The following is a 56,861-nucleotide window of genomic DNA, read 5'->3' as shown; positions in this document are numbered from 1 at the left end:
GAAGAGCCAGCGCGGGCTGAAGATGAGCAGGAAACGGAGGTGCCGCCATCCGTCACGCCAGCTGCGGAGGTGTGGCGGTCGGCTGCGGCCGTCTTTCTTCAAGGTCGTCGGCACTTCGCTGACCCGGGATCCGCCGAGGGTGGACTTCACGACCATCTCGCTGGCGAACTCCATCCCGGTGGTCTGCAGGTGCAGGGCGAGCATCGACTGCCGGTTGAATCCGCGCAGGCCGCAGTGGAAGTCCTTGATCGGCGAGCGGAACAGCGTGCGGCCGATCCAGGACAGCACGGGGTTGCCGAGGTATTTGTGCAGCGGCGGCATGGCGCCGGGCTCGATGCCGCCGCGGAACCGGTTGCCCATCACGAGTTCGTCGCCGGCGCGGAGGCGTTCGACGAATCCGTCGAGGGCGCTGAAGTCGTAGCTGTCGTCGGCGTCGCCCATGATGACGTAGGTGCCCTTGGCCGCTTCGATGCCGCCGATCAGCGCGCTGCCGTAGCCCTTCTCCGCCACGGCGACGACGCGCGCGCCGTGCGCCTCGGCGATCTCCTGCGACCCGTCGGTGCTGCCGTTGTCGGCGATCAGCACCTCGCCGGCGATGCCGCTTCGCCGCAGGTAGTCCTGCGCCTTGTCGATGCAGACGGCCAGTGTTTCGGCCTCGTTCAGACAGGGCATCAGGATCGAAAGTTCGAGTGTTTCGGTGAGTGACATGCGTGCAGCGAGTCCCGTCATTGTTGGTGCGGCCCCCTCATCGTACAGAATGTGATTTGTGAACCTTGGACTCGTGGTGTCAACTCTCGGCCGTGTCGAGAGCCTGCGGCGTCTCCTCGAGTCACTTTCGGACCAGCTGAGCGCGGATGATCACCTCGTCATCGTCGCCCAGCGAAACCTTGCCGAGGTCGAGGCCCTGGCCGCCTCCCACCGGTCGGCCGGCCTGTCCATCACGGTCGTCACCTCCCCGCCCGGGGCCTCCCGCGGCCGCAACGCCGGCGTCGCGGCCCTGCCCGTCGGCCCGGACCTGCTGCTCAATTTCCCGAACGACACGACCTGGTTTCCCCCTCACACCCTGGACCGGCTTCGCAGCCTCCCCGACGGCTTCCGGGCGGGAGCGCTCACCGTCGTCGACGAGAACGGCCCGAAGTTCGTGCTGCCCGCGCCCGGCACCGCCCTGGACCGGCACACCGCGTGGACCGTCATCGAAATGGGCCTCCTCATCCGGCGCAGCCTGTTCGACGAGCTCGGCGGCTTCGACCCGGAGATCGGCACCGGCGCCCCCACGCCGTGGCAGGCCGGCGAGGCGACCGACCTGCTGCTCAAACTCCTCCGGGCGGAGCCGTATATCGACTTCGCCTGGCTGCCCGCCGACGTCTTCGTCGGCGGCATCTCCGACCCGAGCGGCCTCACCGTCGCCGAGCGTCGCCGCAAGCTGCGCAGTTATGGCCGCGGGCTCGGCCGACTGGTGACCCGGTGGCGCTATCCGCTCTGGTGGCGGTTCGCATTCCTCGGCGGAGGGCTTTTCTTCGGGCTGCGCCACCGCGGCACGAACGCCCTGGCCGACGGCTGGTGGGTTTTTCTCGGTCGGCTCGAGGGGATGCTCGGGCGCACCCTGAACGACCAGCTGTCGTTCACCGCGGTGACCCGGTGACCGCGTACCTGCCCTCCCCGTTGCGGCTCCGCCGGGCGACGCTGAGCCTGATCACCCTGCTCGGCGGGGTCTCCCTGGCCGTCATCCCCGCGGCCACGGTCGCCATCTCGTCCCGGCTGTTCAGCCGCCCGGAGCAGGGCGTCATCGCCGTGGCCGTGATGGTCGCCACCTTCGCCGGCCAACTCACCTTCGCGGTCGTGCTCGAGTCGCGGTTGAGTTCGGCCGCCACAGAACGCCGGGTGGTCTTCCCGCTCTGGCTGGCCGGACTCGCCCTCGTCGCCGCCCTGGTTATCGCCCTCAACCCGACCAACCCCGTCGTGCTGTGCGTGGGACTTCCGCTGCTGATCGCCGCCCTCGAGGTGGGGCGGGGCGTGTCGGTGGCCGAACGTCTCGACGTGCGGGAGATCTGGGCATCCGTCATGGTCGGTCTCGGCGCGCTCGGCGGCGTCGTGGCCGCGTTCACCGGCCAGAACTGGGCGCTCATCCCGCTCGTCGCGGGCATCGCCGCGGCGACGCTCCTCCGCTGCCTCCCGGTGGCGCACAAGGCGAGTCGGCCGGAGCCGGCCGTGATGGGCTGGGTGGTCGCCGACACCGCGATCACCGGAGTGATCTACCCGCTCCTGAACACCATGATCCTGGCCCTGCTCGGCCCGGGAGACGCGGTGCTGTTCACCGCGATCGCCACGGTCTCCGGGCTGCTCGCGATCCCCCTGAACTTCATGCGCCTGCGCCTGTTGAAGGCGCATTCCCAATTGGACATCGTCGTCTCGGCCGGCGCCGTGCTCGCCGCCGTCGTCGTTCTCGTGGTCCTCGAACGCACCGGCGTGCTCGGCTTCATCTTCGGCGGCGTCTGGACGCGTTCGGCAGCTATCCTGCCGCTCGTGCTCGCTTGCTGCTGGAGGGGCGCGTCGCTCCCGACGACGATCCCGTTCGCCGCGCTGCGACGGATGGGCGAGGTGCGCCTGCTCACCGGGTTGCGCGCGGTCGTCTCGGCGATGGCGTTCGCCCTTGCCGCGGTCGGCCTCTGGCTGCACAGCCTGCCGGCCGTGTTCCTCGGCCTGCTCCTCGCCGAGCTGGCCTCGGCCGTGGTCTACGAACTCGCCCGGCGCCGGCGCGTGCGGGCCGCCGAGCAGCTCGCCGTGGCCGCTCGATGAGCCGGGTTCTGGTCGACCTGCTGTTCTTCACCGGCCGCAAAGGCGGGATGGAGTCCTACGTGCGCGAGGTCTACAGCCGGATCGAACCGGGCGCCGACGGCCTCGAATTCATCGGCCTCGCGTCGCGTGAGCTGGCCGCCGGCGACACCGGCTGGTTCCCCGGCGAAATCGTCGACTCGGGCATCAGCGGGGAGAACCGCATCGCCTGGGCCCGCGGCGAGCTGTTCGGCGTCGCCCGGTTCGCCCGTCGCCTTCGCGCCGACCTGATCCACTGCCCGGCGAACCTCGGCCCGGCGTGGTCGCCGGTTCCAGTCGTGCTCACTGTGCACGACCTGCTGCCGTTCCGGCATCCGGAGTATGTGCCCGGCGCGTACTCCCGGGTGCTGCGCACGATGATCCGGCTCGCCGCCCGCGGCGCCCAGCGCATCCTCACCGTCAGTGCCGCTTCGCGGAGCGACATCGTGCGCTACCTGCGCATTCCGGCGTCACGCGTCGACGTGGTGCCCCTGGCCGGCCAGGACCAGGAAGCGAACCCGACACAGCTCCCCCGGCTGCCCCGCCAGCTGCTGGCCGTGGGCAACCGGATGCCGCACAAGAACTTCCCGCTGCTGCTGGAGGCCCTCGCCCTGATCCCCGAGGGAGCCCGGCCGCACCTCGTCGTCACCGGAAGCCACGGCGACGACCCGCTCGCCCCGGTCGTGGCCAGGCTCGGCCTGGAACCGTGGGTGTCCCTGCGCGGCTGGCTGCACCCCGACGAGCTCGACCGGCTCTACGCCGAGTCGAGCCTGATCGTGTTCCCGACCCTGTTCGAAGGCTTCGGACTGCCGGTGCTGGAGGCGATGTCCCGCGGCTGCCCCGTCGTCTGCGCCGACCTTCCCGTGCTGCACGAGGTCGCCGGGGACGCAGCCGTCTACGTGTCGCCGCACGACGCCGCAGCCCTGGCCGCAACGATCAGCGAGCTGCTCGACGATCCGGCCGAGCTGGCCCGCAGGTCGGGCCTGGGCCGCGACCGGGCCTCCACGTTCTCCTGGGCAACGACCGCCCAGGGCACCGTGGCATCGCTTCAGCGGGCCCTGGCCGAGCGGTAGCGCTTGAGGATCTCGTCGATCGAGCCGCTGAGCCCGCGGCTGACCCGCTCCTTCTCGAACCACGCCCTCGTGCTCGCGCGCAGGGGCTCGCCGGCCTGCACGGCCCTCACGATCGCCGCGCCGAGGTCGGCGGGCCCCATAGTGGCGGCGACGTAGCCGTTGACGCCGTCGGCGACCAGTTCCGCGGCGGCGTTGTCGGGGCCGGCCACCACCACGCTCGGCGTGGCGAACGCGGCAGCCTCCACGACGACCAAGCCGAAGCCCTCCCGAGCCGACGGGTTGACCAGCACGCGCGCGCCCTGGATGAGCTCCCGCAGCTCCTCCTCGCCGACCCGGCCACGAAGCTCGACCGCGGAATCCAGACCGAGCTCGGTCACCGTGGCCGCCACCGCCGCCGTCTCAGGCCCGTCACCGACGATGACGGCGCGCAGTGCGGGAAGCACCGCGCGGGCTTCGCCCAGGGCCGGGATCAGGTCGATCAGTCGCTTGTCGGCGATGTGACGGCCGATGAAGACCAGGTAGGGGTCGCCCGGGCGGTCCGTGCCGGCGCCGGGTTCGTCACCGCTGAGTTCGACGAGATCGACGAGATCGACGAGCCCGAGCGTCACCGGTTTCGCGCGCCGTCGATACCGCCGCAGCCGCGCCCCGGTGAAGTCGCTGTTGACGGTGTGCAGGTGGGCGAGACGGATGCCCAGCCACTGCAGCAGAAACGCGATCGCCCCGGGCAGCGCGCCGGCGTACTCCCGCCACTTCTGCCACGGCCAGACCTCGAGCCAGTCGGCGACCACGAAGGCACCGCTGCCGAGCAGGGCCAGTCGCACCGCGAACAGGTTGAGCACCGGCAGGGTGCTCACCACCACGAGGTCGTAGCGGCCGCGCCGGCGGAGAAAATGGCGAAACAGCGCCCAGGCGAAGGCGACCGCGCTTCGGGGGGTGCGGGTGCCGCCGGCATCGTAAATCTCGCCCTGCCAGACCGGCACGATCCCGAACGAGGCGGGAGGGGCATCCGTCGCCCACTGCCGGCGGGTCACATAGTCGACGGTGCTGCCCCGCTGCACGAAGAGCTCCGCGAGGCGGCGGTAGACCCGCTCTCCGCCGCCGGCGTTGAGGGGAAACAGGCAGTCGTACGCGATCGCGACCCGAGGTTCAGGCATGGATCGTCTCGGTCGCAGGAGGCGTCGCCGCACCACTGGCCTCGGCCTCAGCCGAGTCCTCGGCTCGGGCGGACCGCGCGGCGAGCCGCACCGTCCACAGCACGAAGACGAGGGACGTGAGGAAATAGAGAGCGACCAGCGTCATCGCGCCCAACGGAGGCTCCCAGGAAGGCTGGCGCCACATGGCGCTGAACGGCTGGTCCGTGCCAACGACGTACCGCCACAACACGAAGAAGAACGCCGCCAGGCCATAAGCCGCCACGAGGCTGATGCCGACACCGCTCAGTCGGGTGCCCATGAACGCGACGCGCCGCCCCGACGGCCCGGACAGGAGCCACGCGGCCACCAGCGTGACTCCCACGTAGAGGAACAGCCCGTACCGCCCCTGCCAGATGATCCCGGTCTGGTGCACGCTGTACGCCTGCACGAGAGCCGGGACCAGCACAGCCGCGCCCGCCACCGCGCCCATGGTCAAGACGCTGCGGCGGTCGAGGCCGGCGATTGCCAGCACCACGAGGATGGTGACGGCCGCCACGAACGGCCAGTAGGTGTAGATGGAGAGGGGCATGTCGAACCAGCCGAAGAACCCGATGGCCTGCTGCAAGTGATCCGGCAGCATGCGGAACATGTAGGTGAACCCCTGGTAGAACGATCCACCGACGAGGGGCGCGTCCGATGCGCCCGCCTGGCCGGACAGGCTGCCGCCGCCCAGTGTCCAGCCGAGAGAAAATACGCCGCCGACCGCCACGAGGGCCAGCCAAAGATAGGACGCCTTCGTCGTGAACATCCGTCTCACCGGCACCCACCCAGCCGCCACGAAACACAGTCCGACCACGACAACAAGCCACAGCGGACCAGTGGCCCTGGCCGTGGCCAGCACAATCGCCGACGTCGTCACCACCATCCACAGGTAGCGGCGCGGCAGCGACGAAACGACGCCCGAATCCCGCCCGTCAAGGTGTTGCAACAGTCGCAGCAGAGAAATCCAGAGGGCACCGGCGGCCGCGATTTCGATCCCGTTGGGATTTACCGATCCGAATAGGTAGACGACCATGGGTGCGGCCAAGAATGTCAGCCCGAAGGGCATCCAGCGGGCACGTCGCACCGACATCGCAGACTGGAAAGCCCAGGCGACGAAGAACGAGCACAGCAAGCCGCTGACGATCCGCATGGCGTAGATGCCGGCTGATCCGTCCAGGAAGAGGGTGGGCCAGCCGACAAGGTAGTAGTAGATCGGGTTGTAGGCGCTCACCCAGGTATTGAACCAGCTGTTGCCACCCGTGTCCCCCAGTTCGAAACCACAGTCGGCGGGGATCTCGGAGTGGAAGATGTAGCAGACAATCTGCTGGCTGTAGGAATAGCCTGCCGGCAAGTCCACCACGGAGTGCTTGACGCCCTCAACGGCGTGCCCGGTCAAGTCCCCGCGCACCTGCGCGATGGCCTTGACCGCATGAGCGTTCTCGTCGGGGACGGAGAAGATCGGACTCGCCAGCGACCACAGTGTGGCCAACATCGCCATCAGTGCGAACGCTGTCCAGAATGCAGACCGTGTCCGGTTTTCAGACGACGCGCGGGCCGGATACGCGGAGCCGGAGCGGGTGGGTTTCCGCGCATCCCACGGACCTCTTGTTTCGCTCACGGCACGCACCCCTCAGTTGTGGATAGATCCAGAATGGGCACTTCGTTCAACCTGATGTTCCCCCATGCACAAGACACCAAATCCTACCCAACTACCTGTTGGCCACCCACGATTGCCAGGCCGAAGCGACTATCGCCTCGATCCCCAGTTTGTGGGTCCAGCCCAGCTCGTTTTCGATCAAGCGCGTATCGGCGATGACGGAACTGGGGTCACCCGGCCTGCGTCCCCTCACGACCGCACTTTGCTGAGATCCGGACACGCGAAGGGCGGTCTCAATGATCTGTCTGACGCTCGTGCCTCCGCCCGTTCCTACGTTGAAGACCGGTGAGCGAACCGTTCCCTTCTGCAGCGCGTCCAAAACCGCCACATGCGCATCGGCGAGATCCCGGACGTGTACGAAGTCACGCACACATGTTCCATCGGGTGTGTCGTAGTCATCGCCGAAGATGAGCGGGGGCTCGTCCGCATCCAAACGCTCAAAGACCATCGGCACAAGGTTGAGGATCGCGCGATCTCCCAGGTCGGGCCAGCCTGCACCAGCCACGTTGAAGTATCTCAACGAGACGGCCCCGAGCCCGTGCGCCGCGGCCGCATCTGCGAGCATTCGCTCGCCGATGAGCTTCGTCATCCCGTAGGGATTGATCGGCTCAGTCGGCGAACGCTCGGTGAGACTTTCTGAGCCGGCATTGCCATAGACAGCGGCAGAGGAGGAGAAGACCACTCGAGAAATGTTGCACTTTTCCACTGCGAGAAGCACGTTCGCAAGGGATCCCACGTTTTGTGAGTAGTACCACGACGGTCGTTCAACAGACTCCGCGACCTGCTTTCGGGCAGCGAAATGCACCACGTCATCCACGTTGTATCGCTTGATGACGTCCACGAGAGTTTCGACGGATTCAGAATTCCCGAGGTCTGCCCGCACTAACGGCACGTCGCCGATTCTCCGCGCGTCTCCCGTCACGACGTCGTCAACGACGACCGTGTCTCCACCTCGCTCGACAAGAAGCCTGACCACATGGGAACCGATGTACCCGGTACCTCCCGTGACGAGTGTCGTCATCGGTGCCTCGACCCCGCGTGGACCGCCGCACCCAACGCCTGTGCCCGGGCCAACTCTGTCACTTGGAGATCGACCCGGGAGTGATGCGCTCGGGTTGCGATGACATAGCCGACAAAGGCAACCACAAGGCCGTATAGGAGCAGGTCAGCTCCGCGGCCGACCCCGAAAAGTCGTGCGACATCGTTCGCAAGTTGCGGGAAGACAACGGCCACGGCTGCACACACCACGAGAAGAAGCAGCGAAATGCGTCGCAGGGCCATGCGGCGAGCGCCACGTCCAGGCCAGACAACCAACAGAGCGACGACTGCGAGGCCAGCCAGCAACACCAGTTTGATTAGGAGTTGACTATCCATTCTTCAGCACCTACTTCAGGATCAGTTCAACAAGGATGTTTACCGAGTTCCAGAGCGATTGGCCCTTCGAACGGGAGTAGTCGGTGTAGACGATGTGTACCGGTTCTTCTGCATACCTCATTTTCGCCCGGCCGATCTGGGCGATGAGTTCGGAAGCGTGCGCCATCCGGTTCTGGCGAAGTCGGACAGATTTTAGCGCCGAAGCACGAAACGCACGCAGCCCGTTGTGGGCATCCGACAGTTTGACCCCGGTCGTGAAGTTGGTGAAGATCACTGCAAGCTTCAACACTGCCCGCTTGAGGCGACTGGCATTCGTACGCGTGTCCAGGAAGCGCGACCCGAGAACGACATCGACGTCTTCATCCCGTAGCCGTGCAACCATGGCCGAGGCGTCAGCTACCTGGTGCTGGCCGTCTGAATCGAACGTCACGACATACTCAGTGGCGACGTCGCTCAGCACATAGTCGAATCCCGTCTGAAGCGCGGCGCCTTGGCCCAGATTAATGGGGTGACGAACCACGTAGGCTCCTGCCGATTCGGCCAGGCTCGCCGAGTTGTCGGTGCTGCCATCATCGACACACACGATCTTCGGAAAGACCTGGATTGCGTCAGCAATCACCTGCTGAATGACGGTCGCCTCGTTGTAGAGCGGAACGACCAGCCAGGTGTCCAGATTGTTCATCCGGCGGCACCGGTGTGAGACTCGCGGGAGAGCCTGCGTGCTCGCCAGGAGACAATCTCCCCCGCTGCCAGTGTCGCCAGCGCGATTGGCCATAACCAGATGAGCGAGATTCCTCGTGCGGGCCCCGTTAGGTTGTTTCGCTTCACGTCGAGTGCCTCCCTCGCCGAGGTCTTTCGATCTGCGACGGTCAGCGAGTCGGCATGCCAGCGGAACGCGGACACCGACTCTCTCGTGCTCACGAACCGACCGATGCGCTTCAGGCGCAAGAACGCGTCAAGATCCATCGTATACGGCCTGTCCTCGGCGAACCCCCCGACCTTTTCCAGAGCCTCTAGATTGATCAACGCCCCGGGATGCGGAATCAGGTTCGGGCCCCATGCCAGCACTATCGACGCCAACTTGCCAACTCGGTTTGTGCCGATGACCCGTGACTCACCGTCGATGTAGTCGCACGCCCCATATGCCACGACTGTGTTTTCTCGCCGGGAGGCGAGTCCGATGAGTGTCTTGATTCCATGAGGGCGAAGAAGATCGTCGTCGCCAAGACCAACGTAGAAGGTTTCGCCGGCCCGAGCCGCTACGCCGGCATTCATCGCAGCGGCCAGCCCGCGTTTGGGATCGTCGACGAGGTCTGCGCCAAATGTCACCGCGAGAGACCGCGCCTCGGTCGCGACCACGGGAAGGACGACGACCAGGCGAAGATTGACTTCGGCCCGTTGCGCCGCGACGCTCTCCAGTGCGTCCCGTAGGGACTCCATTCGCCGCCCGAGAGTCGGAAGAACGACGAGTACAGCATCAAGCATGTCGGACGACCTTGTCGACCCAGACGCCGCCACCGGCAGCCAGCGCGCGGACATCATTGTCGACCATGATTTGGGCGAGTTCGGGGGTCTTGATCTGGGGGACCCAGTTCAGTTTCGTGCGCGCCAGCGTCGGATCGCCGACCAGCGCGTCCACTTCAGTGGGTCGCAGGTACCGTTCGTCGAACTTGACGTACTTCTCCCACTCGAGACCCACGTGCGCGAAGGAGAGTTCGAGGAAGTCGCGAACTGTGTAGGCAGCACCCGTGGCGACAACGTAGTCCAGGGGCTCGTCGTGCTGCAGCATAAGCCACATCGCTTCGACATACTCGGGCGCGTATCCCCAGTCCCGGACCGAATCGAGGTTTCCCATGTACAGCTCGGTCTCCAGACCGGCCGCGATTCGGGCGACCGCACGCGTGATCTTGCGCGTGACAAAGGTCTCGCCGCGACGGGGAGACTCGTGATTGAAGAGGATTCCGTTGACTGCGAAAAGCCCGTAGGCCTCCCGGTAGTTCTTCGTGATCCAGTACGAGTAGACCTTGGCCACGCCGTAAGGCGAGCGAGGGTAGAACGGTGTCTGTTCGTTCTGCGGCGGCGGAGTAGCCCCGAACATCTCTGAACTGCTCGCCTGGTAGAACCTGCAATCCAGCCCGGTAACCCGCACGGCTTCGAGCAGCCGCACCGTGCCGAGGCCCGTGGTGTCGCCCGTGTATTCCGGCTCGTCGAAGCTCACCCGCACGTGCGATTGCGCCGCCAGGTTGTACACCTCGTCGGGCCGAATCGCCCCCAACAGCGTCACCAACCGTGACCCGTCAGTCAGGTCGCCGTAGTGCAGGATCAGTTTGTTGCCCTCAACGTGCGGGTCAGAGAACAGGTGGTCGATGCGTGCGGTGTTGAAAGTCGATGCCCTGCGGATGAGGCCGTGCACCTCGTATCCCTTGGACAGCAGGAGTTCGGCAAGGTAACTTCCATCCTGGCCAGTAATACCGGTAATTAGCGCGCGCTTCTTTGTCTCATTCATAAGTTGAGTAGATACCGTTTTCATTCATCTTCCGTTGAGGAAGAGGTGTTCTCGAGTGCTGGTCATTTCAATAGTACCGAACGGCCTATTGAATGATCACAGACGCCGTCGTCGGCCACGGGCCAGAGACCAGACATGGACCATCGTTCCGACAACCGGTCCGATCAGGAGCGCCAGCAGCACACGCTCGGTGATGTCGATCGGCAGGAAGAGCATGACGGATGTCACGAGAGCTGCCAGCAGCCATCCCCCGGTGTACGCGCGGTGATGCCCACGCGCTAACGCCGCCGCACCGCTGATGCTGATCACTCCGACAAAGCCTGCCGCGACGGTCGCGCCTCCGATGAAGAGAGCATCCATGCTGTATGCCGGCCCGAAGATGAAGATCAGCAGTTGTCGACCGATGAGCACGGCGACAATCCCGAGCACCAGCGAGAGCACGAACACCCACAGCATCGGGCGCAGGACGGTGCGAATCGTCTGGTCGCGTCGGTCAACGAATGACGAAACGATCATTCCGAGGAAGGCGTTGAGTGGAACCAGGATCGGCGCGCGGGTGAGCGTCACCACCAGGATTATCCGCGCCAGGTCGTCAGGATCCTCACCGCGCACGAAGATTGCGAGTAGGAGCGGGAAGCCCGTGACGATGATCGCACTTGCGGTCGAGGCCACGACCGATTGCAAAGTTCGACTGACGGATGTGGCGAAACCGGCGTCGAGCCGTCTTCCGGACGCTCGCCGGAAAGGTTTCGCGAGCAAAAACACCAGCCAGGTCGCCATCGCAAGGGTCGAGGCGACTGCGAAGCCCAGGACTGACGAGGCGAGAGCCGCAGCGGCACCGACGAGGCAAAGTCGAGCGATGGATTCAGCAACTATCAGGTAGGAATAGTACGACCAGGAGTTCTCCCCCGCGAGTGCGCCCACCGTTGCTGCATGACCCGAGTACAGGAGAATCCCGAGAACGACCAGGGCCACGTATTGCCACCCGGCGGCGCCGAAGACCTGGCTGGCCCAGAACGGTGAGCTCGCAGCGACGAGCACGGCCACGACAGCGCCAACGGCCAACCCGGACCATACCGCATTCGCCCCGTGCCTGGATCCGTCAGCGCCCGAGACCAGCAGCCCGGTCTTGACGCTTCTGGTCGTTTCCTGCTGCACACCGAAAATCCCGCCGACTCCGAGATACAGCGCAGCCCAGAAGACGGAAAAGTCGAGGTATCGTTCGGGCCCGAGAACTCGGGCGACCAACACAAGCACAATGTAGCCACCGCCGGCAACCAAAACCGTTGCGACGGCCACGCTGGCTATTGACCTCGGTCGGGTTCGGTTGCCGTCGTCGCTTGGTTCCATTGCGGCGTATCAGCTAGTCGAGAAGCTCGATGGTATCCAACAGCAGGTCCAGCTCACTTGGAATGGGGTAGTGGTGATTTCCGACGAACAGGCCATCCTCATGGATTTTATCCGCGGCAGGAAGCTCCGCCGGGACCACAGCGCGCAGCTGGGACATGACCGGGTTTCGCGCGAAATTTCCGGCGACGATGGGCCGAGAATCGATGCCCGCAGCCGTCAACGCGTCGACAAGCTGAGCGCGCCTACCGGCGAGGCGGCCTTCCAGCACAAGCGAGAACCCAAACCAGCTGCTCTCCGCGGCTACCTTCTGAATCCTCAAATCAGTGCGGCCGGCGAAGCGCTCAGCGAACAGTGCTGCGTTCTGCTGACGCCCGGAGACCAGTCCTGGGACCTTCTTGAGCTGTTCGCGTCCGAGTGCACCCGACATTTCCAAGGGGCGTACGTTGTAGCCCGGCAGGACGAAACGGAAATGGTCTTCGAAGGCGACCCCGGTCTTGGGGAAAATCAGGTTGTCAGCCGGCAGGTCTCGAGTCCAGCCGTGGGCGCGCAGCGACACCATCGCCTGATACATGTAGTCGTCGTCGGTGACAATCAGCCCACCCTCCATCGTTGAGATGTGGTGGGAGAAGAAGGAACTGAAGGTTCCGGCAAGACCAAAAGTTCCCGTATACCGTGAGCCGATTCGTGACCCGAGAGACTCGCAGTTGTCCTCGATGAGAACGAGGCCGTGTTCGGTGCAGATCGCGGCCAGAGTCTCGAGGTCTGCCGGATTGCCCAACAGATTGACGGCAAATACTGCCTTTGTGGTTGGGCCGATGGCATCCACGACAAGCTGGGGGTCGATGTTCAGTGTGTCAACGTCAATGTCGACGAATCGGAGGGTGAGTCCCAACTGGTGGATCGGGAAGTAGGTCGTGGCCCAGGAGACCGCCGGAACGATGACCTCGTCTCCTGGATTCAGATCGATGTTCGGGTTTGCCACGGCCGCAGCGATCGCGATGAGGTTCGCGCTGCTTCCCGAGTTGACCATGACCGCGTACTTGGACCCGAAGTACGACGCGAATTCCTGTTCGAAATTTTTCACTTCCGGACCCATTGTGAAGCGGCCGGTCTCGATGACACGCTGCAGGGCGTCGTATTCGGCCTGATCCCACGTTGAGGTGGCCAGGGGGTAACGCGTGGTTGTCATGCTCTGTGTCATTCTCTCTCTACGGTTCGATCGCACCAGCGATCAGGTCAGGACAGGGTTTCCAGGTAGCGCCGGTAGGCGCGATCCATGCCTTCCAACAGCTCGGTGTGGGGTTGCCAACCGAATTGGTGAGCAACCGCTGAGGTCATCAATTTCTGGTGCATGCCTGCAGGTTTCGTCGTGTCAAGTTCCAGTTCGCCGGTGTAGCCCACCACCGTCATGGCCGCCTGGTAGTACTCCAGAACGGAATGGTCACTCCCGAAACCAACGTTCATCATCGTCGGCCAGGAATGGATGTCATCGACGTTCGTGACGATCCAGTCCGCCAGATCCCCGACGTAGGTGAATTCGCGGCGCGCAGTACCGTCACCCCAGACACCGATCGTGGACGCTCCGGATTCCTTGGCTGCATGTACCTTTGCGATCGCTGCCGCGACGAGATGACCCTGACCCAGCGAATAGTCATCATCCGGACCATAGAGATTCGACGGGATGACAACTCGATAGTCGAGACCGAATTGGGTCGACACGTACTCGCAGTACTTGGACGCCACGATCTTCGAGAGCGCATAGCCCTCGTTCGTCGGCTCCAATGGCGCCGCTAGCAGGTCCGTTTCAACCAACGGCTGGCGATAGTCACGTGGATACATGCAAGAGCTTCCGAAATACAGGAGCTTGGGCACACCCAGGTCGACGGCCGCTTTGAGGATGCTCGAGTCAATCAGGAGGTTGTCCATGAGAAACGTCGTTGGATCGGCGATGTTCGCCGCTATCCCGCCGACGCGAGCAGCGCAGTGAAGAATGATGTCCGGCTGAATTCGGGCGACCATTGCCCGAGTCTCTGCAGCATTGGTGAGGTCCGCTTCGGTTCGCGTCACGACAACGAGGTCCTCAGAGTCCCTCTGATCTCGCCAGGCCGAGGCGATACTTCGGGCCAGCATGCCGTTCCCGCCCGTCAAGAGTGCCCGCACGGTCGTCTCCAATTCCATTCACTGTGCCAACTCAGGTCAAGAGCGACTCGGCAAGCTTAGCCGATTGCTCGATTCCATTCGCTTGACACACAGTCGTGACGCCCCGCGTCTCGCTGGGTACGAATTAGGAGCGTTAGCTTGGTCTATCCCCCCACGGCTGTGAGTGGTCTTCGGCCGGACCGAGCGCTCCTTCGTGAGTAAACCGCGATCCCCAGTACGGCAAGACCGAAGGACAACGTCCCAATCGCCCAAACGCCCAACGGAGAGAAGGGTGACATGGGCGGAATGGGAAAGATCCACCACCACTCTGCACCGCGGTTGAGGTTCAGAGCATCAACGTCAAGCCCGGTAACGTATCGCCGGATGTTTACGTGAAGGGCAATCGAATTCGCGAGGGTGACGAGGCTCCCAATGATTGCTGTCTGGGGCCTTGTCATGCGCAGGTCATCTCGATCAACCTGCACCAGCGCGATGCCGGCAAAGAGGATCAGCAGTGGATAAATGTACCTAGGCTGAATGTATTGGCCCACAATAACGCGGTCGTGTACAAGCACATACAGGGGCACAACAATGAGGCTTCCAAAGACCGTAGAAAAGGCGACAGCCTTTCGCCAGGACATTCTGCGCAGTCCCAGGAAAACTGTTCCTGCATAAACTGCGAGCATTGTCACCCAAACACTGCCCGGAAGTGCCGTGTCCAGCCAGCCGAGTCCCCAGGTACCCAATCCGCCCGCCCAGAGCTCTGGCAGCTTTCGGAAGTTGGTCATCGTAAGAGAGAAGACGGCGTCCGATGTCGTGCCGGCAAATGAGTTCGGGTTAACGACGGAAGCCTGGCCAGTGCTCGAATAGAGCACCACCGAAACGACGGCAAGTGCGGCGGGAAGAATTGCCAGCAACGCATAACGCTTGCTCGCCTCGAAGGCAAGCGCGAGTACGACCAACATTGCCAAAACTCCGTAAACCGCGGAGTCGCTTCGTGCGCCGGCCCCGACGACGGTCATCAATGCAGCAATGGCGGCAAATCCAATCCGTCTGTTCCGACCAGTTGCCGTGAAATATCCGAGAAGGGCTACCCAGAGCGTGGCAGCTGAGAGAATCGCCCAACTGCTCGGGTTGACGCTCGGGACAAGGAACATTCCCAGCGGAACGATGGATACAAGCGCTCCCCACATCAGGGGCCCGCGGCGGGTGCGGGGAAGTAAGAGGAAAAGTGACGAGACGGAGAGGACGAAGAACAACGCGTTGAATAGCCTCATCGCAACGGTGGATGCGTAGATGCTTTCACTTGCGAAGATACTCATCACTGCGTAGTAGACAGGTGGATAGAGTCCGTCATTGAAGTTTCCGCGATCCGTGTTGACCAGGGTTGTCGATGGCTTCTGCGGACACGTCGGGCTGGCCTCCGGATGGAAGGCGTAACAGCTTGAATACTCCACCAGCGGCGCAGGTACCCGGCGTTCATTCGCACTGTTGCCTGCCTCGCACAACCCTGCCCGAACTCCTTGACCGCACCAAATGCTGGCCAGGTGAAAGTCATCGTCCGGGCTCGAGCCGACAGGAGACGACAGCCCCCAGCTCGCCAATGCCACAAACAATGCTGCGGGCACGAGCCCCATGACGAGCACCCTCTTCAGTACACCGATCATACTCAAAGCACACTCCGTCACCGTTAGCCGACACCTCCCGACCAAATCGGAACCACCGTATTCTACTTTCTTTCCGGAATGTGCTCGCTTTCGACCGACACGATCGCAAACGTGAACTGCGGGTCAACAAAGCCAGGCAGCATAATGCTGGGCCTTGCGCCCACGAACTGCAGAAGCACCGCTAGCTATGCCAGAGGCCCCGTCGGGATCACCCCAGCAAACTCAGGAGCGACATTGAGCCACGTCGACGTACCGATGATCTCGCTCAATCGCGACATCGATGCCACAGCGCGTTTCTGCCCGGCCACAAGCTGGAAGATTCCGCCGTCCGGCGTACGAATAAACGTTGACGCGGCTGCTCCCTTCTTCATCTGACCGCAGGTGAACTGGTCCATGGCCACGTAGTCAAACGGGTACAAGGCAGCAAGCGAAGGGTCAACGCGATGCACCTGACCGCTAGCAGCAACGTAGAGATCTGGCCCGCAGGAGAGGCCAAACGTCATGAGTTTCGCGCTCAGCGGGTAGGCCTGGATGCGCTGCTCGGTGGAGTAGACCAAGTCCCCGAATCCAGCCTCGACTGGGAACACAAAGTTCGTGAATGCGACTCGACTAGTCACGCCGTCGATGAAGTAAACTGTCGCGTTTTCGGGCGATCGAACTAGAGTTCCTGCCGTCAGCGCAACCGGACCTTGAGTCAGAGACGAAATCACCGAGGGAGCAACGGTCGTAATGACCGGGTTCCCGTCGGGAGTCAGCGCCAGCAGTGCACCCCAACCGCTGATCGGCCTGATATCGGTCGGCATGACCACGTAAACGTCAGCGGCGTTGGAGGACTTGATGAACGAACCCGCGGCGATGCTGCCCTTGTTAGGGTATGTGTCGATCAGGGCCTGGGGAACAGCGACTGGAATGTTGTTCGCGGCAAGACCACCCGCTGTGAGCGCGTACCTACCTTCTGCATTCACGACGATCGTGGGTGAACTCCCGCCTGAGGTGAGGATTCCGGTGAACGACCCGGAAGGCGAAGGAATCAACGCCATACTTGCGGCAGCCAGCGATCCCGTCGTGCGCGCTGGCACCCCAAGCGAAGATTCAGAGCCGGCGGGGATCCCGTATCGTTTGCCAGCCGCGATCAAGGAGTAGCTCGACGTGGATCTGGTTTTCGCGAAGGCACCATCACGGATGACGGGAGCAGCGAGTTGCAAAGCCGATACGGCACTCTCCGTCAGCACGTTCATTCGGGTAGGAATGCCAGCGATGGCCTGCGACTGATCATCGAGGATTTCGGCCTTCGTTCCATTCTTGATGTAGTACCGGCTGCCCTCGACGGTTCCCAGAACAGGGCTGAGGACAGGACCCGGATAAAAAGCAGAAATCTGGGCATCCGTTAGCTGAACGTAGCCGTCGGATGCGCACGACGCTCCATAGTCACTCGCCTGTGTGCAGGAACTAAATGGAAGTTTGATTCCGGAGTCGTAAAAGTAAATGCTTCCGTCGTTCGCACGTATGGAACGGCCGACAGTGTGCGCCGTCGTGAACCGGTCAAGATAGGACTGCGATACGAAACCCACCTTGCCCAGCGGGGCCAGGGCGCCCAGAATCCCGAGGCTGGGTACGGGGTATTTGAACTTTTCTGAGATTAGATAAACCGTTCCATTGGCCGCTGTGCGCAGCAGACTCGTTCCCGACGTGGGAGAACCGAACCAATCGCTGAACATCCGCCAGAAGTTGCGGTTTCCGTAGGAACTACAGCCATCCCCGGTGCCGTAAAGATTGCCCAGAGCCGCGGCATTGGGTTGGTAGGGCGTGTAGTTGTAGAGGCCCGCCGTGGCCTGGTTTTGGATAAAGACGGTCCCAGAACCACAATCGGGATTCGGGTTGTAGCGCACCGCGTTGTTCCTGCCGGGAACGTGATTCCAGCGCGTCGGATTCGCGGCGTAGTACTTGAATTGGAGCGCTGCCGCGTATACCTGATTGAAGAATCCGTAGTAGGTAACGTCGCAATCCGCAGTGTCAGGGCAGCCGTAGCCGGTTGCGCTGCGATACTGCCGCGCTGACGGCCACGTATCGGAGATGAGCCCCTGCTCCTTCTCCAGCAGTACGATCATCGCCTTCTGGCTGATCCCACACGCGTTGCCGACCCGGGTAATGATGTCCGCCGCACTCTCATTGGCGCGGCCTCCATAGGCCGTACAGCCATTAGAGATGGCGGATCTATTCGGCGTGTCCTGACGGTAGTCCTTGAGGCAGGTGTAACCGGCACGGCAGTTCGGAACCTGAGCCGCGAGAAATGATTGCACGGCGCCAGCATCCAGGGCCTGTCCATCGAAGAACACGGCATCACTGATGATGTTTCCCGGTTCGAAGAGTGAAGCGTCCGCCGCTGTTGCGGTCTGAGCGGGGCTGACCACGGTAATGAGGATTGCTGCCAGCACACCCGCCAGAACCATTGCACCAATTGTCTTCAGATTCATGGGATCTCCAGGTCAGTGGGCGGTGAGGTCAGCGTGAGGTTACCGGACGTGTAGGTCAGCACGACCTGCCACGTCCCTTTCGTGAATTGGTCGATGGGGAGTTGGACGAAACCGCAGGTTGTGTCCGCAACGTTCGCCACCGCGTCTCGACTCGACTCCACTCGGTGTTCCGGCCGTGTAAACGCGAATGTGCACTTACCGCCGTTCTCGACGACTCCTGACACATAGCCGGACGCCGAGACGTTGAGCCCATCCAGGTCCGCGCCGGCCACCACGATCACGGCCTCTGGCTTAGCCACCGGTGCGGGGCTGGCGGTTTTCGACTTGTCAGGGGAACCTGTCAACGTCGGCGTGCCCGACCCGCTGGGTGGTCCGTCGCTCGATGCAGTGCACGCAGTTAGCCCCACACTGACGAGGCTTAGAGTCACGGCCAAGGCCAAACTCAGCGCCGTAGGGCGCAATCGCTCACGACTGCGTGGCATCGTCTGCACTCGCATGACAAGTTCCTATCTGCTGATCTACACTGTCATGCCCCCGGCACCACTCTCAGTATTATCGCCTAGACTCGACAGATTCCTATTATCAACATGAACGAAAGTTGTCTATGATCAGGGCCAGCGCCCAAGAGCGTGCTTTGCGCATCGAGCAGGAGCCGCTCATTCCAGTTGGTCAGTCAACTGGATTCATCACCGGTACCTGGTCCTCAATACAGGACGTGTGGGCCCACAGAGAGCTCCTCACTCTGCTTGTGAAACGCGAGATCAGGGCGCGTTACAAGGACAGCTCCCTTGGCGTGGTGTGGAGTCTGGTCAAACCTCTCGTTCAGCTCCTCGTCTACTACTTCGCCATCGGGCAGGTCCTTGGCGTGGCCCGAAACATTCCAAGTTTCGCCATCTTTGTTTTCGTCGGCTTGACCGTGTGGGGGTTGTTCACCGAAATCGTGTCAAGCGGCACCATGTCGATTGTGAACAACTCTGGTCTCGTCAAGAAGGTCTACTTGCCCAGGGAAATCTTTCCCTTGGCAAGTGTTGGCGGTGCCCTGTTCAATTTCTCGTTACAGCTCGTCATTCTCGTCGCGGCAACTGTGGTGCTCGGCAAATTCCCTCTGACGACCGATCTGGCCTATGCCCCTCTGGCACTTGCCAACGTCATCGTGTTTGGTACGGCGGTTGCTGTTGTTCTGGCTGCGTCGACCGTGTATCTGCGAGACATACAACATCTTGTCGAGGTGGCGCTCACCGTGGCCTTCTGGGCTTCCCCGATCGTCTACTCGTTCTCGTTTGTACACAGGGCAATCGCAGGTACGTTCCTTGAACAGATCTACTTGGCAAACCCGGTCACGTTGAGCGTGCTCGGCATGCAGAAGGCATTCTGGATAGATGGCACGGCGCAAACGTCTCAGACGAATTGGCCGCCCGATCTGGCCCTTCGCATGTGGATTTCGCTAGCCATCAGCATCGTGCTGCTCTGGTTGGGGCAGCGCGTGTTCTCGCGGCTGCAGGGTAATTTCGCGCAGGAGCTGTAGATATGAGTCACCCCCCAAGAGTTGCAAGCATGCACGACCTCCCGAGCATCGTGCGGGTGCAGGATGTCTCCAAACGCTTCATTTTGCACAAAGACAAGTCTGTCAAGGAGCGGTTGACAACTTTCGGTCGCTCGCGGCGGCACGTGCAGGACTTTTGGGCGCTCCGCGAAATGAACTTGGACATTGTCACGGGCTCAACCGTTGGTCTCGTGGGACACAACGGATCGGGCAAATCCACACTGCTGAAGGTAATCGGCGGGATTATCCAACCGACGACGGGCACCGTTGTCCGACGGGGCCGCATGGCCGCACTTCTGGAGCTAGGCGCCGGCTTCCACCCTGACCTCACCGGTCGGGAAAATGTCTACCTCAATGCCGCAATTCTTGGGCTCAACAAGTTCGAGACGGACAGGAACTTCGACGATATTGTCGAGTTCTCAGGTATCTCAGATTTCATTGACACCCAGGTGAAGTTCTACAGTTCGGGAATGTATGTCCGGCTCGCTTTCTCGGTGGCCGTGCATGTCGACCCGGATCTCCTGCTGGTCGATGAAGTTCTCGCGGTTGGCGATGAGCCGTTCCAGCGCAAGTGCATGGATAAAATCGCGGAGTTCCAGTCGGAGGGCCGCACGATCGTGTTGGTGAGCCACTCATCCGATCAGGTTGGTCGGCTCTGCGATCGCGTCGTCGTGCTGCACGCCGGTTCCATGGTGCACGATGGGGACCCGGCTGAGGGCATTCGTATCCTTCGTGACGGCTACGAAGCAGATCGGGTGAACAAGATTCGCTCGCTCCCAACAGTCGCATCAGTCGAACGATTGAACATCGCTGCAGTCGAGGCTGAAACCAATACCGACGATGGCCACAACAACGTCGTTGTCAAGGTTGCTGTCAACGTCAGCGAATCGGTGCCCGGTTGGGGGGTTGGGATCTCCATCGAAACCACCTTGGGAATGAGACTTTACGCCATGGACAGTTTCGGGATGGACATCGCGCTCCCCACGACCATCGGTCAGCACATGATTGAACTCACTCTTCCCGACATCAGGCTCGGATCCGGCAAGTATCTCGTCAGCGTTGGCCTCGGCCTCCCCACTGGGGAAAATTTCGACCGGAAGGATAGCGCCGCATCGTTCGATATTCCCACGGATGACTACGGAATGGGCTTGATTCGCCTCAAGCCAACGCTGACACTCGCCTCGCCGACGCGGTGACCATGCCCGTTGGCAATCTCCTCTACGACTCCATCAGTCGAAATACCGGGGACATCGCCATGGGGATAGCGGCAAGTCAGCTCCTCGGTGAGCACGGCATCTCCACCTCAATTGTCGATCCGCTGTGTGCACGCATGCCTCAGCAGATGATCATCGGCGGCGGGGAACTCATCCGGCCGACCGGAGATTCTCTGTACGACGTATTCAGACGACCCGGAGCACACATGCTCAATTCCGCCGGGGTGTGGGACACGGCAGATGATTTGGACTATCTGAAGGGGTACGCTCACGTGTCGGCCCGGTCCTCACGCGAAGTTGATGTGCTGCGCAAGTGGGTGCCCGAAGCGGAATTGGTTCCGTGCGCGACCACGATGCTGCACAGCGATCACTACGAGATTCCAGGTACTGAACCCGGTGAGCTGCTGGTGGGCATCCACATGGTCCCGCACGCCCTGCGCATGATCGAGGACCTCATTCCGCTTGTGAATGCCATCCCGCACAAGAAGGTGTTCATTCCGTTCACGCATTACAACGGTGATGCCTCGTTTATGCGTCATCTTCCATTTGACAAGTCCAATTCGGTTTTCCTCGATACGCTCACTCCGCTGGAATTGCACTCAGCCATCGGCCAGATGAGCCACGTTCTTGTTTCTTCACTCCATGCCTCGATTTTCGCGTACAGCCAGAACGTGCCGTTCGCTTCAGTGTTCCAGCAGAAGACGCACAATTACTTCGATGATCGGGGACTGCGCGCGCACATAGTCACCAACCGGGATCAGCTTCAGAATATGATTCACCGTTTGGACGCTGAGACGTTCGACTTCACCGCATCCGTCGAGAATGACACCGCTGTCATCACACGAACCTTTGCGATATACGCGAACATCCTCCAGGGGACCCAAGCTCCATCGGAGACTGTGCCCCTTGCAGAACTCGAAGATCTCGACAGAAGTCGAGTTCGCGGCGAGATACTGCTCAATCAGGCTGAACAGATTATTGAAGACCGTGACGTCACGCTCGCAGGAATTGAAGCAGCCCGGCTCGCGCAGGCCGCCCACACTCTTCAGATCGTCGCGGAGCGGGATCTTTCAGTCATCGCCCAAGCGAAGGCAAACCAATCCAACACTGCCCACGTTGCCGACCTTGAGCGCCGCCTGACAGACACTGAAACCGCCTTGACGAGGATCACCCATTCTTGGTGGTGGCGCCTTGCGCGCACCATGGCCGCACCAATCCGACGAGTACTACGCAGCCTTACGGCTGTGTTCCAACGAACCTGACCGCACGGCTTCCTCATCGGCCACATCTACGAGCGTCGACGCTCGATAGCTGCTCCACTTCTGGATTTGATAGACCGGATTGATGAAGAGCCAGTACAGCTTTCGCTTCCACCCATAGTCACCATCCCGCAGTATTCTCAGAGTGTCCCCGACGATGCCGCGGACAATCAATCGTGATCGATTTCCGCGTGTTAGTACTGGAATGTCGAATCCGATTTGCCGGAGTCCCACTGTCTCGTCGAAGATTCGCCGCCGGTATTCGGCGAGAGTGAGATCGTTGGAGTGTTCCACTGCCGCCCGCCCCGAATACGCTTTGCGATATCCGGCCTCGATCAGATCCTTGCCAAAGAGCTGATCCTCTGCATACCGAACGTCGCGATACGGCATGGTGTGGACCAGGAAGTCACGGCGTGCCGCAGAATTGACGTCCGAGTAGAAACTCACCGCGTTAAGCACCCCTTCGCTCTGAACGAAGTCGTCCTTGTAGAAGATCGACGTGCCGAAATCGGGGCCGAATCCGGCAAAAACTCCCTGAATCTCGTACTTGAGCAGCGGAAAACAACCGGCGCGCGGTATCTGCTTGCCCATGACGGCGACAATCCGCGAATCAAAAGCGAAGGGCGCCAACAGCTCTCTGAGCCACTGTGCCGAAGCGGGAATGGCGTCGTGGGTGAGGAATGCGATGAACTGCCCGTTTGCCAGCTGCGCCGCGAGGTTTCGCGTCTTGCCATGGCCGAATTCCGAATTCGGGATCTCGTGCAGACGAACCGTCGGGAACTTGCGAACTACGTCGAGCGTCGCATCCGTTGAGCCTGAATCGATCACGAGCACCTCGACGTCACCGTCGATTTGCTGAGTCGTAACCTGTTGGAGGATGCGCTCCAGGTACACCTCACCGTTGTAGGTCAGGATTGCGACCGTCACGAGTGGTTGATCAGTCATGTGTCTGACCTCTTATTTCTTCGAATGTGAATCTGACGCCTTCGTCGAGAGCGGTGAGGCGTGACGCGCCGAACTCTGACCGATAGCGGTCTGTGTTCAGGACGACCCGATCGACGAAGGTCGGTGGGATCGGAAGTTCCGTGACTTCAAAATCGACTCGCGTCACTCGGCGCAAAGAGTCGATGATCTCGTTGACCGAGTGCCCGACCCCACTGCCGATGTTGTACAGATCAAACTCGGTTTCGACCCCGACCATCGGGGTGAGCATCTGCACGAGATCCTCCACGAAGACATAGTCGCGCACCATTGAGCCATCCCCCATGCGGACTACAGGGCGACCCAGCACGATTTGTCGAAGCGCAATTGGGATCAGGCCCTGCTTCTTGTTCGCCTTCTGGCGAGTCCCGTAGGGATTGGAGATCCTCAACGACGTGGATTTCAGGCCATGTTTGATCCTGAAATAGTGCAGATAGTGCTCGATCGATAGCTTCCCGATTCCGTATGGCGAGATCGGCAAGGCGCGATCGGTTTCGGCGTAGTCCGCCTTGCCCTGCGGCCCATAGATTGCGCCTCCGGTCGACGCGTAATAGAAACGCTTGACCCCTGCGTCCACGCACGACTCAAGCAGTTCGACCGTCTGGGCGATGTTCGTACGAATGTCGAGTGTCGGGTCGCTTTCTGCCGTCGCCGGCGTTGTCGTCGACAGAAAATGGAGGACATAGTCCTGGCCGCGAACCGCGGAGTCGAGGTCGGACCTACTCAAAAATTCACCCGGCAGCACAATCACGTCCTTCGCCGTGAACACCGGGTCCGACGCGCTGAATCGATCAAAGGCAGTGACGTCGTGACCGGCGTGCGAAAGGGCATCGACCAGGTGCGAGCCGATGAACCCGTTCCCACCGATCACTAGAGTCTTAGCCACGCATGACCCTCTCGAAGGCCGTCATGAACTGGATGCCGGAATCGGCCCAGTCATTCTGAGCAACCGATTCGGACATCGCGATCGACCGAGCCACCGCGTCCGGGTGATCGAAGACCTCGGCCATCTTCCGTGCGATCGCCAGCGGCGATGCCGGGACGTATTCGATGAACGGGTTCTCCGACACCATCCTGTTGTTGGGACCGTCGTTGACGATGGGTGTGACTCCGCTGGACAGCAACTCCAGTGGGAGCAAAGACATGTTCGACAGGGACATCACCAGTCCGGCTGCGCAGCGGTTGTAGACGGAATTGAGTTCAGAGATATCGAGACTCGAAAGGTTGGTATACGCGAACGGTATCTCCCAGTTCGACACATCCCAGCCGGCGAGATTGATTCGTACATCTGGTTTCAGTCGAGCGAACTCAGCCAGCGCGAGCAACCCGAACTCGAAGGCCCGCCGGGGCGTGACCGGTCGCGCGTAGAAGAAGACTTCTGACCGACGACTCAGGTTCGTCACGCTGTAGTGCGTCTTGTCTACGGCGAAATCGAAGTGATCCGTGACCATTCCGAAGTCCGTCGAGAGCTTGTGCGCGAGCCAGCCCCCCGCCGTGATGCCATGGAAGCCGAAATGGTAGGTGTTCTCGGCTAACAGGGATTCGGTGCCGAGCGGGTAGAAGCTCGCTTCATAGTCTTGAACGAAATAGAAGCGTCGCGCATTCGAGGTGTCGAGGTATGCCGGATACGCGGTCTCCCAGCCGGTCGCGAAGATGGCCTGGGTTTCGGGCTTGACCCCCGCAGTCCGATCGTACATTTCGATGCTCGCTGACACTTCGGGGTAGGCAGCAGCGGACCGCAGCATCGCCCTGATATCCGGAATGCTCACGGGATGGTTATTGGTCGTATAAAGGTAAACCGCGCACCGATGCCCGGCCTTCTCCGCCAGATCAATGAATCGGAAAAGGTTCTGGTGGCCACCGCTTTCCAACCCAGGTGGCGACATGATCCACGCAATCTCCACGGGTCCGTCTTGAACGGAGATGGGATCGCTCTGCCAATCGGCTGGCTGTGTCCAATCCACCCTCGACGCATCGTCATTATTCACGAGAATCACAGGCTTGTACCTGCTGAGACGTTGACTGGCCTTGGCGAGGCTTCGAGCAGCGAATGACCGCGGCCCCTCCGCCTGGAGCACCCGCACTGGGCGAAGTACGACGTGCGTTGCCCTGCTGGCAAAGACTCGTGGTCCGTGCTCGCGAAGGATGCGAATACTTCTGCCGAACACGTTCAAAAAGAGTCTCCTAGCTCACAGTCACGAATCGCCGTTGTGCAAATCCCGGGCGACACATCAACACTATCAAGTGACGATTGCTGGTTGTGGGGTGTGGACGCGCGCTGCGGCCAACACAAGGGGCCACGAGTATGATTGGCATTCATGTCCAAACCTCCTCTTGACGCCACAGCGGTGGTTACCGTTAGCTACAACTCCAGTTCCCAGTTAATGAGCTTTCTTGAGTCGGTGCGGCGGAGTGAAACAGGGGACTTAACTGTGGTCGTCGCCGACAACCGTTCGGCAGACCTGGATTCCACGACGGAAATCACCCGGTTGCACGGCGCCCGACTACTCGCGCTGCCTGAAAATCGCGGCTACGGCGGAGCTATCAATGCGGCAGTGGAATCACTGCCGGCAAGGTTCGAATACGTCCTGATCTCGAATCCCGATGTCGAGCTCATGCCAGGCGCCATCAGCACGATGCTTGCCGAACTCGAAGGAGATGCCCACGTCGGCGCCGTGGGGCCACGCGTTCTCAATTCGGATGGCTCGACCTACCCTTCAGGTCGCCAACTACCTTCGCTGCGCACAGGCATTGGCCACGCCCTTTTCGCGCGTGTGTGGCCGAAGAACCCTTGGAGCCGGGCCTATCGCGGCGACGGCGAGGGCGGCGACACCCGCCGCGCTGTCGGTTGGCTGTCCGGCTCGTGCCTCCTGGTCCGGCGAAGCGCATTCGAAGAACTCAACGGATTCGACGAAGGTTTCTTCATGTACTTCGAGGACGTCGATCTGGGTTTCCGCATGGGTAAGGCCGGCTGGTCCAGCGTGTACACGCCCGCGGCCTCCGTGGTACACACGGGCGCCCATTCGACGAGCGCAGACTCCGGAAAGATGGTGCGAGTTCACCATGAAAGCGCGTATCGCTACCTGGAGAAGAAGTACTCGGGACCACTCCTGGCGCCCGTGCGCGGCGTCCTCAAGATCGGGCTGAGCGCCCGGGCCCACCTATTCACTCGCTAGGACAACCCGAGGGCGGGTCCGTCCGGGGTCCAGGTCAGTCTTCGACCGATATGAGCCCGGCGAGATAGCGCCCGTAGCCGCTCTTGATCAACGGGGCGGCAAGCACCGCAAGCTGGGCGTCAGTGATCCACCCGGCGCGCCAGGCGATTTCCTCGATGCAGCCGACTTTGAAGCCTTGGCGGTCTTCGATCACGCGAACGTACTCGGACGCCTGCATCATCGATTCGAATGTTCCGGTGTCGAGCCATGCTGTTCCCCGGTCGAGAACCTGCACATGCAGTTTGCCCTGCGCGAGATAGCGCTCGTTGACGGTGCTGATCTCGAGCTCCCCGCGGGCGCTCGGTTCGATGGTCTTGGCGACGGCGACCACGGAGTTGTCGTAGAAATACAGACCCGGGACCGCGTAGTTGCTCTTCGGCTTGGCCGGCTTCTCCTCGATCGAGACCGCTGTCATCGTGTCGTCGAACTCGACCACGCCATAAGACGTGGGATTGCTCACGTGGTACGCAAAGATCCTGGCACCCACGATTTCGGCATTGCCTCGCAGCGCCGAACCGAGGCCGGCACCGTGGAAGATATTGTCGCCAAGCACGAGCGCAACGCTTTCATCGCCGATGAACTCCTCACCGATGATGAACGCCTGAGCCAGACCGTCCGGCGACGGCTGGACCGCATACTCGATGCGAATCCCCAGGTCGGCGCCATCGCCGAGGAGAGCCCGGAACTGATCGTTGTACTCAGGCGTCGTGATGATCAGGATTTCCTTGATGTCCGCCATCATCAGCGTCGCCAGGGGGTAGTAGATCATCGGCTTGTCATAGATAGGCATGAGCTGCTTGGAGATGCCCTTGGTGATCGGCCAGAGGCGCGTGCCTGAACCGCCGGCGAGGATGATTCCGCGCATAGTTACTTTCCCTCGTTCAGGGAGTCGTAGAACGCACGTGCGGCGTCCCAGGTGGGCAGGAGGCCGCTCGCCGCAGCCTCAGCCAGGCCCGGGGCGTCCGTGTCTTTCGGCGACAGCAGCAACTCGCCCGCTTCGGGCGGGAAGACCAGACCGATCTGGGCGTCGAGCGGGTTGATCCCATGTTCGCGGCCCGGATTGAACGGCGCCGTGACGAGGTAGCTGACCGTGGCGTTGTCTGTGAGGGCTACGAAACAGTGGCCGAGGCCCTCGGCGACGTAAATGGCGCGGCGGTCGGTGTCGTCGAGCAAAACGCTGTCCCACTGACCGAACGTCGGCGAGCCCACGCGAATGTCGATGACGAAATCGAGCACCGCACCGTGGGTCGCGGTGACGTACTTCGCCTGGCTCGGCGGGATGTCGGCGAAGTGGATGCCGCGCACCGAGCCGCGCGTCGACACCGATGTGTTCGCCTGGGCAATGTCGAGCGGGTGCCCGATCGCCTCTTCGAGCCGGTCGAACCGGTACCACTCGAGGAAGACCCCCCGGTCGTCGCCGAACTTCTTCGGAGTGATCTCATAGGAATCGGGGATGGAGAGTTCGCGAATCTGCACGTTCGGCAGTCTACCAACCGGCCTCCAGCCGAGTCGCAAGCTTAAGCTGATCAGCGGCGGTGGGGTCGAACCACATCGCTCAGCAGCCGAAATGGACGGGTTACCTTCCAGCTCGTGCTCTCGTGAAGCTGGTCAATCTGCCCCAACAACCCGACCCGTTCGCTCTCCAATCGAGCGATCATTCGGTCCTTGTCCTCAAATCGCTGCCCGACGCTCTGAAGCTCCCGTTGCAAAGCGGGAACGGCTAGTGCGAGAACGCGCTCGCCATGCAACTCGTCAACAATCCTGCCGCGGTTCAGATAGAACTCTTTGATCTGATCTCCGCTTTCGACGCCAGCGCCGAGGAAGGCGCGGAGGCGAGGGGGAATACTGGCGCCGACTGCCAACACGCCAAGCCCGTGACCGTGATCGAACGCGAACGACGGGTATTGCCGGGCGATTTCCTCCCAGAACTGCCACACTCCGAAACCCTCCTGGTGTTCTGCGATGTCGTGGAAGATCACGACCCCGCGATCAGAGAGTTTCGGGCGCCACGCCTCGAAATCGTGGCGCACGTCATCGTAGCCATGTCGTCCGTCGATGTGGAGGAGGTCAATGGACCCATCGGCAATCGAATCGAGGCTGTCGTCGAAATAACCGCGCAGCAGGGTCGAGAAGGCGGAGTAGTCCGTTTCATTGATCGTGCTCACGCTCTCATAGACATCAGCACCGTAGAATCCGGCCTGTTCGTCGCCCTCCCAGGTGTCAAGCGCGAAGGTCCGCGTGGGCAAGCCCAATCGAGCGACCGATTCACAGAAGACAAAGTAAGAGAAACCGTTGTGAGTGCCGAGTTCGGCAATGACTTTCGGCCGGATCGCGTCCACCAGCCAAAACGCGAAGGGGGCGTGTTCCAACCAAGCGGAATCGACCAAGTGCCGCGGAATCCAATACGAGGTATCGCCGATCCAGGAATCGGAAGGTCGCACGGTTCCCTCATCCAGGAAATCGGAACCGAGTGGGACTTCGTTCACGTGTAAGGCCTCCTGCGCCGCTGCTCGGAAAGCCAATACTTTCCAAGTAGAAGCCATCATTCCACCCCTCTTTGATCTCGGGAAGACGTAGAGAGCCAAGGGAACCGGCACGCTCGGCCACCTGCCAACCGGGTTCCGATAGAATCGCGGAGGCCCTCACACCAACGGAACGGTTACCTCCATATGAAGATCCTCGTCACCGGCGGCGCCGGTTTCATCGGCTCGAACTTCGTTCGCCGCACCCTCGAAGACGCCTACCCCGGTCTGGAAGGTGCCGAAGTCGTCGTTCTCGACGCGCTCACCTACTCGGGAAATCTCGAAAACCTCGCTCCCATTGCCGAGAGCCCCCGCTACTCGTTCGTGCACGGCGACATCCGCGACGCCGCCCTGCTCGACACGCTCTTCCCGTCGCTCGACGCCGTCGTGCACTTCGCCGCGGAGTCCCACGTGGACCGCTCGGTGCGCGACGCCTCGATTTTCGTCGAGACGAACGTGCTCGGCACCCAGCAGCTGCTCGACGCGGCCCTGCGCCACGACCTGCAGCGTTTCGTGCACGTCTCGACCGACGAGGTCTACGGCAGCATCGCCGAGGGCTCCTGGAACGAGGAGCGCGCGCTCGAGCCCAACTCGCCCTACTCGGCGTCGAAGGCCGGCAGCGACCTGCTCGCCCGCAGCTACCACCGCACCCACGGCCTGAACATCTCGATCACCCGCTGCTCGAACAACTACGGGCCCTACCACTTCCCCGAAAAGGTCATCCCGCTGTTCGTCACGAACCTGATCGACGACAAGCACGTTCCCCTCTACGGCGAGGGCAACAACATCCGTGATTGGCTGCACGTGGACGACCACACCCGCGCCATCGCCATGGTGCTCGTCGGCGGCCGCGCCGGCGAGATCTACAACATCGGCGGCGGCACCGAGCTGACCAACAAGGAGCTCACCCAGCTGCTGCTCGACTCGACCGGCAAGGATTGGTCTTACGTCGACCGGGTCGCCGACCGGCTCGGCCACGACCTGCGCTACTCGGTCGACATCGGAAAGATCCAGGCCGAACTCGGCTATGCCCCACTGGTTCCCTTCGAGCAGGGCCTGGCGGATGTCGTGCAGTGGTACCGCGAGAACCGCGCCTGGTGGGAGCCGCTCAAGGCCCGTGCGGAGCTGGGCTAGGCCTCAACGCCTACGGCGTGCTACAAGCGGCTACACTGGTTTCATGAGTCTTGTTCCGGTTCGAGATCTTCGCAATCACACTGCGGAGATCATTGAACGCGCCCGAAACGGTGAAGAGGTGACGATCACGGTGAACGGCGTGCCCGCGGCGACTCTGGTTCCGGTGCGCCCACCCACACGGCTGTTCCTCACGAAGCAGGAATTCCTGGCGCTGAGACCCGGGAAACCGGTCACTGAGGCACACCCGCATGACCTCTGGGACGACACGACCGACGATCTCGGCCCCATCCAGTGACCCCCAGTCGCGGACTCCTCGACACAAGCGTGTTCATTGCCCAGGAACAGGGCCGTCAACTCGATGTTTCAGCACTCCCAGACCAGCAGTTCGTCTCCGCGATCACCCACGGTGAGCTCTATGCCGGCGTGCACGCCGCGACATCGCTGCACACGCGTGCCGTGCGTCTGGCCACCATCGAGTCCCTGTCGGGCCTCGCGACACTACCCGCCGACACCGCCGCTGCTGCCCACTGGGGCCGCCTGCGTCAGGCGGTGAGCGAGTCCGGGCGCAAGGTGAATGTCAATGACCTCTGGATCGCCGCCATTGCTCTCGCTCACTCGCTGCCCGTCGTCACCCAAGACACGGACTTCGCTGTTCTGGCAGACTTGGGCGGTCCGGAAATCATCACCGTCTAGCAGTTATCGTTTAGGGGAGCACATGAAGTATCTGATCACCGGCGCCGCCGGGATGCTCGGCCGCGACCTGCAGGTCGCGCTGGCCGGCCGCGACGTGACCGCGTTCGGTCGTGCCGATCTGGACATCACCGACCTGAGCGCCGTGCTCGAAGCCGTCGATGGCTACGACGCGATCATCAACGCGGCCGCGTACACGAAGGTCGACGACGCCGAGACCAACGAGGACGCCGCCTACGCGATCAACGCGACCGGCCCGCACAACCTGGCGCTGGCTGCCGTCGCAACCGGTGCCCGGCTGGTGCAGATCTCCACTGACTATGTGTTCGACGGGAATGCGACCACGCCCTATGGCGAGGACACCCCGATCGACCCGATCTCGGCCTACGGTCGCACCAAGGCGGCCGGGGAGGCGTTCGTGCTCTCCACGCACCCGACCGGGAGCTACCTCGTGCGCACCGCGTGGCTCTACGGAGAGCACGGACCGAACTTCCCGAAGACCATGCTGAAGCTCGCCGCGGCGCGGGACACGCTCAGCGTCGTCGACGACCAGGTGGGCCAGCCCACCTGGACCGCCGACCTGGCCAAGCAGATCGTGGCGCTGCTCGACGCGAAGGCGCCCGCCGGTATCTACCACGGCACCAACTCGGGCGTGACCAGTTGGTTCGGTTTCGCCCAGGCGGTGTTCGCCGGCGCGGGCCTCGATCCGGCCCGAGTCACGCCCACCGACAGCTCGCAGTTCGTTCGTCCGGCACCGCGCCCGGCGTATTCCGTGCTCGGGCACGATGCCTGGCAGGCCGCCGGGCTCGCGCCGATGCGGGACTGGCGCGAGGCCCTCGCCGACGCCACGGCCCAGGGGATCTTCGAGGAGAAATGACCACACTGCGGGTAATCGTCGACCAGATGGTCGCACCAGTCCCCGGAGGGGTCGGGCGTTACACCGAGGAACTGACCCGGGCACTCATCGCCACCGCGCCGGCGAACTGCGAGGTTGAGGGCATCGTTTCTGCGAGCTCGGCCGAGCACTACGCCGAGCTCGAAGCTGCACTGCCCGGACTGGCGAGCCTGCACAAGACGACGCTCCCCCGGCGCGAACTCGCGGCAGCCTGGCAGTTGGGCCTCGCGGGTGGATCGGGAACCGGGATGATCCATGCGCCGGGACTGCTCGCTCCGTTGCGCAAGCACAGCATTGTCAACGACGGCACCCAGATCGCGGTGACCGTGCACGACGTTCTGGCGTGGACGCATCCGGACGCCCTGACCCCCACGACCGTCGCCTGGACCAAGGCCATGGTGAAACGCGCCCGCAAGCACGCAGACGCGGTCGTGGTGCCCAGCCACGCGGTCGCCACCCAGCTCGGCGAGATCGTCGACCTCGGCGATCGCATCCGGGTCATCGGCGGCGGCGTCGGCAGCGGTTTCCGCCTGCCGTCGAACTCGTCCGCTACAGAGGCGCTGGCCGCCGCGCTGGCGCTGCCGTCGGAGTACATCGTGACCGTGGGCACCCTGGAGCCCCGCAAGGGCGTCACTGCCCTGATCACGGCTCTGGGCCTGCCCGGCGCCCCCGACCTGCCGCTCATCGTCGTCGGGCCCGATTCGTGGGGCGAGCTGGACCTGTCGTCGGTCGCCGACGAGGCCGGCCTCGCGCCCGGCCGGGTGCGGTCGATGATCGGCCTCACCGACGAGCAGCTCGCCGTGGTCATCGCCCGGGCGTCAGTGCTCGTCTTCCCGAGCCTCGAGGAGGGCTTCGCCCTCCCGATCATCCAGGCCTTCCACCTGGGTACCCCGGTGATCCACTCCGACGCCCCCGCGCTAGTCGAGGCCGGCGGAGAGGCCGGGCTGGTTGTGGAGCGCGAGGATGCTCGCGGCTATCCCGAACGGCTCGGCGCCGCACTGAACCGAATCCTGGGCGATCAGGCCCTGGCGAGCCGGCTGAGCATCGTCGGCAGCGACCGAGCCCGGGCCTTCAGCTGGCGCGACGCCGCGGAGCGGGTCTGGCAGTTGCACGCCGACCTGTAGACCGGTGGGTTGAGTCTCGGGCGACCTGGATCACTGACAGGCTCGATCACCGGGCGCGATTGTCGGTGCGCTCGATCACCGAAGTGGTCGGTCACCGGGGCGGTGGTTGGCCCCGCCGCTCCCGCTCCAGCGAGCCCGCCTCAATAGCCTCACTGTCGTCGAGACCCGTGCGAATTGATCGGTAGTAGCTCTGCCATTTGACCAGGTGGAATGCGGGATTGACGATCAGCCAGTACAGCTTGCGGCCGACCCCGTAGTCGCCGTCACGGAGGATTCGTCCCGAATCCCGCAGGGTGCCATAGCCGGTGTAGAGCACCTGCTGCACCCGCCCTATCCTGGGCACGACCTGTCCCACCCGCCGCCGCGCGATCGTCTCGTCGAAGATCCGCTTTCCGTACTCGCGCAGACTCAGGTCGTTCGAGTGCTCAACACAGGCCTGCGGCGCGTAGACCTTGCGGTACCCGGCGTCGATGACATCGCGACCGAACGCCATGTCCTCCGAATAGGGCAAGTCCCGATACGGGATGACGTTCAGCAACAAGTCCCGTCTGGTCGCCGAGTTCACGTCCGAGTAGAACGACAACGCGTCCAGCTCTGCGGGGGTGCGTTGCCCCTCACCGCGGGCGAAGACGGTGGTGCCGCAGTCTGGACCGAACCGGGCAAAGACGCCCTGAATTTCATACTTGAGCAGGGGGAAGCAACGTGACCGGGGAACCTGCTTGCCCATCACGGCGACGGCGTCGAGACCTTGAGGGTCAAGCGGTGCCGTGATCTCCCGGAGCCAGTGCGCATTCGAGGGAACCGCATCCTGGGTCAGATAGGCGATGCTGCGACCGTGCGCAAGTCGTGCGCCGAGGTTTCTCGTAGTGCCGTGGCCGAATTCGGAGTTGGGGATCTCGTGCAGTCGAACACCGCCGTGGGCGCGCACGATGTCGAGAGTGCGGTCACTCGACCCGGAGTCAATGACGAGCACCTCGAATTCTCCGTCGAACACCTGCCCGTCGAGTGCGTTCAGAATGGTCTCGAGGTAGGTTTCGCCGTTCAGGGTCGGGATGACGATCGTCGCGTCAATGGTTGGAACACTGGTCGGGTCGCCGGGTGCGTCAGGAGGCATCCGCGACCCTATGCGGCGACGTGCGCATGACAGTGGCGAAATCCTCGGTGAATGTCGAGCCGGGGTCAGACCACTTCGTCTCTTCCACGGAGCGTGCGATGACCGCGGCGTGTGCGGACGCATCCGGTCGATCAAGAATCTGCACGATCCGCTCGGCAATGGCCCGCGGCGACATGGGCACATACTCGATGTGCGGGCTGTCGAAGAAGCCGTGCGTGTTCGGCGCATCGTTGACGACCGGAACGACGCCGCTCGACATGATCTCCATGGGGACCAGGGACATGTTCGTCAGCGACAGCGCCAGCCCGGCGGCGCAGCGGTTGTAGATGTCATTCAGTGCTGAGATGTCGACGGCGGAGTGGTTCACGTAGGGGAAGGGCACATCGAATCCCGACATGTCCCAACCGACGAGGTTGATCGTCACGTCCGGTCGGAGCAGGTGGAACTCGCGCAGGGCGAGAAGTCCAAATTCGGTGGCTCGGCGAGGTGTCGGCGGCCTCACGTAGAACAGGATCTCGTTGCGTGGCTGGGAATTCAGATGCCGGTAGCGGGTGGTGTCGACCGCATAGTCGTAGTAATCGCAAGACATTCCATAGTCGCTCCGCAGTTTCCGGGCCAGCCAACGACCGGCGGAAAACCCGTGGAATCCGAGCCGGTAGGTGTTCTCGGCAACGATATAGTCGCTTCCGGCCGCGAAGAAGGCGGGCTCAAAGTCCTGAACGAAGTAGAACCGCTTGGCGTTTCCCTCGTAACGGTAGACGGAGTATGCGTTCTCCCAATCGGAGGCGAAAAGCGCGTCGTACCCCGCATCGAAGCCCCGCTCCGGGTCGTAGAGCCGGAACGTGGCCTTGAGGTCAGGGTACGCGCTGGTTTCGCGCATCATTTCCAGAATGGCCTCGATGCTGACCACCGGGTACCTGCTCGGTGAATAGAGGTAGACAGTGAGCTGATGCCCGGCCTTCTCCAGGAAGTCCATGAATCGGAACGCATTCTGGTGTCCGCCGCTGGTGCGACCGGGTGGGGTGATGATCCAGGCAACCCGATACCCGCTGTCGCGACCCTCGATGGCTCCGCTATTGAAATCGCGTGCTGTCGTCCAGTCGACCGCGCTGACCTCATCCGGGTACACGGTGGCGAGTGGTTTGCGCGAAAACGGGTTGTACCGGGTGGACATCACCTTGGCGCTCCTCCAGACGGCCGATTTCAACCCCTCCGCCTTGATCGCTTCCAGAACCCGTTGTGCGCCGCTCATCGTTTCCCCCTGTTGTCCACAGCCACGTTCATGCCCAGCTCGCTGTCGAGCGTTCGTACGACGTGACACCGGCGATGACGCGTGACACCTCATCATCCGTCATGCCGGGCCACAGCGGCAGTCGCACCAGGCGTCGTGAAAAATCTTCGCTCTGTGTGAGTGGCCTGAGAACCCGGCCGAACCGCCGCCCGGCCGGGCTGGAATCCAAGGGCACGTAGTGAAATGTTGCCATGACGCCGAATCGTCTGAGGTGCGCGATCAGCAGAGCCTGCGATTCCCAGTCCGGCATCACCAGGAAGAAGAGGTGCGCAGCATGGATGCCCTGGGCCGGGTTCATCACGCGAACGCCGCTTTCACCTGCCCACTCCTGGAGTTCTGCGCTGTACCGAGTCCAGACGGCTAGGCGGCGCGCCTGGATCGACTCGAACTCGTCCAGCTGAGAATCGAGCACGGCAGCATTGAATTCGCTCATCAGGTAGCTCGAGCCCAGCGCCACCCAGCTGTACTTGTCGACCTCGCCGCGGAGGAACTGGGAGCGATTCGTGCCCTTCTCGCGGATGATTTCGGCTTTCTCGACGAGACTCGCATCGTTGATCAGCAGCGCGCCACCCTCACCACAGTGCACGTTCTTGGTGTCGTGAAAACTCTGAGTGGACAGCGAGCCGATCCCGCCGAGCATGCGCTCGCCGACCCGCACGGCCAGTCCGTGCGCATTGTCTTCGATGACTGGGATCCCGTGAAACGCGCCGATGGCGCTGATGGCGTCGAGGTCAACGGGAACACCGCCGTAGTGCATCACCGACAGCGCCTTGGTGTTCGGTCCGACCGCCTCAGCGACTTGCTGCGGGTCGACGTTGCCGGTTTCAGGGTCGATGTCGACGAACACGATGCGAGCACCGGTCATCGCGATGGCATTGGCGGCAGACGGAAAGGTGAAACTCGGCAGAATGACCTCGTCGCCCGGCCCGATTCCGAGCAACTGGCTGGCCATCTCCAACGCGTGAGTGCACGACGTGGTCAGGAGGGCATGGCCGACACCCGTCAGCGACCGCAGCCGCCGGGTGGCCGATCGGGTGAACACCCCGTCGCCGTGGGCATGATCCGAGTTGAGGACGCGTTCCAGGTTGGACAGTTCCCTGGCAGTTTTCATCGGCCGCGAAAAGGGGATGACCTCAGCTTGATGCCCGAGACGCTGCTGCACCGTCGTCAGGTGCGCGGATTTCTGCTGCACAATGATGCGCCTCGCCCCCCGGTAAGCATCCAGCTCTGTCGTAGAGCGTGCTCACAGTGTAGAGGTTCGAGGTTGAGTAACAGGGTGTTTCACCGGGCGATTCGCTGGCCGCGTGCTGGTCGAGCCACCCGGTGGTCGAGCTTGCCCGGTGGTCGAGCTTGTCGAGACCCCCGATCGATCACCGGGGCTGGATCTCGACAGGCTCAATCACCGACCCGGTGGTCGAGCCTGTCGAGACCCCCGGTGGTCGATCACCGAGCTTCGGCGGGCTTGCTCAGCGCCGGGAGATCGCCGAGGCGGCCCGCTATCAACGCGATCCGCTTCGGCCTGCCCCAGCCCTGAATCTGTTTCTCGCGGGCGAAGGCATCCGTGATTCTCGAGTACTCCTCGACGTGCACCAGACGCACGGGGCGGCGTCTTCTCGTGTATGCGGCGCCCGTGCCCTCGCCGTGTTCGGAGAGGCGGCGCTCGAGGTCCCGGGTGCTGCCGACATAGAACGATCCGTCGGAGCACTCGAGAATGTACATGTACGGCATGGTGACATGCTGCCTGCTGGCCGTTTTCGGCGCCTGAGTTGTGCACAGGGATCTCGACAAGCTCGATCACCGGGGGGGCGGGATCTCGACAAGCTCGATCACCGGGGGGCGGGATCTCGACAGGCTCGATCACCGGGGCTCGATCACCGGGCCGGTGGTCGAGCTTGTCGAGACCGGGACAGGGATCTCGACAAGCGCGATCACCGCGGGGGTTAAGGGGCGGGAGTCGCGGAGGGCGGCGGGGCCAGGGAGGTCGCGATCAGGTCTCGAATCACGCCGTAGTCGGGGTTCTCCGGGTCGACGTTGTTGTCGGGGATCAGCTCGACCGACTTGATCGGCAGGGCCTTCGTCTTCGAGGCGAGGTTCACGAAGTAGCCGAGCATGCCCTGGGGGATGTCCGTCTTGACCACCTGGGACCCGGCCTTCGCCACGGCCTGGAACTTGGTCAGCACGTTCGCCGGGCTCGCCTGGGCCAGGATGGCCTCCTGCATCTGCCGCTGGCGCACCATCCGGTCGTAGTCGCTGGTGCCGTGGCGGGAGCGGGCGTACCAGAGCGCGTGGTAGCCGTCCATGTGCTGCCGGCCGGGCTCGAACCAGAACAACACCTCGGTGAAGGTGTCGTCGGTGTGCACGGGCACCCGGTGGTCCACGGTGATGTCGACCCCGCCGAGAGCGTCCACCAGCTGGGCGAAGCCCTGCATGTCGATGAGCACGTAGTACTGGATGGTCAGCCCGGTCACGCCCTGCGCGGCATCCCGCATGCCCTCGATGCCCGGCTCGCTGCCCGCGGCAATCGCCTTCGGGTACATCTCAGGGCTTTTCAGCTCGACCTCGGTGTAAATCGAGTTGAGCATGCACGCGTCGACCTCGCAGCCGTCGATGGCGCCGTACCCCTCCGGGTACAGGTCGGCGAGCGGGCCGGGCGAGAACGGCACATCCTCGAGGTTGCGGGGCAGCCCGATCATGCTGGCCTGCCCGCTCTCGGCGTCGATGCTGACCACCGAGATGCTGTCGGGGCGGAGGCCGTCACGGTCGGGGCCGGCGTCGCCGCCGAGCAGCATGATGTTGTAGCGGCCGTCGACCGGGGGTTCGGTCGGCCCCGCAACGAAGACCGAGGAGAGGAAGTCGCTGGCGGTGGTGGCAACGTAGGCACCGTAGCCGGCGGTGCCGACGACGCCCACCATCAGCACGGTCGCGAACGCGGCGATCAGCGGCCGGGCCTTCGGGCCCGCCTTGACCAGGCGAGTGAGGCGCAGCGTGTCCATGGTCAGGATGAACCAGACCACGGCGTAGAAGGCGAGGAGGGCGGCGGCAACCCACAACCCGATCGTGTTCGTCAGCGCGGTGAGGATCACCTCGGGCCAGAGCAGGTAGACCACACCCGCCACGACGACGAGGAAGAGCAGGGTGAACGTGGCCCGGAGGCCGAACCGGCCGAGGCGGCGGCTGCCGGCCAGCACCTGCACGGAGCCGGGCAGCACGAAATTGAGCAGGACGAGCCACCAGGCTCGCTTGGTCATGACCCGTTCTGAGCCGACATTCGGGTGCCGGATCGGGCTGCTTGCACTCGTCATAGTTTCGCTTGGAGGTCCGAATTCTTCTTCTCGACCTGCGCGGCGAGCATCTCGGCGTAGCCCTCGAGCTTCACCCGCAGGGAGTCGTCGGCGGTCGCCAGGATCTTCACGGCGATCAGGCCCGCATTGCGCGCGCCGCCGATCGACACGGTTGCGACCGGGACTCCGGCCGGCATCTGCACGATGGAGAGGAGGGAGTCCAGTCCGTCGAGCCGGCCGAGGGGAACGGGCACGCCGACGACGGGAAGGGTGGTCACGGCGGCGAGCATGCCGGGCAGGTGCGCGGCACCGCCGGCTCCGGCGATGATCACCCGGAGGCCCCGCTCGTGCGCGCTCTTGCCGTAGGCGATCATCTTCTCCGGCGTGCGGTGAGCGGAGACCACCTGCACCTCGCAGGGCACCCCGAAGTCACGCAGCAACTGCGCGGCGTCACTCATCACCGGCCAGTCGGAATCCGATCCCATGACCACTCCGACAAGCGGGGTCACGACGATCTCCGACTGGGCGGGCTGGGGCACGGAGTTCTCTGGCACGGAGTCGATCTTATGGGTCAGTCCTGAAAAACCGCCGCAGTGGCTCGCGCCTCGTACACGACTTCATCCAGATCCGACCCTCCGACGGTCACGTGGCCGACCTTCCGGCCGGGCCGCGGGGCCTTGCCGTAGTTGTGCACCTTCGCCGACGGATGCTCCGCCAGGGCCACGGGGTACCGATCGGCCAGGCTCCCCTCCACCGGTCCCCCGATGATGTTCACCATCACCGACCACGGGTCCCGGTTCGTGGTCGCGCCGAGCGGCAGGTCGAGCACCGCACGGAGGTGCTGCTCGAACTGGCTCGTCGTCGACCCTTCGATCGACCAGTGGCCGCTGTTGTGCGGGCGCATCGCCAGCTCGTTGATCAGGAGGCGCCCGTCCGTCGTCTCGAACAGCTCGACGGCGAGCATCCCGGTCACGCCGATGCCGTCGGCGACCCTGACCGCGATCTCGGCGGCGAGCTCGGCGAGCCGGCCCTCGGACAGTGGCGCGGGCGCGATCACCTCCGCGCACACCCCGTCTTTCTGCACGGTCTCGACGACGGGCCAGACCGCGACCTCGCCGGAGGGTCGCCTCGCCACCTGCTGGGCCAGCTCGCGCCGGAACTCGACGAGTTCCTCCACCAGCAACGCGCCGTCATTGCCGTCTTCGGCGAGGGCGGTGAACCAGTCGTCGGCGTCGTGCTCGTGCGAGACGAGCCGCACGCCCTTGCCGTCGTAGCCGCCGCGGGCGGTCTTGACGACCGCGCGGCCACCGTGCCCGGCAAGGAAGACGCCCAGTTCGGCGGAGTTCTCCACCCGTGCCCAGTCCGGCACCGGCAGTCCCAGCTCGGTCAGGCGTTCGCGCATCAGCAGCTTGTCCTGGGCATAGAGCAACGCGTCGGGCCTTGGGTGCACCGCCACGCCCCGCGCGACGAGTAAGCGGAGGATCTCCTGCGGAACGTGCTCGTGGTCGAAGGTGACCACGTCGACGGTCTCGGCGAAGGCGAGCACGACCTCCCGGTCGCGGTAGTCGCCGACGGCGAACGCGGCCAGCGCGGCCGACATCCCCTCGTTCTCGGCCAGCACCCGGATGTCGATGCCGAGATTGACCGCTGCCGGGATCATCATCCTGGCCAGCTGGCCGCCGCCGATAACGCCGACAGTCGTATTCATCTGTTCACCAATTCCTGTGCGAGCGTTCATTCTTCGGTGCGGCTTCTCTCAGGCTGGAGGCGAGGCTGCGCCGTAGACTTCGAATCCTGCCCTCCTATCTTCACCCATCGAGCGGACGGACGCATGCCGACAAAAACGACGAATCCAGCACGACTGATGACCTTCCTGGTCCAGGTCGGCAAGTTCGGCGCGGTCGGACTCGTCGGCTTCGCCGTGGACGTGACCGTGTTCAATCTGCTCCGCACGACCGTGTTCGACCCGCACCTGGTGCACGCCGGACCGATCTACGCCAAGGTCTTCTCGACCATCCTGGCGATCTTCGCCAACTGGGTCGGCAACCGGTACTGGACCTTCGGCAAGAACCGGCAGGAGCAGACCCTGCGCGAGGGAATCGAATTCTTCGCCGTCAGCTTCGTCGGCATGGGCATCGGCCTGGCCTGCCTGTGGCTGAGCCACTATGTCCTCGGCCACACGAGTGTCGTCGCCGACAACATCTCCTCGAACGTGATCGGCCTGCTGCTCGGCGCGATCTTCCGGTTCGTGCTCTACCGGTACTGGGTCTTCGCCCCGAACCGCCGCACCCCGGCGCCCGCGCCGGTCACCGGCAGCCTAGCGACGGTGCCACACGGGCGGCTGGTCAGCGAGCGCTGACGTCGCGGTGGTCGAGCCTGCCCCGACCCTCCTCGACCCGATCAGGGTCTGAGACCGCTCCATCAGGTCGTGCAGCACCTGCTGCACCAGGTCGGCGTTCGGCACGTCCTTGAGCAGGAGCGGATGCTCCTCGCCCCCGTTGATGAGCACGTCGCCTGACCTGCAGAGCGACTGCAACCAGGTCTTGCGCACGGTGACGTCGTAGCCGCGGCTGTGCAGCAGTTCCTGGCGGGTACGCACGAAGAAGCCCCGGCGGAAGATGATCCGCCGGGTGGTGATCGTGTAGCGCCGGTTCAACCAGGTTGCCAGCGGCAACAGCCAGAGCAGCACGACCACGGCGACGGCCCCGGCGGCCAGGGCGGTGTTCTGCCACGGCTCCGGCATCGACCCGTAGAAGTAGCCGGTGGCGCCGAAGACCGCGACGAGCAGCACTGTCGGCCAGAACAGCACCCGGGCATGCGGCCGGAGCCCGGCGACGACGCGCTCGACCGAGGTCGGCGCCTCGCCCTGGCTGTTCACCGCTGCGTTCGTCATACCCTCATTAATACCTCAGATGGGTGACATCGCCGGCGGCGACAGCCTGCAGCTCCCCGTTTGCCTGGTCCTCGATGATGAGGCGACCGTCCCGGTCGAGGTCGATGGCGACGCCGACCAGGTCGTCGCCGCCGGGCAGCTGCACGCGCACCGTGGCCCCCAGCGTGCCGCAGACCTCCCGCACTGCCGCGAGCAGCCCGCTCCGCACCGGGTCGCCCCCGGCGGCGAGGAAGGCCCCGGTGAGGCCGCGCAGCTCGGTCAGGTACCGGGCGAGCACGGCGTCGGGGTCGGGAGCCGACCCGATGACCAGCATCAGGGAGGTGGAGGTGAGGGTGGGCAGGTCGTGCTCGTCGAGGGACACGTTCAGGCCCGCGCCGATGACGAGGCCCCTGGCGTCGGGGAGCAGTTCGGAGAGGATGCCGGACACCTTGTAGCCGTCGATCAGCACGTCGTTCGGCCACTTCAGGGTCACCTCGTGCACCGGATGCCCCTCCTCAGGCTCAGGGGCGGGGCCCGCCAGGCTCGCGTCGACCACCTCGCGCACGGCGCGGGTCATCGCGGTGCCCGCGAGGAGGGGGAACCAGCCGAAGTGGTCGACCGGGAGCGGCGTCCCGGCGTGCACCGGGCGGAGCAGCACGGAGATGGCCAGGGACTTGCCGGTGGGGGCCAGCCAGGTGCGCCCCAGCCGGCCGCGTCCCCTGGTCTGGTTGTCGGTGACGACCACCGACAGGTCGGGCCAGGCCGCGGCATCCGCCCCCGTCGCGTGGGCGACCAGCACATCGTTGGTCGAGCCGGCCTCGGCCAGGTACTCGAACCGTGCCCCGGCATCCCGGCTGAGCGGAAACTCCATGCGAACCTCTTCCCGTGCGTAACTCCTGCAATTCTCCCGAATCCGGCCAGAATTGGCTATTTCGGTGGATTTCGGCCCGAATTGCAGGAGTTATGCAAATCACCGGGGCGGAACCGACCAGCGAACGTGCCCATCTTTGTAGAGTTTCGTCAACGGTCGGGGACAACCGTTGGCCGGTAGAGTGAACCGGTGACTGAGAACTCACCCCTCGCGGGCCCCGACCTGTACACGACGGCTGGAAAGCTCGCCGACCTCAAGGTGCGCTATCACGAAGCCGTGACCGCCAGCGGAGAGGCGGCGATCGAGAAACAGCACGCCAAGGGCAAGATGACGGCCCGGGAACGGATCGACCTACTGCTCGACCAGGGTTCGTTCGTCGAACTCGACGAATTCGTGCGGCACCGCACGCACGCCTTCGGCATGGAGAAGAAGCGGCCGTACGGCGACGCCGTCGTCACCGGCACCGGCACCATCCACGGGCGCCAGGTCTGCGTCTACTCCCAGGATTTCACCATCTTCGGCGGTTCGCTCGGCGAGGTTGCCGGCGAGAAGATCATCAAGGTGATGGACCTCGCCCTGAAGACCGGCGTGCCGATCATCGGCATCCTCGACTCCGGCGGAGCCCGGATCCAGGAGGGCGTCGTGGCCCTCGGCAAGTACGGCGAGATCTTCCGCCGCAACACGGCCGCGTCCGGCGTCATCCCCCAGATCTCGATCATCTGCGGCCCGGCGGCCGGCGGCGCCGTCTACTCCCCCGCCCTGACCGACTTCGTGATCATGGTCGACAAGACCAGCCAGATGTTCGTCACCGGCCCCGACGTGATCAAGACCGTCACCGGCGAAGACGTCGGGATGGAGGAACTCGGCGGCGCGCTCACCCACAACACAGTCTCCGGGGTGGCGCACTACCTGGCCAGCGACGAACCCGACGCGCTCGACTACGCCCGCACCCTGCTCAGCTTCCTGCCGGACAACAACCTGGCCGAACTACCCGTCTTCGACAGCGATATCGAGCTGGAGACGACGGATGCCGACATGAAGCTGAACACGATCATCCCCGACTCCCCCAACCAGCCCTACGACGTCAAGACAGTGATCGAGTACATCGTCGACCACGGCGACTTCCTGGAGACGCAGCCGCTGTTCGCCCCGAACATCGTCGTCGGTTTCGCCCGGGTCGAGGGGCGTTCGATCGGCATCGTCGCCAATCAGCCCAGCGCCATGGCCGGCACGCTCAACATCCCGGCCGGCGAGAAGGCCGCCCGGTTCGTGCGCTTCTGCGACGCGTTCTCGATCCCGATCCTCACGCTGGTCGACGTGCCCGGCTTCCTGCCGGGCACCGACCAGGAGTGGACCGGCATCATCCGTCGCGGCGCCAAGCTGCTCTACGCCTACGCCGAGGCGACCGTCCCGCTGGTCACGGTGATCCTGCGCAAGGCCTACGGCGGCGCGTACATCGTGATGGGCTCCAAGCAGCTCGGCGCGGACATCAACCTCGCCTGGCCGACCGCCGAGATCGCCGTGATGGGCGGCCAGGGCGCAGTGAACATCCTCTACCGGGCCGAGATCAAGAAGGCGGAGGCCGCCGATGAGGATGTCGCGGCCGTGCGCACCCGGCTGGCCAACGAATACACCTACAACGTCGCCAGCCCGTTCCTCGCGGCCGAGCGCGGCGAGCTGGACGGCATCATCGAGCCGGCGGCCACCAGGGTCGCGATCACGAAGGCCCTGCGCGCGCTGCGCACCAAGCGCGCCAGCCTGCCGCCCAAGAAGCACGGGAACATCCCGCTGTAGGCGGGCGCCATGACCCCGACCACGACACCCACCCCAGACCCGGCCGAGGAACTCCTCTTCCTCACCCGGGGCGTCACCCCCACCGAGGCTGCCGCCGTGTCGGCCGTGCTCCGCGGCCTGCTGCGCGAGGAGACGGACAACCTGCGCCGGGATCCCGAGGGCAGCCAGAGCGCCTGGCAGGTCAGTCAGCGGGCCATCCGGCCGGCCGTGCGCGCCGGACAGGGCCAGTGGCGGGGCTTCTCGGCCTGACCCGCACTCCCCCCGAACGGCCGGTCCCCCTAAATGCCGACTTTTCTGATCGAACCGGGTCGATGAGTATAGATATTGCTAGGTGTCGCTCACAGAGTTACACCACCAAAATTCGTCGACTAGGGTAAGCAGGCGAATTTTGGCGGCGAGTCAGGGTGACATTCGGGTTGTCGCCCTGGCACGAAAGTCGGAAGGGGACCAGCCTCACGGTTGGTCCCCTTTCGCATGTCCGGGTGGCCTGATTGCGACACGCTCAATCACCGCGGCAAGCTCAATCACCGGGGCGAACCCGTCAGCGGGCCGCCGGGGCGTCGGCCGGCACCGGGCTGCGCGGGATCTCGAGCCACAGGTCGACCTCAGGCTCCGGTGATTCCTGGCCGAGCGCGCTGAGCCGGGCGTCGGCGCTGCTGAGGCCGACCACGGTCACCGCCGTCGCCGAACCGTCCCCGGCCGTCCGCGCGATGATCGAATCAGCGGTGGTGCCGCCGATCGCGGCCGCGAGCGTGTTGAGCACGGTTTCCAGTTCCGGGCCGCGGAGGTCGTCGATGCCGCCTTCGTCGAGCAGGGTCACGATCGCCCCACGCCGTCTGGCCGCCATGACCTGCTCACGGACCGCCTCGTTGAGCAGCTTGCGCCCGCGGATCTCGTCCCGCACCGCCGCCTCGAGGTACCGGCATTCCTGCCGCTCCAGGGCGTTCAGCACACCGCCCCGGACGATGATCCGGCGCAGCATCGGCGCCGCCAGGCGGATCGTCTGCGCCAGCCGGACCTGACGCTCATAGAGGTGTGCCTCCTGGGCCGCCTGCCAGTCCGTGGCCTCGCGTTCGGCCAGAGCGTACTGTCTGGCGTCCCTCCCTGCCTTGGCGAGGGCGCGGGCGAGGATGACCGCGATGGCCACCCAGACGGCGCTGCCGATCACCCCCATGTCGGCGAGCGCGGCCGGGCCGGCCCAGACGATGGTGTGCACGATCAGTGCCGCGGCGCCGATCCAGGCGAGCGCCGGGCGGCGACTGGTGGCCGTGATCGTCATCAGGGTGCCGACGGCAGCGACGTACCAGGTGGCGTAGCCGTTGACGGCCGCGCCGTCGAGCTGGCTGCCGACGAGCAGGGGCATGGCCACGCAGACGGCCACGTTGAAGAAGGCGAGCCAGAGCGGCATCCGCATCGGGCTCCTGGGCCACAGGCTCAGCGCCGTCGCCAGGATGTAGGCGGCGATCGCGAGGATGGCCGGGCCGGGTGTGCGCGGCTGGTTGAGCGAGTAGATGCCGAGCACAACGTGGTAGGTCGAGAACAATGCTGCCAGAGACAACACAAGGCCACGGGGCACGGTGATCATGCGGGTGCCACCTCGCCTTCGGTTGGCCAGTCGAGGGTGATGGTGGTCCCGCGGCCGATCTCGGAGCGGATCTGCACCGAACCGCCGACGCTGGCGACTCGTTCCTGGATCGAGAGCCGAAGGCCCAGCCGTTCGCTCGGCACCTGCTCCGGGTCGAAGCCGACCCCGGTGTCGGCGATTTCGATGGTGCAGCCGCCCTGGGCGTTCGCCCGCATGGTGAGGGTGCGGCCCGGTTCGACGATGCCGTCGCCCGCGTGCTGGACGCTGTTGACCATGGCCTGCACGCTCGCCGCGAACAGGGCGTCGCTGGCGTGCACCGGGAGGCTGAGCGTGTCGATCTCACACTCGAGGACGGTGAATGGCGCGGCGAGCCTGTCGGCGGCCTCGCGGATCCGCACGCTGAGGGCGTTGAACGGCACCAGGCTGTCGTCCCCGGCCGGCACGATGGCCGCGTCGTTCAGCCGGGTGAGCGCGTCGGAGGCCATTCCCGAGGCCAGCTGCGCCGCCTTGGGACTGCCCGCAGCCGCAGCCGCGAGGAAGGTGGCGAGCACGCTGTCGTGCACGATCGAATCGACCTGGACCCGCTCGACCTCCGTCGCGTGCTGCCTCACGGCCGTCGCGTACTGGTGCAGGGCATTGGTCTGGGCGGCATCCACCGCGGCGGCCGTCTGGCGCAGCATGAAGATGATGATCAGGATGACCTGGCCGAGGATTGTGGCGTAGGCGGCGTCGAGGGAGGCGAGGAGCACATCGGCGCCTCCGCCGGACGGCTGGGTGCGCACGATGCCGTAGACGATCGGGGCGAGGAAGGTGTAGATCGCCGCCCACACCAGCGGGAACGACACTGCGGCGCAGGCCGTCGCCACGGTGCACAGGTACCAGAGCCACGGTTTGCCGTCGAGCACGGCCGAGGGGTCGAGCATCAGGAAGGGCCAGCCGAGGAGGGCGGCCAGGTAGACCACGGCCACCGTGCCGGTGGTCACCCGCACGCCCACCTTGGTGACGGCGGCGATCACCACGGCCCCGATGCCCAGGGCCAGGGCCAGGGGCATGGCGACCGCCATGACCGGCAGCCGCAGGGGCACCTGGGCGAGCAAGACCGGGAGCGCCTGGAGGGAGAAGATCACGCCGACCCCGGCGACGGAACGGGAAACGACCGTTTCGATCCGGGTGCGACTGATCGGGTTGCGGGGCTGGGTGGGCCCGGCGATCAGGTCGGAGTCCATGCCCAGGGTGGCAGTGTCGCCGGCGCTCCTCGCATTCCTGTCCTGGGTGCCGCGCTCCGCCCGGGGAAGCCGGAGCGGCAGTGCGGCCGAGGACTCAGCCGCGGCCATCCCCGCCGTCCTGGTCCAGCCCAGGAAGGATGCCGTCTTCGACCGCACGACGCAACAGGTCGACCTTCGTCGGCGCCGGCCGGCCCACCTCGACGTACTTCACCCGGATCCGGTCGAGGTACTCCCGCGCGGTGGAATGGGCGATGCCGAGCTGCATCGCGACCATCTTGAGCGGCAGCCCCGACGCGTAGAGGTGGAGCACGTCCCGCTCGCGACGGCCCAACTGGGCCTTGGCGAAGTCGCGGTCGGCGTCGATCGCGGTCGCCCATTCGAGGTTGTTGAGCACGTCGCCGCGGGCGACGGATGCGACGGCCGCCATCACCGTCGTCGTCGGCGAGGACTTGGGGATCACTCCGGCGGCTCCGGCGGCGAGCGCCTCCCTGACCAGGGCGACCCGGTCGGCGATACTGTGCACGAGCACCGAGGCACCGGTGCTCTGGGCGTTGTGCACGTTGTCGGTGACGAGTGAACCGTCGCCGAGCGACAGGTCGAGCACGATGACGTCGACGGCGCGGCCGGCGATGCCGTCCACGAGCGCCCGCACCGTGGCCGCCGCGAAGATCACGTCATAGCCCGCGTTCTCACAGGCCGCCTTGATGCCGAGCCTGACCGACTCATGGTCATCGGCGATGCCGACCCTCACCGGGTGGTCGAGAGTCGTGCGCCCCCCGGCGTCCTGGCCGGCCGGTGATTCCAACGGTGCAATCGAGTCTGTCACGGGGGTCCACGTCCTCACTTTGTCGTACAGGTCAACGATAGCTATTTGGTGAGGAGCGCGACGGCCTCGACATGGTGGGTATTCGGGAACAAGTCGAACGCCCGCAGCCCGCGGAGTTCGTAGCCGTGCCCGGCGAGCAGGGCGATGTCCCGTGCGAGCGCCACGGGGTCGCACGCCACATAGACGATCTGGCGTGGGGAGAGGGCGCCGAGCTGGTCGATGACCTCCTTGCCCGCGCCGGCCCGCGGCGGGTCGAGGACCACCGTGGCCGCCTGCTGCCGCACTCGGTCGGCGGCGCTGGAGTCCCGCACGAGTCCGGCCAGGAACCGGTCCACCCTGGCGGTCTGCACGCTCGCGCCGACCCAGTCCGCCAGGTTCTCCGCGGCGAAATCGGTGGCCTGGGCATCGCTTTCGACCGACGTGATCCGGACCGAGCTGCCGAATCGGTCGCCGACGGCCGCGGCGAGCAGTCCCACGCCGCCGTAGAGGTCGAGGTTCGCGGCCTTCGGGTCGAACGACGCAGCGTCGATGGTGTCCTGGACCGTGCGATAGAGGGTCTCGGCGGCGCGCGCGTGCACCTGCCAGAAGCCGGCGGCATCCAGCCTGAATTCGCGGTCGCCGACGACCTCACGGATCAGGTTGCGCGGCGTGGGTTTGCGGCGGCCCTGGGCGTCCTGCTCGGCGACGAGCACCTGCACGGTGCCGAGGCTCGGCGCGACCACGTCGACGGATGCGGCCCCGCGGAACAGCTGGTCGAGCGGCGCCGCCGCCTCCAGCAACCGGTCGGCGAGAGGCAGGTCCCCGACGGGGATCACGCGGTGGCTCCTGGCCGCGTACGGTCCGACCGAGCCGTCCTCAGCGACGTGCAACCGCACCCGGGTGCGCCAGCCGGTGCCGTCGGCGGCGTCGCCGGGGGATGCGTTGGGGCCGACCGGGACCGGCTCGACCGTGACGTCGGTCTCGATCCCCGCCATCCGCTTGAGGGCATCGGCGAGGACCTGGCGCTTCAACTCGCGCTGGTGACCCAATTCGATGTGACCGAACTCGGCGCCGCCGGCGCGGTCGTCGGGGTCACGCTCGAGGGCGGCGGACGCCCAGATGTGCGGCTGGCGCTCCGGGGCGGCGTCCAGGACCTCGACGGTCTCGGCACGCCAGAAACTCTTGTGGCTGGCAGAGGTCAGCCGGGCGCGCACCCGCTCACCCGGGAGGGTGTCGCTGACGAAGACCACGCGGCCCTCGTGCCGGGCGACGAAGATGCCGCCGTGGGCTACGTTGGTGACGTCGAGTTCGAGTTCGCTGCCGACTTCGACGGACTGCTCGCCCGGAATCGACTGGTTGTCATTGCTGGTGCCCATTGAACGAGCATCCCACATCGCTTCTACCGTCGCACGAAGGAACCATGCGCCTCTACCTGGCCTCGACCTCCCCCGCCCGCCTGGCGCTGCTGCGCTCCTCCGGGATCGAACCGGTCACGATGGCCCCCGGCGTGGACGAGGATGCCGTCGCCGCGGAGGCCGCCCGGCAGTCCGGCGCGCCGCTCACCCCGCACCGGGTGGTCGAGCTGCTCGCCCGCGCCAAGGCGGAGGCGGTCTCGGTGGCGCTGCGGGAGACCGGGACGCACGGCGACGGGCTCGTGCTCGGCGGCGATTCGGTGTTCGTGATCGACGAGGTCATCTACGGCAAGCCGCACACAGCGGAGAAGGCCCGGCAGCGCTGGCAGTTGCAGCGCGGACGCACCGGGCAGCTCTTTTCGGGCCATTGGCTGATCGAGCACTCGAACGGGCAGGCCGGCCGGGCGGTCGGCGCCGTCGCCGTCGCGGACGTCACCTTCGCCGACGACATCGGCGACGACGAGCTCGACGCCTACATCGCCACCGGCGAACCGCTGCTCGTCGCCGGTGCGTTCACCATCGACAGCCTCGGCGCGCCGTTCATCACGCACATCGACGGTGACCCGTCCACGGTGGTCGGGCTCTCCCTGCCGACCCTGCGCCGGCTGGTCACCCGGCTGGGCCATTCCTGGCCGAGCCTGTGGAATCGTGGCCCGGCGAGTTGACCCGGTGACCTCCTTCCGGCACCGATTGTAGGCATCCGCACCTTTCTCGCTGTTCTTTTTGTGGAACAGAACCAAAAGACCTCGGCTCAGGCACCATAAGCTAGGGCACTGTGTCGCGAATAACGAAGGTCCTCATCGCCAACCGGGGCGAGATCGCCGTCCGGGTGATCCGAGCCGCGAAAGACAGCGGCATTCTCTCGGTTGCCGTCTACGCCGATCAGGATCGTGATTCGGTGCACGCGCACCTTGCCGACGAGGCCTATGGTCTCGACGGAACCACCAGCGCCGACACGTATCTCGTGATCGAGAAGATCCTCTCGGTGGCCAGGCGGTCCGGCGCCGACGCCGTGCACCCCGGCTACGGCTTCCTCGCTGAGAACGCCGACTTCGCCCGGGCGGTGATCGACGCGGGGCTGATCTGGATCGGCCCGTCACCCGAGGCGATCGAAAAGCTCGGCGACAAGGTCTCCGCCCGCCACGTCGCGGAGAAGGTCAACGCCCCGATGGCGCCCGGCACCCTCAACCCGGTGGTCGACGCCGCCGAGGTGCTCGACTTCGTCGACCTGCACGGCCTGCCCGTCGCGATCAAGGCCGCCTTCGGCGGCGGCGGGCGCGGCCTCAAGGTCGCCCGCACCCGCGAAGAGGTGCCCGAGCTCTTCGAGTCGGCCACCCGCGAGGCCGTCGCGGCGTTCGGCCGCGGCGAGTGCTTCGTCGAGAAGTACCTGGACAAACCGCGCCACGTGGAAACCCAGTGCCTCGCCGATGCCCACGGCACCGTCGTCGTCATCTCCACCCGCGACTGCTCGCTCCAGCGCCGGCACCAGAAACTCGTCGAAGAAGCACCGGCCCCGTTCCTGACCGACGCCCAGCAGACCGAGATTTACCGCGCGTCCAAGGCCATCCTGGCCGAGGTCGGCTATGTCGGCGCCGGTACCTGTGAGTTCCTGATCGGCCAGGACGGCACCGTTTCCTTCCTCGAGGTGAACACCCGGCTGCAGGTCGAGCACCCCGTGTCGGAGGAAGTGACCGGGATCGACCTCGTCCGCGAACAGTTCCGCCTCGCCGAGGGAGGCACGCTGGACTACCCCGACCCTGCTCCCACCGGCCACTCCTTCGAATTCCGGATCAACGGCGAGGATGCCGGCCGCGGCTTCATGCCCGCGCCCGGCCCCGTGCACGTATTCAAACCCGCCGGCGGTCCCGGTGTGCGCGTCGACAGCGGCGTGCAGGCCGGCGACGTGATCTCCGGCTCGTTCGACTCCCTGCTCGCCAAGCTCATCGTCACCGGAGCCACCCGGGAGGAGGCCCTCGAGCGCTCCCGCCGCGCCCTCGACGAGTTCGAGGTTGCCGGGCTGCCCACCGTGCTGCCCTTCCACCGCCGGATCGTGCGCGACCCCGCGTTCGCCCCGGCGAACGGCCAGCCCTTCTCTATCTACACCCGCTGGATCGAGACCGAGTTCGACAACGACATCGACCCGTGGAACGGTTCGCTCGAGGAGCCCACCGGCCCGGCGAAGCGGCACAACGTCGTGGTCGAGGTCGAGGGCCGCCGGATCGAGGTCAGCCTGCCGGTGCGGCTGCTCCCCGGGTCGGCGTCCGAGAGCACGGCGGGGCCTGCCCCGCGCCGACGCAGCGGAGGCCACGCGGTCAGCACCGCGACCGGTGACGCCGTGCACGCGCCGATGCAGGCAACCGTGGTCAAGCTGGCCGTCGCCGAGGGCGACATCGTCGTCAAGGGTGACCTGCTGCTCGTCCTCGAGGCCATGAAGATGGAGCAACCGCTCACCGCCCACAAGGACGGCGTGATCGGCAGCATCGAGGCGCTCGTCGGCACCACCGTCGCCTCCGGCTCCCTGCTGATGGCCGTCACCGACCACCCCTGACCCGCCGCCCGGTGGTCGAGCCCGTCGAGACCCCCGCCGTGGTTTCGACACGCTCAACCACCGATCGAAGTGGCTCAACCGCCGACCGAAGTCTCGAGCAACCGGTGGTCGAGCCTGTCGAGACCTCCGCCATGGTTTCGACACGCTCAACCACCGACAAGCTCAACCACCGACCGGCTCAACCACCGAGCGGCGGCGGGCTACTGGACGATGTGCATGGCGCGCGCGGCATCCGTGATCGAACCCGTCAGCGACGGGTAGACCGGGAACGCCCGGGCCACCTCGTCGACCGTGAGCCGGTGCTCGACCGCCAGGGCGAGGGGGAAGATGAGCTCGCTGGCCTTGGGCGCGACGATCACTCCGCCGATGACGGTGCCGGTGGTGGTGGTCGCGAACAGCTTGACGAAACCGTCCTTGATGCCCATCATCTTCGCGCGCGGGTTCGACGAGAGCGGCAGCTTGTAGATGCTGCCGCGGGTGAGGCCGTCCTCGATCTGCTTCTGGGTCCAGCCGACCGTGGCGATCTCCGGCTGGGTGAAGATGTTCGCCGCGACGTTGCGAATTTCGATCGGGTTGACCGCGTCGCCCATCGCGTGGAAGACCGCGGTGCGGCCCATCATCGAGGCGACGGATGCCAGCGGCAGCTCGGTCGTGCAATCGCCGGCCGCGTAGATGTTCGGGATGGACGTGCGCGCCACCCGGTTCACCCGGATGTGGCCGGATTCGGAGAGCTGCACGCCTGCCTCCTCGAGGCCGATCCCGGAGGTGTTCGGCACCGAGCCGACCGCGATCAGGCAGTGGCTGCCCTCGACCGTGCGACCGTCGGCCAGGGTCGCCAGCACGCCGGTGTCGGTGCGCACGACGGAGGACGCGCGTGACTTGTTCAGCACGACCATTCCGTTGCGTTTGAACACGTTCTCGATCACGGCCGCCGCGTCGGCGTCCTCGCCGGGGAGCACCTGGTCGCGGCTGGAGATCAGGGTGACCTTCGCGCCGAGGGCGCGGTAGGCGGAGGCGAACTCGGCACCCGTCACGCCGGAGCCGACCACGATGAGGTGCTCAGGGACGGCCTTCAGGTTGTAGAGCTCGGTCCAGCTGAGGATGCGTTCGCCGTCGGGGACTGCGGTGGGCAGGATGCGCGGGGTCGCGCCGACCGAGACGACGATCGTGTCGGCGTCGATGCGGTCGAAGTCGGTGCCGGAGCCGTCCTCGGCGGTGGAGACGATGACCCCGCTGGTGCCGTCGAGGCGGCCGTGGCCGCTGACGAGGTGCACGCCGGCGCGCATCAGGGTGGCCTTCATGTCCTCGGACTGCTGCCGGGCGAGGGAGAGGAGCCGCTTGTTGACGGCAGCCAGGTTGATGGCGACCTCGGGCCGGGCGGGCCTGCCCGTGTCGCCGCGCACGAACAGCTGCACGCCCAGGTCGGTGGCCTCGCCGATCGAGTTGGTGGCCTCGGCCGTGGCGATGAGCGACTTGGAGGGGACGACATCCGTGATCACGGCGGAACCGCCGACCCCGACCCGCTCGACGAGGGTGACCTCGGCACCCTGCTGGGCGCCGGCCAACGCCGCTTCGTAACCGCCGGGCCCTCCGCCGAGGATAGCGATGCGCTGCTTGCGTTCGAACTCGTAGGCCATTGTCATATTCTCCCGCTACGGGGGGCCCCTGCCAAACCACGCCCGCGGCCCCCGGCCGCCCGTCCGCGCCCGGTCCCTCCCCTGTCGAATTCGACGGTAATTTTGGCCAAAATCGGTGATAGCGGCCCGCTACCTGCGCGAATGAGCAAAATCTCCGTCGAATCATACGGGTGAGCACCGGCGAAATGGGCGGGCAATTAGAGTGGGGGCATGCTGAAGATGGATAACAACCCGCTCGACGCGCCAGAAACGGATCCGTTCGAGGTCGCGCGCATCGCGGCCGGCGAGATCGCCGCCCGCACCGGTGTCGCCCGGCACGACATCGCACTGACCCTGGGCAGCGGCTGGGGCAAGGCCGCCGACCTGATCGGCGAGACCACTCACACGATCCCCGCACAGGAGATCACGGGCTTCAGCGCCCCCGCCCTGGCCGGCCACGCCGGCATGCTCCGCTCCGTGCTGCTGCCCGGCGGCAAGCGCGCCCTCATCATCGGCGCCCGCACCCACTACTACGAGGGCCACGGCGTGCGCCGGGTCGTGCACAGCGTGCGCACCGCGGCCGCCACGGGCGTGTCGACGATGATCCTCACCAACGGTGCCGGCGGCATCCGCGAGACCTGGACGCCGGGCAGCCCGGTGCTGATCAGCGATCACATCAACCTCACTGCCGACTCGCCCCTGGAGGGCGCGACCTTCGTCGACCTCACCGATCTGTACTCCGCCCGGCTGCGCGCCCTGGCCCGCAGCATCGACCCCACCCTCGACGAGGGCGTGTACTGCCAGTTCCGCGGCCCGCACTACGAGACCCCCGCCGAGGTGCAGATGGCGAAGGTGATCGGCGGCCACATCGTCGGAATGTCCACTGCGCTCGAGGCGATCGCGGCCCGGGAGGCCGGGATGGAGATCCTCGGCCTGTCGCTGATCACGAACCTCGCCGCGGGGATCCAGAAGGAGCCGCTCAGCCACGAAGAGGTGCTCGAGGCCGGCAAGCTGGCCGAACCCGTGATCGGCGCGCTGCTTGCCCGGATCGTGGCCGCACTGTGAGCCTCGACGGCACCGCAGTGCCCCCCGAATCCGGCGGCAGGCACAGCGAGGGGGACGCCCCGGAGACGGTGCTCCCCGACACGATGGTGCTCGACACCATCGAGACGGACGCTCCCGCCGGGGACGCCGCCACGGCCCTGCTGAACACGGCGAACGACTGGCTCAGCCAGGACCCCGACCCCGAAACCCAGGCCGAGTTGCGCCTGCTGGTGCGCTCCGCCGGCGACGGGGATGGGGCGGCGATCCTGGAGCTGCACTCCCGCTTCGATGAGAGACTCGCCTTCGGCACGGCCGGCCTCCGCGGAGCGATCGCGGCCGGCTCGAACAGGATGAACCGCGTGCTCGTCTCCCAGGCCGCCGCCGGCCTCGCCGCCTACCTCAGGAGCGCCGCGTCCCCGGGCGAAACCCCGTCCGTCGTCATCGGCTACGACGGGCGCAAGAATTCCCACGTCTTCGCCACCGACACGGCTGCGATCATGGCCGGTGCCGGGGTGCGCGCCATCCTGCTCCCCCGACTGCTGCCCACCCCCGTGCTCGCCTTCGCGGTGCGGCACCTCGACGTGGGTGCCGGCGTGATGGTCACCGCGTCGCACAACCCGCCGAACGACAACGGCTACAAGGTCTACCTGGGCGGCGCGAACAACGGCTCGCAGATCGTCTCCCCCGACGACGCGCGCATCGCGGCGGAGATCCTCCGGGTGGCGACCGAGCAGCGGGTACCTGACCTGCCTCGGGCCGCCTACGAGACGGCACCCGAATCCGTCGTGCAGGCGTACATCGACGCCACCGCCGGTCTCGCCCACCCGCCGCGCGCGCAGGTGAACACCGTGTACACCGCCTTGCACGGCGTCGGCTGGGATACGACCAGGCGCGTGCTCGAGGCCGCCGGCTTCGACCTGCCCACCCTCGTCGACGCCCAGATCGCCCCGGACGGCCACTTCCCCACCGTCGCGTTCCCCAACCCGGAGGAGCCGGGCGCCCTCGACCTGTCCTATGAGACCGCGAGGGAGGCCGGCGCCGAACTGATCATCGCGAACGACCCCGACGCGGACCGGCTCGCGATCGCGATCCCCGACCCGTCGTCCGGCACCGGCTACCGCCGGCTCAGCGGCAACGAGGTCGGCGCCATCCTCGGCTGGCGGGCCGCCGAGCTCGCCGCGACCGCGGCAGGCGATGGCGCGGCCGACGGCACGCTCGCCTGCTCGATCGTGTCGTCGCCGGCCCTGCAGGCGGTCGCCGCGGCCTACGGCCTGCGGTTCGCGGACACCCTCACCGGCTTCAAGTGGGTGTCCCGCGCGCCGAACCTGATCTTCGGCTACGAGGAGGCCCTCGGCTACCTCGTCAACCCCGGCACCGTGCGCGACAAGGACGGCATCTCCGCCGCCGTGGCCATTCTCTCCCTGGTCAGCGACCTCAAGGCCGACGGGCTCACCCTCGCCGACCACCTCGACCGGTTCAGCGCCAGGTTCGGCCACTTCGCGTCCGGCCAGATCTCGGTGCGGGTGACCGACCTCAGCGAGATCGACCGGGTGATGGCCCGCCTGCGCCAGAGTCCGCCGTCGATGGTGGGGGGCATCCGGGTCGACCAGGTGGACGACCTGTCGGCCGGCTTCAACGGACTGCCGCCGAGCGATGTGCTGCGGATCAGGCTCGTCGACGGCTCGCGCGTCATGGTGCGCCCGAGCGGCACCGAACCCAAGCTCAAGGTGTATTTGGACACGAGCAGCACCGCCGGCACGGTCGCCGAGCGGAAGGCCGCCGCCGAGGCGACCCTGGCCGAACTCGACCGGGGCATGCGCGAACTGATCAAGTAGCGCGGTCGGGCCGGCACTCAGCCCAGCGCGGTCAGCCCAGCGCGGTCTCCAGCTTCGCGGTGAGTTCGTCCACGTCGAAGTAGTTGTCGATCACGACGATGTCGGCGTTGGTCTTGCCGATGGCGTCGACCAGCTCCGACGAGGTGAGGATCACCTGGGCGTCGAAGCCCACGCTCGCAACGCCGGCGACGTCCGTCGCGGTGACCTCCGCCTCGATGTCCAGCCGGGCCAGGGCCCGCTCGGCGTTGACCTTGAGAATCGCGGAGGTGCCGATTCCGACTCCGCACAGGGCGACGATCTTCATTACTGCTCCTCGGATGGTGCGGTCACGCCGAGCAGCGAACGGATGCTGTCGACATCCGTCGCGGCCGCCAGCGCCGGAATGACGTGCGGGTCGTTGAACACATTGGCCAGTTCGGCCACGAGGAGCACGTGCTCGTCACCGCTGGTGACGGCCAGGCCCAGCACGACGCTGACCGGGTCGTTGTGCGGGTGTCCGAACGCGACCGGCTCGGCGAGGGTGACAACGCTCAGGCCCTCGGTGTGAACGTCGGGTCCGGGCCGGGCGTGCGCCAGCGCGAGGCCCGGCGCGATCACGACGTAGGCGCCGAACTCGTCGATCACGCCGATCATGCGCTTCGTGTACTCGGGCGAGGTCGACCCTGACCGTTCGAGGGCGTCACCGGCAGCGGCCACCGCACCACGCCAGTCCTCGACGTGGACGCCGATCGTGATTGCGGCAGTGGGGAGGGGCGGCAGTGGCA

Annotated in this window: 55 protein-coding genes (2 of these 55 cut by a window edge); 19 read left to right on the top strand and 36 right to left on the bottom strand. The window is 65.0% G+C overall.

Annotated features, from left to right (window positions below):
• Positions 1-708, bottom strand: the 5' portion of a protein-coding gene (locus E3O48_RS16980; RefSeq protein ID WP_241974964.1) for a glycosyltransferase family 2 protein. It extends 462 nt beyond the left edge of the window; 708 of the gene's 1,170 nt are visible here — the first part of the coding sequence; its start codon is at positions 706-708; the stop codon falls past the left edge of the window.
• A 58-nt stretch (positions 709-766) separates the two neighbouring features.
• On the opposite strand from E3O48_RS16980, the gene E3O48_RS16975 reads away from it, so the two are divergent.
• Genes E3O48_RS16975 through E3O48_RS16965 form a run of 3 tightly spaced genes read left to right on the top strand, consistent with a single transcriptional unit; the run spans position 767 to position 3,884 of the window.
• Positions 767-1,642, top strand: a complete 876-nt coding sequence (locus tag E3O48_RS16975; RefSeq protein ID WP_134540866.1) for a glycosyltransferase family 2 protein — start codon at positions 767-769, stop codon at positions 1,640-1,642.
• Complete coding sequence (locus tag E3O48_RS16970; protein ID WP_134540863.1) at positions 1,639-2,796, top strand: hypothetical protein; 1,158 nt, start codon at positions 1,639-1,641, stop codon at positions 2,794-2,796. Before E3O48_RS16975 ends, E3O48_RS16970 begins: the two co-directional genes overlap by 4 nt.
• Positions 2,793-3,884: a glycosyltransferase family 1 protein gene (locus E3O48_RS16965; protein ID WP_134540860.1), complete on the top strand. Its 1,092-nt coding sequence runs from the start codon at positions 2,793-2,795 to the stop codon at positions 3,882-3,884. The genes E3O48_RS16970 and E3O48_RS16965 overlap by 4 nt, the downstream gene beginning before the upstream one ends.
• Here E3O48_RS16965 and E3O48_RS16960 read toward each other — a convergent pair.
• From E3O48_RS16960 to E3O48_RS16900, 13 genes are all read right to left on the bottom strand, one after another.
• Positions 3,860-5,038, bottom strand: coding sequence for a glycosyltransferase family 4 protein (locus E3O48_RS16960; RefSeq protein ID WP_134540857.1), 1,179 nt, complete (start codon positions 5,036-5,038; stop codon positions 3,860-3,862). The genes E3O48_RS16965 and E3O48_RS16960 overlap by 25 nt on opposite strands.
• Entirely contained in the window at positions 5,031-6,557 is a 1,527-nt protein-coding gene (locus E3O48_RS16955) for a DUF2142 domain-containing protein (protein WP_134540854.1), read from the bottom strand. The genes E3O48_RS16960 and E3O48_RS16955 overlap by 8 nt, the downstream gene beginning before the upstream one ends.
• A 211-nt stretch (positions 6,558-6,768) precedes the next feature.
• A complete protein-coding gene (galE, locus tag E3O48_RS16950; RefSeq protein WP_134540852.1) occupies positions 6,769-7,737 on the bottom strand; it encodes a UDP-glucose 4-epimerase GalE in 969 nt (322 codons plus the stop codon).
• Positions 7,734-8,090 carry a DUF2304 domain-containing protein gene (locus E3O48_RS18425; RefSeq protein ID WP_134540850.1) on the bottom strand — a complete coding sequence of 119 codons (357 nt, stop codon included), beginning with the start codon at positions 8,088-8,090 and terminating at the stop codon, positions 7,734-7,736. The genes galE and E3O48_RS18425 overlap by 4 nt, the downstream gene beginning before the upstream one ends.
• A 10-nt stretch (positions 8,091-8,100) precedes the next feature.
• Positions 8,101-8,772, bottom strand: coding sequence for a glycosyltransferase family 2 protein (locus tag E3O48_RS16940; protein ID WP_134540847.1), 672 nt, complete (start codon positions 8,770-8,772; stop codon positions 8,101-8,103).
• Positions 8,769-9,575 (bottom strand): glycosyltransferase, encoded by an 807-nt coding sequence (locus tag E3O48_RS16935; protein ID WP_166788741.1) that lies wholly within the window; start codon positions 9,573-9,575, stop codon positions 8,769-8,771. The genes E3O48_RS16940 and E3O48_RS16935 overlap by 4 nt, the downstream gene beginning before the upstream one ends.
• Positions 9,568-10,596, bottom strand: coding sequence for a GDP-mannose 4,6-dehydratase (gmd, locus tag E3O48_RS16930; RefSeq protein WP_134540841.1), 1,029 nt, complete (start codon positions 10,594-10,596; stop codon positions 9,568-9,570). The genes E3O48_RS16935 and gmd overlap by 8 nt, the downstream gene beginning before the upstream one ends.
• 96 nt (positions 10,597-10,692) lie before the next feature.
• Positions 10,693-11,895 carry a hypothetical protein gene (locus tag E3O48_RS16925; RefSeq protein ID WP_134540838.1) on the bottom strand — a complete coding sequence of 401 codons (1,203 nt, stop codon included), beginning with the start codon at positions 11,893-11,895 and terminating at the stop codon, positions 10,693-10,695.
• Between the two features lie 64 nt (positions 11,896-11,959).
• Entirely contained in the window at positions 11,960-13,135 is a 1,176-nt protein-coding gene (locus E3O48_RS16920) for a DegT/DnrJ/EryC1/StrS aminotransferase family protein (protein ID WP_134540835.1), read from the bottom strand.
• Between the two features lie 47 nt (positions 13,136-13,182).
• Complete coding sequence (locus E3O48_RS16915) at positions 13,183-14,124, bottom strand: NAD-dependent epimerase/dehydratase family protein (protein WP_134540832.1); 942 nt, start codon at positions 14,122-14,124, stop codon at positions 13,183-13,185.
• Positions 14,125-14,249: 125 nt separating this feature from the next.
• Complete coding sequence (locus tag E3O48_RS16910) at positions 14,250-15,752, bottom strand: DUF2142 domain-containing protein (RefSeq protein ID WP_134540829.1); 1,503 nt, start codon at positions 15,750-15,752, stop codon at positions 14,250-14,252.
• 185 nt (positions 15,753-15,937) lie between these two features.
• The gene (locus E3O48_RS16905) at positions 15,938-18,226 is read right to left on the bottom strand and encodes a hypothetical protein (protein WP_134540826.1); all 2,289 of its coding nucleotides are present in this window, start codon (positions 18,224-18,226) and stop codon (positions 15,938-15,940) included.
• Positions 18,223-18,507, bottom strand: coding sequence for a hypothetical protein (locus tag E3O48_RS16900; protein ID WP_134540823.1), 285 nt, complete (start codon positions 18,505-18,507; stop codon positions 18,223-18,225). The genes E3O48_RS16905 and E3O48_RS16900 overlap by 4 nt, the downstream gene beginning before the upstream one ends.
• Before the next feature lie 323 nt (positions 18,508-18,830).
• Here E3O48_RS16900 and E3O48_RS16895 point away from each other — a divergent pair, with 323 nt between their 5' ends.
• Genes E3O48_RS16895 through E3O48_RS16885 form a run of 3 tightly spaced genes read left to right on the top strand, consistent with a single transcriptional unit; the run spans position 18,831 to position 22,245 of the window.
• Positions 18,831-19,751 (top strand): ABC transporter permease, encoded by a 921-nt coding sequence (locus E3O48_RS16895; RefSeq protein ID WP_134540820.1) that lies wholly within the window; start codon positions 18,831-18,833, stop codon positions 19,749-19,751.
• Between the two features lie 29 nt (positions 19,752-19,780).
• Positions 19,781-20,965, top strand: a complete 1,185-nt coding sequence (locus E3O48_RS16890) for an ABC transporter ATP-binding protein (protein WP_241982597.1) — start codon at positions 19,781-19,783, stop codon at positions 20,963-20,965.
• A 2-nt stretch (positions 20,966-20,967) separates the two neighbouring features.
• Positions 20,968-22,245, top strand: a complete 1,278-nt coding sequence (locus tag E3O48_RS16885) for a polysaccharide pyruvyl transferase family protein (protein ID WP_241982600.1) — start codon at positions 20,968-20,970, stop codon at positions 22,243-22,245.
• Here the strand turns inward: E3O48_RS16885 and E3O48_RS16880 are convergent.
• The 3 genes from E3O48_RS16880 to E3O48_RS16870 are packed head-to-tail and all read right to left on the bottom strand — an operon-like array spanning position 22,210 to position 25,127.
• Entirely contained in the window at positions 22,210-23,187 is a 978-nt protein-coding gene (locus tag E3O48_RS16880; RefSeq protein WP_134540811.1) for a glycosyltransferase family 2 protein, read from the bottom strand. The genes E3O48_RS16885 and E3O48_RS16880 overlap by 36 nt on opposite strands.
• Positions 23,180-24,109, bottom strand: coding sequence for an NAD-dependent epimerase/dehydratase family protein (locus tag E3O48_RS16875; RefSeq protein ID WP_134540808.1), 930 nt, complete (start codon positions 24,107-24,109; stop codon positions 23,180-23,182). The genes E3O48_RS16880 and E3O48_RS16875 overlap by 8 nt, the downstream gene beginning before the upstream one ends.
• Positions 24,102-25,127, bottom strand: a complete 1,026-nt coding sequence (locus tag E3O48_RS16870) for a glycosyltransferase family 1 protein (protein ID WP_134540805.1) — start codon at positions 25,125-25,127, stop codon at positions 24,102-24,104. Before E3O48_RS16870 ends, E3O48_RS16875 begins: the two co-directional genes overlap by 8 nt.
• A gap of 414 nt (positions 25,128-25,541) precedes the next feature.
• Here E3O48_RS16870 and E3O48_RS16865 point away from each other — a divergent pair, with 414 nt between their 5' ends.
• The gene (locus E3O48_RS16865) at positions 25,542-26,399 is read left to right on the top strand and encodes a glycosyltransferase family 2 protein (RefSeq protein WP_134540802.1); all 858 of its coding nucleotides are present in this window, start codon (positions 25,542-25,544) and stop codon (positions 26,397-26,399) included.
• A gap of 34 nt (positions 26,400-26,433) precedes the next feature.
• On the opposite strand, the gene rfbA is transcribed toward E3O48_RS16865, so the two are convergent.
• Genes rfbA through E3O48_RS16850 form a run of 3 tightly spaced genes read right to left on the bottom strand, consistent with a single transcriptional unit; the run spans position 26,434 to position 28,924 of the window.
• Entirely contained in the window at positions 26,434-27,303 is an 870-nt protein-coding gene (gene rfbA, locus E3O48_RS16860) for a glucose-1-phosphate thymidylyltransferase RfbA (protein ID WP_134540799.1), read from the bottom strand.
• Between the two features lie 2 nt (positions 27,304-27,305).
• Positions 27,306-27,914: a dTDP-4-dehydrorhamnose 3,5-epimerase family protein gene (locus E3O48_RS16855; protein ID WP_134540796.1), complete on the bottom strand. Its 609-nt coding sequence runs from the start codon at positions 27,912-27,914 to the stop codon at positions 27,306-27,308.
• Positions 27,915-27,964: 50 nt separating this feature from the next.
• A complete protein-coding gene (locus tag E3O48_RS16850) occupies positions 27,965-28,924 on the bottom strand; it encodes a class I SAM-dependent methyltransferase (protein ID WP_166788739.1) in 960 nt (319 codons plus the stop codon).
• Positions 28,925-29,107: 183 nt separating this feature from the next.
• On the opposite strand from E3O48_RS16850, the gene rfbB reads away from it, so the two are divergent.
• The 5 genes from rfbB to E3O48_RS16825 are packed head-to-tail and all read left to right on the top strand — an operon-like array spanning position 29,108 to position 32,803.
• Positions 29,108-30,094: a dTDP-glucose 4,6-dehydratase gene (gene rfbB, locus E3O48_RS16845; RefSeq protein WP_134540791.1), complete on the top strand. Its 987-nt coding sequence runs from the start codon at positions 29,108-29,110 to the stop codon at positions 30,092-30,094.
• Positions 30,095-30,137: 43 nt separating this feature from the next.
• A complete protein-coding gene (locus E3O48_RS16840; protein WP_134510380.1) occupies positions 30,138-30,389 on the top strand; it encodes a type II toxin-antitoxin system Phd/YefM family antitoxin in 252 nt (83 codons plus the stop codon).
• Positions 30,386-30,787, top strand: coding sequence for a type II toxin-antitoxin system VapC family toxin (locus E3O48_RS16835; protein WP_134540789.1), 402 nt, complete (start codon positions 30,386-30,388; stop codon positions 30,785-30,787). The genes E3O48_RS16840 and E3O48_RS16835 overlap by 4 nt, the downstream gene beginning before the upstream one ends.
• Before the next feature lie 22 nt (positions 30,788-30,809).
• The gene (gene rfbD, locus E3O48_RS16830; protein WP_134540786.1) at positions 30,810-31,661 is read left to right on the top strand and encodes a dTDP-4-dehydrorhamnose reductase; all 852 of its coding nucleotides are present in this window, start codon (positions 30,810-30,812) and stop codon (positions 31,659-31,661) included.
• The gene (locus E3O48_RS16825) at positions 31,658-32,803 is read left to right on the top strand and encodes a glycosyltransferase family 1 protein (protein WP_134510377.1); all 1,146 of its coding nucleotides are present in this window, start codon (positions 31,658-31,660) and stop codon (positions 32,801-32,803) included. The genes rfbD and E3O48_RS16825 overlap by 4 nt, the downstream gene beginning before the upstream one ends.
• 91 nt (positions 32,804-32,894) lie before the next feature.
• Here the strand turns inward: E3O48_RS16825 and E3O48_RS16820 are convergent, their stop codons facing one another.
• From E3O48_RS16820 to E3O48_RS16790, 7 genes are all read right to left on the bottom strand, one after another.
• A complete protein-coding gene (locus E3O48_RS16820; RefSeq protein WP_134540783.1) occupies positions 32,895-33,917 on the bottom strand; it encodes a glycosyltransferase family 2 protein in 1,023 nt (340 codons plus the stop codon).
• The gene (locus tag E3O48_RS16815; protein WP_134540780.1) at positions 33,907-35,238 is read right to left on the bottom strand and encodes a glycosyltransferase family 1 protein; all 1,332 of its coding nucleotides are present in this window, start codon (positions 35,236-35,238) and stop codon (positions 33,907-33,909) included. Before E3O48_RS16815 ends, E3O48_RS16820 begins: the two co-directional genes overlap by 11 nt.
• Complete coding sequence (gene rffA, locus E3O48_RS16810) at positions 35,198-36,400, bottom strand: dTDP-4-amino-4,6-dideoxygalactose transaminase (RefSeq protein ID WP_206751288.1); 1,203 nt, start codon at positions 36,398-36,400, stop codon at positions 35,198-35,200. Before rffA ends, E3O48_RS16815 begins: the two co-directional genes overlap by 41 nt.
• Before the next feature lie 251 nt (positions 36,401-36,651).
• A complete protein-coding gene (locus E3O48_RS16805) occupies positions 36,652-36,927 on the bottom strand; it encodes a GIY-YIG nuclease family protein (protein ID WP_241982595.1) in 276 nt (91 codons plus the stop codon).
• 221 nt (positions 36,928-37,148) lie between these two features.
• Positions 37,149-38,456, bottom strand: coding sequence for an LCP family protein (locus E3O48_RS16800; protein WP_241982594.1), 1,308 nt, complete (start codon positions 38,454-38,456; stop codon positions 37,149-37,151).
• 50 nt (positions 38,457-38,506) lie between these two features.
• On the bottom strand, positions 38,507-38,974 hold the full coding sequence (gene purE / locus E3O48_RS16795) for a 5-(carboxyamino)imidazole ribonucleotide mutase (RefSeq protein WP_134540946.1): 468 nt from the start codon (positions 38,972-38,974) through the stop codon (positions 38,507-38,509).
• An 86-nt stretch (positions 38,975-39,060) separates the two neighbouring features.
• On the bottom strand, positions 39,061-40,227 hold the full coding sequence (locus E3O48_RS16790) for a 5-(carboxyamino)imidazole ribonucleotide synthase (RefSeq protein WP_304990716.1): 1,167 nt from the start codon (positions 40,225-40,227) through the stop codon (positions 39,061-39,063).
• Positions 40,228-40,320: 93 nt separating this feature from the next.
• On the opposite strand from E3O48_RS16790, the gene E3O48_RS16785 reads away from it, so the two are divergent.
• Entirely contained in the window at positions 40,321-40,848 is a 528-nt protein-coding gene (locus tag E3O48_RS16785) for a GtrA family protein (protein ID WP_134510369.1), read from the top strand.
• Here the strand turns inward: E3O48_RS16785 and E3O48_RS16780 are convergent.
• On the bottom strand, positions 40,807-41,382 hold the full coding sequence (locus E3O48_RS16780) for a PH domain-containing protein (RefSeq protein ID WP_134510368.1): 576 nt from the start codon (positions 41,380-41,382) through the stop codon (positions 40,807-40,809). The two genes, E3O48_RS16785 and E3O48_RS16780, sit on opposite strands and share 42 nt — an antisense overlap.
• A gap of 7 nt (positions 41,383-41,389) precedes the next feature.
• A complete protein-coding gene (locus E3O48_RS16775) occupies positions 41,390-42,232 on the bottom strand; it encodes a biotin--[acetyl-CoA-carboxylase] ligase (protein WP_134540769.1) in 843 nt (280 codons plus the stop codon).
• A 189-nt stretch (positions 42,233-42,421) separates the two neighbouring features.
• Between E3O48_RS16775 and E3O48_RS16770 the strand changes: the two genes are divergently transcribed.
• On the top strand, positions 42,422-44,026 hold the full coding sequence (locus E3O48_RS16770; protein ID WP_134510366.1) for an acyl-CoA carboxylase subunit beta: 1,605 nt from the start codon (positions 42,422-42,424) through the stop codon (positions 44,024-44,026).
• 9 nt (positions 44,027-44,035) lie between these two features.
• Positions 44,036-44,275, top strand: coding sequence for a hypothetical protein (locus tag E3O48_RS16765; RefSeq protein ID WP_134510365.1), 240 nt, complete (start codon positions 44,036-44,038; stop codon positions 44,273-44,275).
• Positions 44,276-44,567: 292 nt separating this feature from the next.
• Here E3O48_RS16765 and E3O48_RS16760 read toward each other — a convergent pair whose 3' ends face one another.
• The 4 genes from E3O48_RS16760 to E3O48_RS16745 all read right to left on the bottom strand — a co-directional run bounded on the left by E3O48_RS16760 (position 44,568) and on the right by E3O48_RS16745 (position 49,018).
• Positions 44,568-45,611: a hypothetical protein gene (locus E3O48_RS16760; RefSeq protein ID WP_134540766.1), complete on the bottom strand. Its 1,044-nt coding sequence runs from the start codon at positions 45,609-45,611 to the stop codon at positions 44,568-44,570.
• Positions 45,608-46,993: a sensor histidine kinase gene (locus tag E3O48_RS16755; protein ID WP_134540763.1), complete on the bottom strand. Its 1,386-nt coding sequence runs from the start codon at positions 46,991-46,993 to the stop codon at positions 45,608-45,610. Before E3O48_RS16755 ends, E3O48_RS16760 begins: the two co-directional genes overlap by 4 nt.
• Complete coding sequence (locus E3O48_RS16750; protein ID WP_370250355.1) at positions 46,932-47,588, bottom strand: response regulator; 657 nt, start codon at positions 47,586-47,588, stop codon at positions 46,932-46,934. Before E3O48_RS16750 ends, E3O48_RS16755 begins: the two co-directional genes overlap by 62 nt.
• A gap of 116 nt (positions 47,589-47,704) precedes the next feature.
• Entirely contained in the window at positions 47,705-49,018 is a 1,314-nt protein-coding gene (locus tag E3O48_RS16745; RefSeq protein ID WP_134540760.1) for a class I SAM-dependent RNA methyltransferase, read from the bottom strand.
• 44 nt (positions 49,019-49,062) lie between these two features.
• Here E3O48_RS16745 and E3O48_RS16740 point away from each other — a divergent pair, with 44 nt between their 5' ends.
• Complete coding sequence (locus E3O48_RS16740) at positions 49,063-49,719, top strand: nucleoside triphosphate pyrophosphatase (RefSeq protein ID WP_134540757.1); 657 nt, start codon at positions 49,063-49,065, stop codon at positions 49,717-49,719.
• A gap of 110 nt (positions 49,720-49,829) precedes the next feature.
• Positions 49,830-51,602: a biotin carboxylase N-terminal domain-containing protein gene (locus E3O48_RS16735; protein ID WP_134510360.1), complete on the top strand. Its 1,773-nt coding sequence runs from the start codon at positions 49,830-49,832 to the stop codon at positions 51,600-51,602.
• Between the two features lie 200 nt (positions 51,603-51,802).
• Here the strand turns inward: E3O48_RS16735 and E3O48_RS16730 are convergent, their stop codons facing one another.
• Entirely contained in the window at positions 51,803-53,239 is a 1,437-nt protein-coding gene (locus tag E3O48_RS16730; protein ID WP_134540755.1) for an NAD(P)H-quinone dehydrogenase, read from the bottom strand.
• Positions 53,240-53,449: 210 nt separating this feature from the next.
• Here E3O48_RS16730 and E3O48_RS16725 point away from each other — a divergent pair, with 210 nt between their 5' ends.
• The gene (locus E3O48_RS16725) at positions 53,450-54,283 is read left to right on the top strand and encodes a purine-nucleoside phosphorylase (RefSeq protein WP_134510358.1); all 834 of its coding nucleotides are present in this window, start codon (positions 53,450-53,452) and stop codon (positions 54,281-54,283) included.
• An 83-nt stretch (positions 54,284-54,366) separates the two neighbouring features.
• Positions 54,367-56,097, top strand: a complete 1,731-nt coding sequence (locus E3O48_RS16720) for a phospho-sugar mutase (RefSeq protein ID WP_134540943.1) — start codon at positions 54,367-54,369, stop codon at positions 56,095-56,097.
• A 31-nt stretch (positions 56,098-56,128) separates the two neighbouring features.
• On the opposite strand, the gene E3O48_RS16715 is transcribed toward E3O48_RS16720, so the two are convergent.
• Complete coding sequence (locus tag E3O48_RS16715) at positions 56,129-56,401, bottom strand: PTS sugar transporter subunit IIB (protein ID WP_134540752.1); 273 nt, start codon at positions 56,399-56,401, stop codon at positions 56,129-56,131.
• Positions 56,401-56,861, bottom strand: partial view of a PTS sugar transporter subunit IIA gene (locus E3O48_RS16710; RefSeq protein ID WP_134540749.1) — the 3' portion only. It continues 1 nt past the right edge of the window; 461 of the gene's 462 nt are visible here — the last part of the coding sequence; only part of the start codon is in view: it crosses the right edge, with 2 bases visible at positions 56,860-56,861; it ends in the stop codon at positions 56,401-56,403. The genes E3O48_RS16715 and E3O48_RS16710 overlap by 1 nt, the downstream gene beginning before the upstream one ends.

Source organism: Cryobacterium sp. HLT2-28 (assembly GCF_004402495.1).
Lineage (GTDB): Bacteria > Actinomycetota > Actinomycetes > Actinomycetales > Microbacteriaceae > Cryobacterium > Cryobacterium mannosilyticum.
Note: the sequence above shows the minus strand (reverse complement) of the source record. Positions and strands in the feature narration are given on the sequence as shown.

Excerpts from the sequence above, each read along its gene's own strand:
- E3O48_RS16935 (WP_166788741.1), bottom strand. The coding sequence starts at position 9,575 with ATGCTTGATGCTGTACTCGTCGTTCTTCCGACTCTCGGGCGGCGAATG.
- E3O48_RS16915 (WP_134540832.1), bottom strand. The coding sequence starts at position 14,124 with ATGGAATTGGAGACGACCGTGCGGGCACTCTTGACGGGCGGGAACGGC.
- E3O48_RS16740 (WP_134540757.1), top strand. The coding sequence starts at position 49,063 with ATGCGCCTCTACCTGGCCTCGACCTCCCCCGCCCGCCTGGCGCTGCTG.
- E3O48_RS16745 (WP_134540760.1), bottom strand. The coding sequence starts at position 49,018 with ATGGGCACCAGCAATGACAACCAGTCGATTCCGGGCGAGCAGTCCGTC.
- E3O48_RS16785 (WP_134510369.1), top strand. The coding sequence starts at position 40,321 with ATGCCGACAAAAACGACGAATCCAGCACGACTGATGACCTTCCTGGTC.
- E3O48_RS16865 (WP_134540802.1), top strand. The coding sequence starts at position 25,542 with ATGTCCAAACCTCCTCTTGACGCCACAGCGGTGGTTACCGTTAGCTAC.
- rfbD (WP_134540786.1), top strand. The coding sequence starts at position 30,810 with ATGAAGTATCTGATCACCGGCGCCGCCGGGATGCTCGGCCGCGACCTG.
- E3O48_RS16905 (WP_134540826.1), bottom strand. The coding sequence starts at position 18,226 with ATGAATCTGAAGACAATTGGTGCAATGGTTCTGGCGGGTGTGCTGGCA.
- rfbA (WP_134540799.1), bottom strand. The coding sequence starts at position 27,303 with ATGCGCGGAATCATCCTCGCCGGCGGTTCAGGCACGCGCCTCTGGCCG.
- E3O48_RS16765 (WP_134510365.1), top strand. The coding sequence starts at position 44,036 with ATGACCCCGACCACGACACCCACCCCAGACCCGGCCGAGGAACTCCTC.
- E3O48_RS18425 (WP_134540850.1), bottom strand. The coding sequence starts at position 8,090 with ATGGATAGTCAACTCCTAATCAAACTGGTGTTGCTGGCTGGCCTCGCA.
- E3O48_RS16725 (WP_134510358.1), top strand. The coding sequence starts at position 53,450 with ATGCTGAAGATGGATAACAACCCGCTCGACGCGCCAGAAACGGATCCG.
- E3O48_RS16910 (WP_134540829.1), bottom strand. The coding sequence starts at position 15,752 with ATGATCGGTGTACTGAAGAGGGTGCTCGTCATGGGGCTCGTGCCCGCA.
- E3O48_RS16800 (WP_241982594.1), bottom strand. The coding sequence starts at position 38,456 with ATGACCAAGCGAGCCTGGTGGCTCGTCCTGCTCAATTTCGTGCTGCCC.
- E3O48_RS16885 (WP_241982600.1), top strand. The coding sequence starts at position 20,968 with ATGCCCGTTGGCAATCTCCTCTACGACTCCATCAGTCGAAATACCGGG.
- E3O48_RS16920 (WP_134540835.1), bottom strand. The coding sequence starts at position 13,135 with ATGACAACCACGCGTTACCCCCTGGCCACCTCAACGTGGGATCAGGCC.
- E3O48_RS16955 (WP_134540854.1), bottom strand. The coding sequence starts at position 6,557 with ATGGCGATGTTGGCCACACTGTGGTCGCTGGCGAGTCCGATCTTCTCC.
- E3O48_RS16790 (WP_304990716.1), bottom strand. The coding sequence starts at position 40,227 with ATGAACGCTCGCACAGGAATTGGTGAACAGATGAATACGACTGTCGGC.
- E3O48_RS16760 (WP_134540766.1), bottom strand. The coding sequence starts at position 45,611 with ATGATCACCGTGCCCCGTGGCCTTGTGTTGTCTCTGGCAGCATTGTTC.
- E3O48_RS16820 (WP_134540783.1), bottom strand. The coding sequence starts at position 33,917 with ATGCCTCCTGACGCACCCGGCGACCCGACCAGTGTTCCAACCATTGAC.
- E3O48_RS16960 (WP_134540857.1), bottom strand. The coding sequence starts at position 5,038 with ATGCCTGAACCTCGGGTCGCGATCGCGTACGACTGCCTGTTTCCCCTC.
- E3O48_RS16880 (WP_134540811.1), bottom strand. The coding sequence starts at position 23,187 with ATGACTGATCAACCACTCGTGACGGTCGCAATCCTGACCTACAACGGT.
- E3O48_RS16805 (WP_241982595.1), bottom strand. The coding sequence starts at position 36,927 with ATGTACATTCTCGAGTGCTCCGACGGATCGTTCTATGTCGGCAGCACC.
- E3O48_RS16940 (WP_134540847.1), bottom strand. The coding sequence starts at position 8,772 with ATGAACAATCTGGACACCTGGCTGGTCGTTCCGCTCTACAACGAGGCG.
- E3O48_RS16780 (WP_134510368.1), bottom strand. The coding sequence starts at position 41,382 with ATGACGAACGCAGCGGTGAACAGCCAGGGCGAGGCGCCGACCTCGGTC.
- E3O48_RS16730 (WP_134540755.1), bottom strand. The coding sequence starts at position 53,239 with ATGGCCTACGAGTTCGAACGCAAGCAGCGCATCGCTATCCTCGGCGGA.
- purE (WP_134540946.1), bottom strand. The coding sequence starts at position 38,974 with ATGGGATCGGATTCCGACTGGCCGGTGATGAGTGACGCCGCGCAGTTG.
- E3O48_RS16965 (WP_134540860.1), top strand. The coding sequence starts at position 2,793 with ATGAGCCGGGTTCTGGTCGACCTGCTGTTCTTCACCGGCCGCAAAGGC.
- E3O48_RS16715 (WP_134540752.1), bottom strand. The coding sequence starts at position 56,401 with ATGAAGATCGTCGCCCTGTGCGGAGTCGGAATCGGCACCTCCGCGATT.
- E3O48_RS16720 (WP_134540943.1), top strand. The coding sequence starts at position 54,367 with ATGGTGCTCGACACCATCGAGACGGACGCTCCCGCCGGGGACGCCGCC.
- E3O48_RS16895 (WP_134540820.1), top strand. The coding sequence starts at position 18,831 with ATGATCAGGGCCAGCGCCCAAGAGCGTGCTTTGCGCATCGAGCAGGAG.
- rfbB (WP_134540791.1), top strand. The coding sequence starts at position 29,108 with ATGAAGATCCTCGTCACCGGCGGCGCCGGTTTCATCGGCTCGAACTTC.
- E3O48_RS16840 (WP_134510380.1), top strand. The coding sequence starts at position 30,138 with ATGAGTCTTGTTCCGGTTCGAGATCTTCGCAATCACACTGCGGAGATC.
- E3O48_RS16890 (WP_241982597.1), top strand. The coding sequence starts at position 19,781 with ATGCACGACCTCCCGAGCATCGTGCGGGTGCAGGATGTCTCCAAACGC.
- E3O48_RS16825 (WP_134510377.1), top strand. The coding sequence starts at position 31,658 with ATGACCACACTGCGGGTAATCGTCGACCAGATGGTCGCACCAGTCCCC.
- galE (WP_134540852.1), bottom strand. The coding sequence starts at position 7,737 with ATGACGACACTCGTCACGGGAGGTACCGGGTACATCGGTTCCCATGTG.
- gmd (WP_134540841.1), bottom strand. The coding sequence starts at position 10,596 with ATGAATGAGACAAAGAAGCGCGCGCTAATTACCGGTATTACTGGCCAG.
- E3O48_RS16775 (WP_134540769.1), bottom strand. The coding sequence starts at position 42,232 with ATGGAGTTTCCGCTCAGCCGGGATGCCGGGGCACGGTTCGAGTACCTG.